Here is a 53,765-nt window from a genome sequence, read left to right on the forward strand (position 1 = left end):
TCGCCCGCCGCCTTGTCGTCATCGCGATCTCGGATTACGACGACGGATCTGCAGCCAAGCAGCAGGCGTTCAGTAAGGAAATCACCGCGCAGGTGACGACGGTGAAGGACTGGTGGGCACACCCCTCTCTCGACAGCGCGCGCCGTTTCGAGCCTTCCGAAGCCAAGCAGCTCCACGATCTGCGCGATCTGCGCACCTTCCTCATAGAGGAAGACCTGGGGAACGCGGACGACGACGAAGCCCTCGTCGTCTACATCACCGGGCACGGTTTGGCCCCGACTAACTCCCCCCAACATTTCCTTCAGTTGCGGGACACGTACGTGGACAGGCCGTATGCCACCGCGTTCCCGACCGCCGAGATCATCACCACCGTGCTGGACTCCCACGCCACGCACGTCCTGGTGATGGTGGACTCATGCTTCTCGGGTCGGCTCGAGACGGAGCTCAAGACCATGCTGAACGGCCTACGGCAGGAGCGCCGTGCCCTCGGCTCGCTGGTCGTCCTCGTCGCCGGGAACGACCAGAGCACGCCCCGCACGAACGCCTTCGCCAACATCCTGCGGGCCGTGCGCGCACACTGCGAGGACAAGACCAACGGCTTCGCCGAGCCGCACCTCAGCTGGCAGGACTGGAAGGGCATCGTCAACGAGGTGTTCGACGAGAGCACCATGGCCGACCTCACGTACGCCTGGCCCACACCGTCGGCGAGCATGGAGAGGGCACAGGAACGGCTGAGCCCCTGCCTCCCCAACCTCGGCCACACGGGGAGCGAACCGGTGCTGAGGGCTTCCTCCCGCCAAGTGGGGTGGACACGGGCCCAGCTCGACACATTCTGGGTCTCGCGTGCGACCGGCGCCTCCGAACGGGAGAGTCCCGGCTGGTACTTCACCGGTCGCACCAAGCTGGTCAAGCGCATCCTCTCCTTCTTGACCGGCGCCGAAGGCGTACTGATCGTCACCGGGGTCGCCGGCTCCGGAAAATCTGCCCTCCTGGCCCGTACGGTGACCCTCAGCGACACCCGCTTTCGAGCCGACGAGACGTACCGCGCGCTGGTCGCCGAGATACCGGAGGAACTTCAGGTCCCGGAAGGCTCCGTGGACGCTGCCGTTCTCGCCCGCAACACCGACTCGGACGAGCTCGCCCGGGTGCTCTGCGAGGCGCTCGGCGACGCCCCGGGCCGGGCAGTCCCGTTCCAGGCCGGTGGCTACGAGAGCGGACATCTCGCTCGGCTGCGTAGCCTGGTGCAGAGCACGGCTCGGCAGCAGGGCGAGCCGCTGACCCTCGTGGTAGACGGCATTGATGAAGCCAGGAACCCGACGCGCATCATCACCGACCTTTTGCGGCCGCTGGCGGATCTGCGGATGCCAGACGAACGGCCTGCCGTCCGGCTGCTGCTCGGCATCCGCAGCAGCTCGTTCGGTACGTCGGCCAAAGGCGGCGCTCCGACTGTCCGCCCGCAGGCCCCGGACCTCCTCGACCTGCTGATCCGGGCCACTGCCGCCGGTCCCCCACTTCGTACGGACGATCCTGACGCCACGCCGGACATTGCCGCGTACGCCTTCGCGTTGCTGGAGGCACCATTCGGGGACCAGGAAGGCGGAGTGGTTCCGTCGGCGTCGCTGCTGGACCGCTACGGAGAACTGGCCGAGACGATGGCCCGGGAGGTGGCCCCTTCCTTCCTGGACGCCCGCATCGCCGCCCAGCGGCTCCGGGCACGGCGCACTCTGCCCGATCCGGAGGACTCTGATTGGCTCCAGACCCTGCGGCAGGGCACCGAAGCCCTCCTGCGGGAAGACCTCCTTGAGGTCGCCGACACACACTCCACGGCCACTGAGCAACTCATGTCCGCACTGCGCGCCACCGCATTCGCGCGCGGAGCTGGCCTGCCATGGGCTGATATCTGGCCAACCGCCGTAGAGTGCCTGTCACCGTCTCCCGTCCCCGACCCAGACGACGTCATCCGCAAGGTCTGGGACAGCCGCCTCTCCGGCTACCTCATCACCGCCATCGAGGACGGCAGGACGGTATACCGGCCGGTGCACGAGCGGATCAGCGAAACACTCCGGTACGCCCCGCACACCCTCGTCGGCGCCCCGGGAACAGGCGGGCGGGAGAGACTCTCGGACGAGGAGATCACGGCTACTCACCGGTCACTGGTCGAGGCGTTCGAGCGGCTGATTCCCCGCGCGGGTCACCATCAGGCACCGCACCCTTATCTGCGGCGTCACCTAGTGGCCCACTCCGCAGCCGCCAAGGCCCTCGACGGCAGTCACGTTCCGACGCACTTCCTCCCCTGGGAGACCAGCGGCACGGTACGGGGTGCTCTCGGGCTCCCTGCGAACCCGACGTCCCGGACGCTGCACTTGGCCTCCTGGGCACGTATCGAACCGTTCCTCGCCGATGCCCCGCACTCGGCACGCGCCGACAGCCTGGCCCTGGCGGCCCTCGGAATGGCCAGCGACTACGACGGCATCGTATTCAGCGCGCAGGACGTGACGGTGGACGAAGCGGGGCCGACCACCCGCAGCGAGCACGATGAGGCACCTGCACAGCCGCGTCTCGCCCCGCAGTGGAACGAATTGCGGCTGGCCGGAAATCTGCTGGGTCGCTCCCACGCGCCAGTCTCCTCCCTCGTGTCCTTCACTCTGCCCGACGGCACCCTCCTCGTGGCGGCAGGAGACACCAGTGGCGAGGTCCGCCTGTGGGACCCGCTCTCCGGCACCGACTTCGGGCTGCCCGTACGCCGCGCTCCATACGCACGTGCCCTGGCTGTGCTGGCTGGCCACCAGGGAGAACCCCTCCTTGCGGTCGGCTGCAACAACGGCGCGTGGCTCTACGATCCGCAGAGCGGCCGGATCGACCACCTCCCCGTTTCGGTCCCTGTGCACGCCCTGGCCGTCTTCGCCGCAGCGGGCGGCAGTGCCCGGCTGGCGCTGGGCACCACCGAGGGCCTAGTGATCTGCGATCCTCTCGCCCGGCAGGTGCTGTCCAGAACACCCCGGGCAACCATGTGGGGCGATTCGGTCAAGGCCCTTGCGGCGCTGCGGCTGCCCACCGGCCAGCCCCTGCTCGCCGTCGGCGGAGAGGGCAGCACGGTCGAGATTCTCGATGCCGAGTCGCTCCGGCCGGTCATTCAGGTCGCGGGCCAAGGACGAGGGGTCTCGGCGCTCGCCCTGTACCTCGACCCTGACGGCAGGCCGCGGATAGCCGCGGCTTCACGGTCCACGGGGTCCGTGCGCAACTACGACGCGTGGACAGGCGAGGAGACCGCACCTGTCATCCGCGAGTCTGCCGTGGCCATCTGCTTGTACCCCGTCGGCCCCGATCCCCGCAGAGGAACGCTGCTTGCTCTAGGCCCCAGCCGGGGCGGGCCTGTACGCCTCTGGGATCCAGAAACCGGGGCGGCAGTGCGCGAGTTCGCAGCCGACCACGACAAGAGGGTCAAGGGCCTGGCCATCCTCGGCACAGGAGGGAGCGCACCGCTGCTGGTGTCCGGATCCGACGATCACACCGTGCGGATCTGGGACCCTTCCGCCCCCGCGTCACACCGAGACACACGCTGGGAAGAGCCGAGCGACGGCTCACTCCTCGCCCCGCTGCCCGTGCCGGGAGGAGCGACCCGCCTTCTGAGACCGATCTCCACGCGCTTCCTCAACGTCACCGCAGCCGCCACCGGAGAAGTACTGCAGCAGTTCAGTCTGCCCGAAGAAGTGGCGGCCCCCGAGGGACTGACCGCTATCACCAGCCACCTGTGGCCCAATGGATCGGTATCAGTGATCGCGGGCACGTTCCGCGGCGACATCTTCCGTTGGGACCAGGAATACGGCTGGTTTCGCATGCATGATCCGATCCAAGCCACAGAGCGGATCATGCCGGTACATAGGCTGACCCGGACACGTGCCCTGACCACGTTCCAGGCAGATGACCCGGACCAGGTGTTCCTGGCCAGCGGTACCAGTTCAGGCACCTTGACCTTCCACGACTTGGACACCCGCGAGCCGTGGTCTGTCATCCATGAAAGAGGAGCCGTCCGCGCCCTGGCGGCCCTGCCACACCCAGAAGGCATGATGGTGGCCTTCTCGGCCGCTGCCGCCGTACGGTTCTGCCGTCCCGAGCAGCCATCCGCACCACTCCTCCCTCGGCGTATCGGCGTCGTCGGCTGCCTGACCACATGGGCGGCGGAGGACGGGTCTGTCCTCCTCGCCACCGGAGGCTCCGACGGCACCGTCCGCCTCTGGTCCCCGGAGGCACCGAGGCGGGAGGCGTATCCCGTGCTGCACGGCCATCAGGGCGCGGTCACCGCCATTACTAGCTTCCAAGCTTCACCCACGGCACCATGCCTCCTTGCCACGGCGGGTCAACAGGACACCACCGTGCGGGTGTGGGATCCCCGCACGGGCGATGAGCTGGCGCGTGTCGTCACTGGCGCTGCTCTCACGTCGCTCTGCGCCCTGCCCACCGAGGGCGATCCGCAGCTCTCGGACCCGCTGCTCGCCTTCGGCGGACCGGCGGGCGCGGGTGCGATTTCGGTCAAGCTGTGAGCCAAGCAGGGGCAACTCGTAATACGTAGGGCGCGGGTACGGTCCCTACAAGCAGGTCTGTGGCGGCTTGCTGCCCTGGCCGGCGTGGGTGCGCTCCGAGACCGCCCTGAGGCAGGTGGGGGCGTGGGCGCGGAGGCTGCACGATGTGACCGACTCCTTCGTCTCGCCACTCGATGCGCGCTGGCTCGCCGGACAGACGTGGCGGCCCGGACTGATCATCGGGCACCACGACGCCGCACCGTGGAACGTGGTCTGGCGCGACGGGGGCCTCGCGGGTTTCTTCGACTGGGACACCGCCGGGCCCTCAACGCGGGAGTTCGACCTGGCCTTCATGGCGTTGACCTGGGTTCCCCTGCACGCACGCGGGTTCGCCGAGCGGACCGGCTTCACCGCCTTCGAGGACCGTTCCCGGCGCCTGCACCTACTGCTCGACGCCTACGGATACGAGGGCGACCGCCCGCAGTTCCAAGCTGTCGTGGTGCAGCGGGCCAGAACCAACGCGGACGTCATCCGCCGCATGGCCGCCGGCGGCGACCCGGTCTACACGGCCCTGGAGCCGGTTGCCGCGGCCTCGATCAGGCGGCCCGCGAAGTCGACCTGGCTGCCCTCGCCTTCTGGCTGCCTCCGGACCGCGGCCACGCAACCCCCCTGTCTCAACGGGCCGTCGGCACCGCCCGCACTGACACTACGGACCCCGACCGCCCCAGCAGATATCGGGCGCATCGAACCTCTGGCCGGTTCCCCGGATCCCTGCCACGGCCGCGATACGGCGTTGCCCACAGCGATTCGATCCACTCGCCGGACTCTTCCAGCACATAGGAGGCGCTGGCCCCCGGCGACTCGCGGGCCGTACCGTCGCATGACGCAGGGGGCTCCGGGATGGTCGCCGCCTGCGGAATCGCGACCGCGCACGCGGCACAGGCGTCGGCGAGCTGCCAGGTCCGGCCCCGGTCCGCCCGGATCAACACCAGTTGCTCTGAGCCTCGCTGTCGCCCGGGCCTGGAGCCAGGAGCTTCGCGGGGCCGCCACGGAGAAGGAGGGCGAGCGGCTCCGCGGCATCGTGTCCACCGCTCTCCGCTACCTGCGCGAAGCAGGAGAGGGCCACAGGGCGGGCCGGATCGAGCGCGGGCTGAACGGGAGGTAGCTCGAGTCGGTCGGAGTGTCAGTGGTCGCCGTCATACTCAGAAGATCTGCACTTGCCTTTCAGGCGCATGTCTAGGAGTCCTCGACCGAGTAGGAACGAATTGACACCCGAGAGCGACGCGGTGCCCGACCGCGACCCGTACCTTCTGGCGCAGATGCGAGAGGCCTTCGGGCGCGTGGTCTACAGCCACAAGACCCATGAGAAGCAAGCGGACATCTGCTTCACCAAGCACCGGTGGCAGCAGGGCGTCCTCATTTCTCTCACCGCGATCAGCTCGGGCACCTTCCTTGCCGCGGTGGTCGGCCTGCTCGGCAACGCAGTGCTGACGAGCCTCGCGACCTCTTCTATCGCGCTCCTGGTCAGCTGGATGAGCCTTGGGACGAAGACCTTCAAGTTCGAGGAGGAGTCCGAGGCCCACCGCGGCATCGCCTCTCGGCTGTGGGACGTCCGGGAGTCCTACATCTCCCTCATCGCCGACCTGATGTCCGGCACCGTCTCCAACGCGGAGGGCCGAGAGCGGCGGGACGAGCTGCAGCAGGCCGCGCGCGACGCGTACGCCGACGCGCCCAGGACGAGCAACAGGGCGTTCGAGCGCGCCCAGGGCGGGCTGCAGAACAACGAGGAGATGACGTTCACCTCGCACGAGATCGACCTCTTCCTCCCCGAGGCGCTCCGGCTCGGCGAAGGCGAGGCATGACGATGAAGACCTCAGAGATCTTCGAAACGCTGCTTGAGAACCTGAAGGTCGGGGAGAGGGCCACGACGGTCGCCTCGCGCCGGGACGAGATCACGAAGGCGCTCAACAAGGACTTCCGCGACAAGGACAGCTGCACCGACTACAAGCTGATGGTCGGATCGTTCGGCCGACACACCGCGATCAAGGGAGTGTCCGACCTCGACATGATCTTCATCCTCCCGCCCGGGATCCGGTCGAGCTACGACGGGGACACCGGCCCGCGGACGATTCTGGAGAGGGTCCGCGACGACCTCAAGGCGCGGTACAAGAACACGGAGATCCGCGTCGACCAGTGCGTCGTCCGAGTGCGGTTCACGTCCAACGCCTTCAAGTTCGAGGTCCAGCCGGCATTCGAGAACGCCGATGGCAGCTTCGATTACCCGGACACGAAGGCTGAGGGCTGGAAGGTCACCAAGCCGCGCGAGGAGATCGCCGCGAACAAGGAGTGCAACGACCGCACCTCGACGAACATGCGCCACCTTGCCCGGATGGCACGGGCATGGAAGAACGCGAACGGCGTGAACATGGGCGGCCTGCTCATCGACACCCTCGTCTACAACTTCTTCGACCAGACCGACGACTACGACGCAGCGAGCACAGGCTCGTTCGACCTCATGGCCCGCGACTTCTTTGAATTCCTCAAAGATCAGCTAGAGCAGGAGTACTACCTGGCGCTGGGCAGCCGGCAGCGGGTCCACGTCAAGGCGAAGTTCCAGCCGAAGGCGAAGACGGCGTACATCCGATGCCTCGAGGCGATCGCGGACGAAGGCAAGACGTCCGCCAACAAGAAGTGGCGCGAGGTCTTCGGCACGTCGGTGCCGCTGGCGAAGAGCGCGAGCGAGTCGTCCCGGTCGTTCCGGGACACCGAGGAGTTCATCGAGGACGAGTTCCCGGTTGACGTGTCCGAGACTGTGTCCATCGACTGCGAGGTCACGCAGGCCGGATGGCGTCCGACCTGGCTCCGCGCGATGCGTCGCGGCGGGATCCTGCTCATGGCCGACAAGAGCTTGAGATTCGTGGTCACCAGCTGCTCGGTCGGGGAGCCCTACACACTCAAGTGGAAGGTGCTCAATCGTGGTCCGGAAGCCAAGCGGCGGGACAAGATCCGCGGCCAGATCGTCGACTCGAGCAATCCGGGAGTCCGCATCGAGCACTCGGACTTCAAGGGCGAGCACGTCGTCGAGTGCTACGTCGTCAAGGACGGGGTCGTCGTCGCTCGGGACCGGATCGACGTGCCGGTCAGCAACACGAGCGTCAAGACGGGGAACGTCTTGTAGGGAACCGATCCTCGGAGCGCGACGAGGCCCCGACGAATCTGCCGGGGTCTCGTGGCACCAGGCGCATCCGCCCGTAGGGTTGAATCATGAGCAGTTCTCTCGCTGCCATGTCCGAGTCCCTGTTCAACGCCGAGATGGCCTTCGCGGGAGCGGTACGCTGCCCGCCGCGCTGTTGAGCTGCGTTCCGAGGATCCCAGCAGGTCCGCGCAGCAGACCGTCGACCTGCTCCGCGACGAAGCAGATACCGCGGAAGCGGAGTTCCCGCGGTTTCGAGAACTCAGTTGAGGCTGGTTCTCCGTCGGACGCTTCCGGAGAATGGTGCCGTGGAACGGCGAATCGACTTCTCGCGCGAGCGCCAGATGCTCTGTGGGCGCTGCGATCATCGGTGGCGCGTCGATCTGGACTGGATCGATCGGTGGGAACAGGCGAAGGAGACCTGCCCCGGCTGCGGCATGACCTGCGAGCACGAGGACTCGCCTCGGGTGACGCTCGACTCCGGCGACCCCGCGCTCGACGACGACAGGGTCGCGCAGTTCTCCTGGTACCACACGAGTACGCAGCCGGACTGGCCGACGCGGCTCTTCGACCCGGCAGCCGTTCTGACTCCCGAGACCCGCAGGATGATGGGCGGAGAGCAGCGGGTTGCCGCGTGGGCCGCGCGCCAGCGGGCGAAGGCCCTCCACGTCGGCACGTACGAGGCCGCTGTCCACAACATGCTGCGTCGGATCCGCGACCAGGCCGACCAGCGCAGCCAGTTCTATCTGTATCGGGTCCGTCTGAAGCCATCCGTCGTGGTGCGGGAGGGGTGGGTCGTCGACCCCAGCAGCTTCGTCGGCGACGTCGTGCTCGACGAGGTCTGCCCGCCAGGCGTCGACGTCGCCCGCTACCTGAACTACCACGAGGATCCGGGAGCACTCTCGCTCGCGCTGGGGAGGGATGCGATCGCCAGCGTTCAGCAGATCGCGGTTCCGCTCCCCGACACCTGGGATGGCGGCTGGGTGCGCGATGCCGTCGCGGCTCTCGAGGGTGAGAGCGGCACCGTCGTCCCGGCGACCGGCAAGCTGGCCCGCTTCATGCGGCCGTCTTCGTCGCGAGCCGTTCTGGGCCGAGAGCTCGGCGCGTTCCTGGCTGGCAGACTGCCGGTCAACCTCCAGGACCAGTTTGCGTCGGCCGCGGCGTTCGCGGAGGGAGAGGATCCAGAGCAGTGGGCGCGACGGACCAGCGGCCTGTTCGATCTGATCGACGATCCGACTCGCGTGCTGGCTGGGCTCGACCAGCAAGATCCCCGGGAGGTCTGAGAACAGCCTGTCCGCTCCTGAGGTGCAGGAAGCCCGGAGGTCGCTGTCGGTCTTCCAGGTTGGCGCCGCTCTGAGTCGGGAGAGCGGGAGCAGGGGCTTTGGGGTTGGCTGCCGTCGCCGAGGTACCAGGTCGAGCTCTGCCGCCCTTGCCTGACCCACAGTCGCCGCAGCCACCGCTTGGTTTGAGGACCGGGTGCCGATGTCCGGCAGGACGTCGCCGTTGAGGCCGCGGGCGACGGTGGCAACAGGACAGCGGTGCCGTCGCCTCACAGCAGCCCGGCCCGGTGTACGCGGGGGAGCCCTGCTGCTCTCAGGGTCGCCAGTCGAGGGGGCCTTGGCATGCTGAGTGTGCCGCTGAGTCGAAGAGCCGAGCTGGACTGGCGGACCGTCGAGCGGATTGCCTCGGGACAGGGCCGGTGGCGCACCGCACTTAGACTTCAAGTGAGGAATATTTCGTGTTGCTATTCTGAGGTCTGATATGAGGCTTCGAGGAGGTGTGAAGGATGGCCGATGCGCAGGCGAACCCTGGGATGCTCACGCTGTTGCGTGAGTCCCGCGGGATGACACAGGCGGAGGTCTCCACCGCCATGACGAAGGCCTCGGGGCCGGAACCGACGGTGGTCTCACAGGGATACGTGAGTCGTGCCGAGTCGGGCCGCCTTACGGTCACGGACGACCGGCTGGAGTGGTACGCGGCCGCTCTGGGCTACCCGTCCGGCCTGCTGTGCCTTGACCCGCAGGTGGGTGGGGTCGGCGTGGGGCTGGTCCACCACCGCAAGAAGGCCGCGCTCGCAGTCTCCGCACTGCGGCGGGTGCATGCGCAACTGGCTCTGACGCGTGTGCAGGTCCAGGAGATCGCCGCGTCTGCCGGGAAGCCGCTCGAAGAGCACCGGTTCTTCCGCGTGAAGCTCTCCGCCCTCACGACCGCGAAGGACGCGGCCCGGCAGGTGCGCAAAGCCTGGGCGCTTCCGGCGGGCCCGATCCCCGACTTGATCTCGGTTGTGGAGACGGCCGGAGCGGTGGTGGCCGTCCGTGACCTCGGCGGCGACCTGCTCGATGCGGTGAGTCAGTGGGACGGCGTCGGCGCCCCACTGCTCCTCGTCAACGACCTGGCGCCGGGGGATCGTTGCCGGTTCAGCGTCGCCCACGAACTGGGGCACCTCGTCATGCATGCGGAACCCGGCACCGGTTCCCAGCAGGAGAAGCAGGCCGACGCCTTCGCGGCGGAGCTGCTGATGCCCGCCGCAGACATCCGGGGCGCCTTCGTCGGCCGGGTGGACCTGCCGAAGCTGATGGAGTTGAAGCGGATCTGGCGGGTGTCGATGAGCGCACTACTGCGCCGGGCGCTCGATCTGGGCGCGCTGACCGAATGGCAGCACCGCACGGTCACCATCGAGATGTCCGCGCTCGGCTATCGCATGGCCGAGCCCGTAGAGATTCCCCGTGAACAGCCCCGGGCCGTGCCTGCGCTCGTGCGCACCCTGCTCGACGAGCACGGTCTCACCCTCGAATCGGCAGCGGCCTGCGCGCATCTGCTGCCCGAGGACTTTCAGCACCTGTATGTCGAAGGACTCCGCACCACGCCTCTGTCACCGTACTGAAGGAGCCGTCCATGACCGAGCCTTCCGCCGTCCCGCCTCCGCACCTCCCTTCTGCTGCGCATCTCACCCCCTTCGGCTTGGCGGCCTTGCGCGGCCGGATGTTGATCCAGACCCGCCCCGAACGGGTCGGCCAGGTTCAGGAGCATCTCGCTTCCGCCTCCAGCGGGATGATCCTGAGCGGGGGCAATGCCACGGCGAAGGCCCTGCAGCTGCGGGACGAGGGATACAGCGGGGTACTGCTCGCCGACCCGGCCCTCTACGAGAAAACCGCCGCGACCGAAGACGCTCCCTTCCCGCAGACGGAGCCGGACGGCTTCTTCCTCAACGACCCCCTGGAGCGGTCCCTGGAGCAGCAGCGCGCCGTGGGCATCACGGCGCCACTCACGCCGACCGGCTACATCCAGGCCGAGGACTCGGATGCGCTCAGGGCCGCGGTCACGCGCATGACCGAACTCGACGATCCAGGCGTGATCTTCGTGGTGCCGATCGACGTGACCTGGCTGAGGAACGAGGAGTCCCTGCACCAGTTGATCGCCTATCTACAGCTGGTCAATGGTCCGAAGGCGATCATCCTGGGCGGGCAGATGGACCCGCTGGCCCGGTACGCGAAGTCGGTACACCACGTCCGGCAGCTGATCACACAGGTACCGGACACCGCACTGCTGCGCACCGATCTCGCCGCCTTCGGAGCCCTGGCAGCCGGCGCAGCCTTCACCGCATTTGGTGCCACCAGCTCACTGCGGCACACCATCGTCCCCGGTGAGAAGGCCCAGACTGGGAAGAAGTCCGGCGGCCCTGGCTCGCCGCACGTCCTGCACCCCGAGCTCATGGACTTCTACCTTGGCGAGACCCTGGCGAAGAAGTACGCCGCAGCCGCCGCGCCGATCTGCGAGTGCTACGCCTGCGGACACAAGGCGCTCGACACGTTCACCAGCAACCAGTCCCCGCTTCCGGCAGAAGCCGCGGCGCACAACATCGCTGTACTCATGGGATGGCTCCGCGACCTCTGCGCGACGCCGGCGGGCATCGCGCGCCAGCGCTGGTGGTACGACCGCTGCCGTATCGCCGTCGACCGGTACCCGCTGCTCAACGCAGCCCTCGAACAGCCCAAGGCGTTCCGGGTACCCGAGCAGCTCAAGTGCTGGGCTCTTGCCGACCCTGGCCCTGTCCCGGCCGAGCCCTCGCCCGCTCAGCGCACCCGCTGATACAGCTCCTCGACGAACGCCCAGGCCGCCGCGGTGTGCCGCTGCGGCCGGTAGGTCCGGGACTCCAGCACCATCTCCACCCCTTCGCCCGACGGGACGAAGACGCCGATACCGTAGAAGTCCGCCTCGGCCAGCGATTCCTCCAGGCGGACCGGGCGCCGGTCGAGCAGCATGGCCCTTCGGCAGAACGGGGCGAACCGGCCGGCCCGCTCCAGCCCTTGCCGCCAGCCGGACGCCCGCACGACAGCCAGGTCGATCTGCAGTGGCCGCACCGCCCACCGCGTCACCACCTCGCGGTTACGGTCCGCAGCCCCGGCCGGCAAGGCACGTACAGCACGACGTTCCCGCTGATCGAGTGAGGCCAGTGGCACGGGCAGACCCACCGGAAGGGTCAGAAGGGTTTCCAGAGGAGGCAGCTTGTCTAGGCGCGCCGCGGAAACCTCACGACGGCGTACGTCCTCGGCAGAGTCCATGCGGTAAAAGAACAGCGCCTCCGTCCCCAACACCGGGGCCACCACAGACTGCCCGTCCCGCCCCAGCAGTGCCGCGGAAGCAGTCTGCACCGAACCGCCGATCACGGAACTCGCCAAGGTCATCATGGTCTCCACCCTGCCTCATCGGGCACCGTCCGAAAACAGCACCCCCGCCATTCATCCAACCCGGTCGGCTCCGGCTGCCCTTGCCAAACGACCCAAGAGGTCCGCCAGACACCGCCACAGTTCGACATCGTCGCTGCGCCGATACCACTGACGCCGATCGCCGGGCTCCCGCGGAACACGAACAGCCAGCCCCGCGTCCACCAGAGCCTGAACCGGCGCCTGGTACACGCTGGGTGCGACACTTCGCGAGACCGCGAGATCCCCCAGACAGACCCCTCGGGAATCCGACAACGCCAGCGCCAGCAGCACCTCGGCCCGATAACGATTACCGAAGAGCTTCGCCGAGACCGCACGCAACCGTTCGGACGCGCTTTGCACCATGATTCATGATTCGCGAATCAGAAAACAGATGTCAACTACCCAGTGAATTCCGTGAACTTGGGGAAGTGCTGGGATCGCATCCACTGGTGAAGTCCGCCCCAACCCGGGCGGATCGCTCAGGGAGAGAGGTCGAGCACCCGGACGCCGGCCCCGTCCCAGGCCTTGGGCTGGACGGTGGCGACGCGTGCCCCATCCAGGCGCTCGGGGCCGGGCATGGCCAGATGGTGGGTGTGGCACCAGCCCAGAGGCCGCTCGTGGCCCGAGGCTGCCAGGACGGCGGCGAGATCGAGCGGATGAAAAACCACCTGGTCGAGCATGCCGAGGTGGCCGGCGAGCCCGGTGCGTACCCGGTCCGCTTCGGCGAGTGTGGCCAGCGCGACGTGGACGCGCCAGGCCCCGGTCTCGGCGGCCTGGTACAGAAGGCGGGAGGCCAGGACGTTGCCTGAGCCCAGAGCGAGCAGCGCGCTGTCGTCGAGGATGACATCGACAGGGGCGACAGGGTTCACGCGGCGCTGCCGAGCCGGCGCGTGAGCTCATCGTCCGCTGCGCGGTCCTGCTCGGGATCCGGGGCGTAGCCGGAGAGCGCGTGCAGGACTTCGAGGGTCTTCGCGACCTGCTCGTCCCGCTCGCTCTGCGTGAGGGTGTGGGTGGCGAATTCGCCGACGAGCCCCGCGATCGTGGTGTCCTTCTCGGCGGCCAGGATCGCCAGCCGGTCCCGGACGCTGCTCTCGACCTTGATCGTTGTGTGTGCCATGCCTGACAGAATACATCGGGTATACCCGCCCGGGGAGGCGATTGAGGGAGCTGCCTGCGCCTCCCTCGGCCAGGGGCCGAGAGACGGTCGGTAGGTGTGATTTCGGAAGCGAGGGATCCTCATGGCTGCCGTACAGCGCGGCGAAGTCGATGTCATCATCGTCTACAAGCTCGGCCGGCTCTGGCGGAACCGGCGCGAACGGACTGGGGGAATCAAGATTCTCCGCAAGCACGAGGTGTCCGTGCTGTGCGTGAAGGGCCCCGAGTTGGACCTCAAGACGGCCGCTGGCCGCCTCCTCGCCGGCCTCCTCGGCGAGGTCGACACGTTCGACGTCGAGCAGATGTCGGAGCGGGAGCAGCGGGAGATGCGCCAGCGCGTCGAGCGGGGCCTGCCGCCGGCGGGCCGCGCTGCTTCGGTCACCGCAGACGGCGCGGAGCTCGTCGAAGACGAGGGCCGCCGAGGTCGAGGACTGCTTTCACGCGCTGCTCGCCGAAGCGCCCCTCTCCGGTATGGTCGCCGACCTCAACGAGCGGGGCATCCTCAACCGCAACGGCAGCTTGGCCCGCGCTTCGAGCACGGCGGGGTAGAGCCTGCCGGTGGTCGAGATCGCCGAGATGATGTCGTCAAAGTCGCTGCTGACGTCTGCCGTAGTGGTGGGGTCCGTTTTTTGTTGGGGCCCGGTCGCTGGCGCGCGGGAAGCCGGGCCTTCCGCATGTGCTGGATGGACTGGCCCCTGTCGGTCTGGTGCTGGAACACCAACCTGGTGGGGGCCGTTTCTAGGCGGCGATTGGCTTCGACTCGGTCGGCTTGCGCCGGAGCAGGGCTTGTAGGCGGTCCCGCTGCTCGGGGGTGAGTGGGGGCGCCTGGTCGGCCAGTTCCTGGCGTAGCGCCGAATGTCGGCGATCTCCGTAGCGGTCAACGCCATCAGTGAACTCCTCACCAAGGCGTACATCCCCAACGAAGTCAGGCGTGGAGGTCATCCAGACCAGCCCGGCCTCTACGGCTCTGCCTGCGCCAGCCGCACCGTCCTTTCCGCCAGCTCGCTGATGCGCACCCCGTCGAAGCCGAACACCGCGCTGCGGACCGTGTCCTCCAGCGGCTCCTTCCACTGCGTCGGAATCGCGTCCGCCCCGGTCAGCACGCCCGCCACCGAGCCGGCCGTCGCCCCGTTGGAGTCGGTGTCCAGGCCGCCGCGGACGGTCAGCGTGATGGTGCGGGTGAAGTCGCCGTCGCCGTACAGAAGCCCCGCGGTGAGTACGGCGGCGTTCGGGATGGTGTGGATCCAGCCGAGCCCGGCCGTCTCCTCGGCCGCCGTCGTGAGCGTGTCCTCCCAGGCCATCCGCGTGTCGTGGAGGGAGACGACCCGCCGCACGGTACGGGCGAGCCGGCTGCTCGCCGGGATGACCGCCAGGGCCTGGTCGACCGCGTGCCGCACGGTGGGCGCGGTGAACGCCGCCGCGATCAGCGCCGCCGCCCACGTCGCGCCGTACACCCCGTTGCCGGTGTGCGACAGCACCGCGTCCCGACGGGCGAGGGAGGCGGCGCGGCGCGGGACGCCTGGGCAGGTCCAGCCGAAGATGTCGGCGCGGATCAGGGCGCCGATCCACTCCTGGTAAGGGTTGTCGTACGTCGCGGTCAGCGGCGGTTTCAGCCCGTTCGCGAGATTGCGGTACGCGGCCCGCTCCGCCGTGAAGGTCTGCAGATACGGCAGCCGCAGCAGCCACAGGTCGCCGACCTGCTCGGTGCTGAAGGCGAAGCCATGGGTCTCCAGCAGGTCCAGTCCGAGGATCGCGTAGTCCACGTCGTCGTCGCGGCAGCTGCCGTGGATACGGCCGCGCACGCACTGCCGCCACTCGGGCCGCAGCCGGAACCCGTCGTCCTCGCTGACCGGCTCGGGAAGATAGTCGGTGAGGGGCAGGGCGGCGGCCTGCCGCAGATACTGATCGATCCGGTCCCGCGTCCACAGGTCGCCCTGCTCGACCGGCTTGCCGAGCATGTTGCCCGCGATCCGGCCCAGCCAGCCTCCGAGGATGCGGTCGGCGAGCTCCGGCTCAGTGCCCACAGGGGTCATAGGACCGGTTTACCCAATTCCGGCGGTGGTCGCTCGGGGTTCGGCGGCTCGCACAGCCGCCTCCCAGGCCGCTCGTACGTTGTTCCCACAGCGTTCTCAGGGTCCGGGCAGCGCATGACGTCGTGGGCTTCCTCCGGTTAAGGTCGCAGCGGCGCGACTGGCCTTGGCGTGCGCGAGGCCCGGAGAGCAAGGGGATAACAGGTGACACAGCGCGTGCTCATCGCCGCGGACAAGTTCAAGGGGTCGCTGACGGCCGTGCAGGTCGCCGAGCGGGTGACGGCCGGTCTGCGCCGGGTCGTGCCGGACGTCGTGGTCGAGGCCATGCCCGTCGCGGACGGCGGTGACGGAACCGTGGACGCGGCGGTCGCGGCGGGCTTCGAGCGCCGCGAGGTCCGGGTCGCCGGGCCCCTCGGGCACGAGGTGACGGCGGCGTTCGCGCTGCGCGGCGACACGGCGGTCGTGGAGATGGCGGAGGCCAGCGGCCTCCAGCGGCTGCCCGCCGGCGTCTTCGCGCCGCTCACGGCGTCCACCTACGGCTCCGGCGAGCTGCTGCGTGCCGCCCTGGACGCGGGCGCCCGCACCATCGTGTTCGGGGTCGGCGGCAGCGCCACCACCGACGGTGGCGCCGGAATGCTGACCGCGCTGGGCGCCCGCTTCCTGGACGCCGACGGGGAGCCCGTGGCGCCGGGCGGTGGCGGTCTGGGCGAGCTGGCCACGGCCGACCTATCGGGGCTGGACCCGAGGCTCGCCTCCGTCGACCTGGTGCTCGCCAGCGACGTCGACAATCCGCTGACCGGGCCGAAGGGCGCGCCCGCGGTGTACGGGCCGCAGAAGGGTGCCTCGCCGGACGACGTGGAGGCGCTGGACGCCGGGCTCGCGCACTTCGCGAAGGTGCTGGAGGAGTCGTTCGGCCCTGCGGCGGCCGAGCATGCCGCCTCGCCGGGGGCGGGGGCCGCGGGTGGTATCGGCTACGGCGCCCTGCTGATCGGCGCGGGTTTCCGGGCCGGGATCGAGGTCATGCTCGACGTCCTCGGCTTCGCGCCCGCGCTGGAGCGGGCGGATCTCGTCATCACCGGCGAGGGCTCCCTGGACGAGCAGACCCTCCACGGCAAGGCACCCGCCGGGGTCGCCGCCGCCGCCCGCGCGGCCGGCAAGGAGGTCGTCGCCGTGTGCGGCCGCCTCGCGCTCGCCCCGGAGGCGCTCGGCCGGGCCGGCATCCGGCGCGCGTACCCGCTGACGGAGATCGAGCCCGACGTCGCCAAGTGCATCGCCGACGCGGGCCCCATCCTGGAACGCTCGGCCGAACGCATCGCCCAGGACTTCCTGTCCTAGCCCAGCATTCCCTCGCCCCCGCCGCCCCTACCCGTCCCATCCTCCTGGGGCTCCGCCCCAGACCCCGCTCCTGAGTACTCCAGCCCGTCCGGCGTTTGAGGACGAGGCCCGAAGGGCCGATGCGGGGGTCTGGGGGCGCAGCCCCCAGGGACGGGACGGGTAGGGGGCGGCGGGGGCGAGGAATCCCGGCGGCGGGCATGCGAAGGGCCCCGAACCAACCCGGTCCGGGGCCCCATCCAGCGGAGCGCTACGGCAGCTGCGCCGCCCGCGCCTCCCGCCGATTGCCACGGAAGTTGTTCACCCGACGAGCAGTGGCGAACAGCGGAATCACCGCGCCCATCACCAGCTGAAGAGCGCAACCCGTCTGCAGCAGAAGCTGACCGCTCGGCGCGTCGAAGGCCCACGCGGCCAGCAGCCCCATCGACACGACGATCCAGGACAGCATCGCCACCGCGAGCCGCCCGCGCGGCTTCGGGTACTCGACGCGGCTCACCATCAGCCAGGCGGTCCCGAGGATCGCCAGCAGCGTCGCCACGAAGGGCAGCTCAAGCAGCACGATCGAGACCACCGTCAGCGCCCCGAACGGCGAGGGCATGCCCTGGAACATGCCGTTCGGGACGGTCACACACGAGAACCGGGCGAGTCTCAGCACCACGGCGAGCAGAACGACGATCGCGCCGACCGCAGCCACCCGCTGGTGCGCGTCGTCGGCGACCATGCCGTAGACCAGCACGAAGTACGCCGGCGCCAGCCCGAAGCTGATCAGGTCGGAGAGGTTGTCCAGCTCCGCGCCCATGGGGGAGGAGCGCAGCTTGCGCGCCACCAGGCCGTCGAACAGGTCGAAGACCGCCGCGCACAGCATCAGGATGACCGCCGTGGCCGCGCTGTGGCGGGCCATGCCGGTCTCCTGGCTGCCGGTGAGGTGCGGGATCAGGATGCCGGTGGTCGTGAAGTACACCGCCATGAAGCCGCACGTCGCGTTGCCGAGCGTCAGGGTGTCCGCTATCGACAGGCGCAGAGAAAGAGGCATCTCCTCCTCTTCGTCGACCTCGTCGGCCTCGGGCACCCAGCCCGATTGTGTCTCCGGATCAATCACGGTCAATGCGAGTCACCCCAGCCACGGTCTTCTGCCCGACCTCGACCGCGACCTCCACGCCCTCGGGCAGGTAGATGTCGACACGTGAGCCGAAGCGGATCAGACCGATACGGTCGCCCTGCTCGACCTTCGTGCCCTGCGGGATGTAGGGGACGATGCGACGGGCCACCGCGCCGGCGATCTGGATCATCTCGATGTCGCCGAGTTCGGTGTCGAAATGCCAGACTACGCGCTCGTTGTTCTCGCTCTCCTTGTTGAACGCCGGAACGAACCCGCCCGGGATGTGCTCGACGGACGTGACCGTGCCGGAGAGCGGCGCGCGGTTGACATGGACGTTGAGCGGGCTCATGAAGATCGCGACGCGGGTGCGGCCGTCCTTCCACGGCATGATGCTCTGCACCACACCGTCGGCGGGCGAGATGACCCGGCCCGGGGCGATCTCGCGCTCGGGGTCGCGGAAGAACCACAGCATGCCCGCCGCGAGCGCGGTGGCGGGCACGGCCACGGCCTTGGCGACGCCGGAGCGGCGCGCGCGGGCCAGGCTGAGGGCTGCGGTGGCGACGGTCGGCAGAAGCCACGGCGATGCTCCGCGCGCGAGGCGTACGCCGGCCCGGCTGTCGCGTGGTGCAGAGGTTTGGCTGTGGGGCATGGATGACCTTCGTAGCGGATGATGCCGCGCTTCGACGGGGGACGGCGGCTTTCCGGGGATCGTACCGGTCGCGGGCCGCAACTGGGCAAGCCAGGAAGCCGAGTCGGCGGCTGAAGAGTGTTGACGGGGTGTGATCTTCTTCTCGAAGAAAACACCCCGAACCCGGACATCTAGCCCTGGAAGCGATACTCTTCGAGCAACCTGCGACCGATGATCATTTTCTGGATCTCGGCGGTACCTTCACCGATAAGCAGCATCGGAGCCTCTCGGTAGAGGCGCTCGATCTCGTACTCCTTGGAGAAGCCGTAGCCGCCGTGGATCCGGAAAGCATCCTCCACGACCTCCTTGCAGTACTCGGAGGCGAGGTACTTCGCCATCCCAGCCTCAAGGTCGTTTCGTTCACCGGAGTCCTTTTTGCGTGCCGCGTTCACCATCATGGCATGCGCCGCCTCGACCTTGGTAGCCATCTCGGCCAGCTTGAACTGGATGGCCTGGTGCTGGGCGATCGGCTTGCCGAAAGTGTGCCGCTGCTGGGCGTACTGGACGCCGAGCTCGAACGCACGCTGAGCGACGCCGCAACCACGGGCCGCCACATTCACGCGCCCGACCTCGACGCCGTCCATCATTTGGTAAAAACCTCGGCCGGTGACGCCGCCGAGCACACGATTGGCCGGAATACGCAGGCCGTCCATGATGAGCTCGGTCGTGTCGACGCCCTTGTAACCCATCTTGTCGATCTTGCCGGGGATCGTGAGGCCCGGGCGGACCTCTCCGAAGCCGGGCTCCTTCTCGACGAGGAAGGTCGTCATCGACTTGTGGGGCGCCGTGCCCTCGGGGTGTCCTTCGTCACTTCGGACGAGGACGGCCACCAGAGACGACGTTCCGCCGTTCGTCAGCCACATCTTCTGGCCGTTCAGGACGTACTCCTCGCCGTCCTGCACAGCCTTCGACGTGATGGCCGACACATCGGAGCCCAGGCCCGGCTCCGACATCGAGAAGGCGCCACGGATGTCGCCGGCCGCCATGCGCGGCAGGAAGTGGTCCTTCTGCTCCTGCGTGCCGTGCTGCTTGAGCATGTACGCCACGATGAAGTGGGTGTTGATGATGCCGGAGACCGACATCCAGCCGCGGGCGATCTCCTCCACGCACAGGGCGTAGGTGAGGAGCGACTCGCCCAGGCCGCCGTACTCCTCGGGGATCATCAGGCCGAACAGGCCGAGCTCCTTGAGGCCGTCGACGATCGCTTGCGGGTACTCGTCGCGGTGCTCCAGCTCGGTCGCGACCGGGATGATCTCCTTGTCCACGAAGTCGCGGACGGTGGAGAGGATCTCCTGCTGAATGTCCGTCAGACCGGCGGTCTGGGCGAGGCGCGCCATGGCTACTTCTCCTGCTGCTTCAGTTCGGGACGGCCGGGCTGCTCGCCGCCGCGCTCCTTGATGTACGTCTCGGTCGGCACCATGACCTTGCGGCGGAACACGCACACCAGCGTGCCGTCCTGCTTGTAGCCCTTGGTCTCGACGTAGACGATGCCGCGGTCGTTCTTCGACTTCGACGGCCACTTGTCCAGCACGGTCGTCTGGCCGTAGATCGTGTCGCCGTGGAAGGTCGGCGCCACGTGCTTGAGCGACTCGATCTCCAGGTTGGCGATGGCCTTGCCGGAGATGTCCGGCACGCTCATGCCGAGCAGCAGTGAGTAGATGTAGTTGCCGACGACGACGTTCTTGCCGAAGTCCGTCGTCTTCTCCGCATAGTTCGTGTCCATGTGGAGCGGGTGGTGGTTCATGGTGAGGAGACAGAACAGGTGGTCGTCGTACTCGGTGACCGTCTTGCCCGGCCAGTGCTTGTACGTCGCCCCGACCTCGAACTCCTCGTAGGTGCGTCCGAACTGCATCGCGCTCAGGCCTCCGGGATCTCGAACTTGCTGGTGCGCCGCATGCCGGCCGCGCGGCCCTTGCCCGAGATGACCAGGGCCATCTTGCGGCTGGCCTCGTCGATCATCTCGTCGCCGAGCATCGCGGAGCCCTTCTTGCCGCCCGCCTCTGACGTGTAGTAGTCGTACGCGTCCAGGATCAGCTCGGCGTGGTCGTAGTCCTCCTGGGACGGCGAGAAGATCTCGTTGGACGCCTCGACCTGGCCCGGGTGCAGCACCCACTTGCCGTCGAAGCCGAGCGCGGCGGCGCGCTGGGCGACCTCGCGGTAGCCGTCGATGTTGCGGATCTGGAGGTAGGGGCCGTCGATCGCCTGGAGGTTGTTGGCGCGGGCGGCCATCAGGATCTTCATCAGGATGTAGTGGTAGGCGTCCGCCGGGTAGCCGGGCGGCTGCTCGCCCACGACCAGCGACTTCATGTTGATGGACGCCATGAAGTCGGCCGGGCCGAAGATGATCGTCTCGACGCGCTGGGACGCCGTCGCGATCTCGTTGACGTTGTTCAGACCCTGGGCGTTCTCGATCTGCGCCTCGATGCCGATCTTGCCGACCTCGAAGCCCATCGTCTTCTCGATCTGGGTCAGCAGGAGGTCGAGCGCGACGATCTGCTCGGCCGTCTGCACCTTCGGCAGCATGATGCAGTCGAGGTTCTGGCCGGCGCCCTCGACGACGGTGACGACGTCGCGGTACGTCCACTCGGTCGTCCAGTCGTTGACGCGCACGACCCTCGTCTTGCCCGTCCAGTCGCCCTCGTTGAGGAACTTGACGATGGTGTGCCGCGCCTCGGGCTTGGCGAGCGGGGCGCACGCGTCCTCCAGGTCGAGGAAGACCTGGTCGGCGGGGAGGCCCTGGGCCTTCTCCAGGAAGCGCGGGTTGCTTCCCGGTACGGCGAGGCAGGAGCGCCGCGGGCGAAGGCGGTTGACCTGCGGGGCGGGCGTGGTCATGCGGGGACCTCCAGGGGGTCGAGCTTGTTCGCTTTCCGGATCTCGTCGACGATGCGGCCGATGATCCCGGTGATGTCGAAGTCCTTCGGGGTGAAGACGGCGGCCACTCCGGCGGCCCTGAGCTGCTCGGCGTCACCATTCGGGATGATGCCACCGGCGATCACCGGTATATCTGTGGCACCGGCCACACGGAGCCGCTCCAGGACGTCCGGCACCAGCTGTGCGTGCGATCCGGACAGGATCGACAGGCCGACCGCGTGCACGTCCTCGGCGAGGGCCGCGTCCACGATCTGCTCGGGCGTCAGGCGGATGCCCTGGTAGACCACCTCGAAGCCGGCGTCACGCGCGCGCACCGCGATCTGCTCGGCGCCGTTGGAGTGCCCGTCGAGGCCCGGCTTGCCGACGAGGAAGCGGAGTTTGCCGACGCCCATGTCCTTGGCGGTCAGGTCGACCTTGCGGCGGACCTGCGACAGGGCCGAGCCCTCCTCGGCGGGGATCGCCACCGGCGCCGACGACACGCCGGTCGGCGCCCGGAACTCGCCGAACACCTCGCGCAGCGCCCCGGCCCACTCGCCGGTCGTGACCCCGGCGCGGGCGCACTCCAGGGTGGCCTCCATGAGGTTGCCGGTGCCCTTCGCGGCCTCCTTCAGCTTCTCCAGCGCCTTGCACGGGCGCGGGTGGTTGAAGGGCGGCTGGTAGCGGGTGTCGCGCCAGTTCTGCAGACCCGCGATCACCCGGGCCTCGACGGCCGGGTCGACCGTCTGGATGGCCGTGTCGAGATCGGCGGTCAGCGGGTTCGGCTCGGTGCCCTCGAAGGCGTTGACACCGATGATCTTCTCCTGGCCGGACTCGATCCGGCCCCGGCGCTCGGCATGCGAGGCGACCAGCTGGGACTTGAGGTAGCCGGACTCGACGGCGGCCATCGCGCCGCCCATCTCCTGGATGCGGTCGATCTCCGCGAGCGAGGCCTCGACCAGCTCGTCGACCTTCGCCTCGATCACCTTCGAGCCCTCGAAGATGTCCTCGTACTCCAGCAGATCGCTCTCGTACGCCAGCACCTGCTGGATCCGCAGCGACCACTGCTGGTCCCAGGGCCGGGGCAGGCCCAGCGCCTCGTTCCAGGCGGGAAGCTGCACGGCACGCGCGCGTGCGTCCTTCGAGAGCGTCACGGCCAGCATCTCCAGCACGATCCGCTGGACGTTGTTCTCCGGCTGCGCCTCGGTCAGACCGAGGGAGTTGACCTGGACGCCGTACCGGAAGCGGCGCTGCTTGGGGTTCTCGATGCCGTACCGCTCGCGCGTGACCTGGTCCCAGATCCGCCCGAACGCCCGCATCTTGCACATCTCCTCGATGAAGCGGACGCCCGCGTTCACGAAGAAGGAGATACGGGCCACGACGTCCCCGAACTTCTCGGCGGGGACCTGCCCTGAGTCGCGTACGGCATCGAGAACCGCGATCGCGGTGGACATCGCGTACGCGATCTCCTGGACCGGCGTGGCGCCCGCCTCCTGCAGGTGGTAGCTGCAGATGTTGATCGGGTTCCACTTCGGGATGTGGGAGACCGTGTACGCGATCATGTCCGTCGTCAGTCGGAGGCTCGGCCCCGGCGGGAAGACGTGCGTCCCCCGCGACAGGTACTCCTTGACGATGTCGTTCTGGGTCGTGCCCTGGAGCTTGGTGATGTCCGCGCCCTGCTCCTCGGCGACGACCTGGTAGAGCGCCAGCAGCCACATGGCGGTGGCGTTGATCGTCATCGAGGTGTTCATCTGCTCCAGGGGGATGTCCTGGAACAGCCGGCGCATGTCACCGAGGTGCGCGATCGGCACGCCGACCCGGCCGACCTCGCCGCGGGCGAGGATGTGGTCGGAGTCGTAGCCGGTCTGGGTCGGCAGGTCGAACGCGACCGACAGACCTGTCTGCCCCTTGGCGAGGTTGCGCCGGTACAGCTCGTTGGACGCCTCGGCCGTGGAGTGACCGGCGTACGTGCGCATGAGCCACGGCCGGTCCTTCTCCCGCGCGCCTTCGGCGGGCTGACGCTCAGTCATCTATGACCTCGGGTGTCTCAGATGTCGCGGATCAGATGTTGCGGAAGCGGTTGATGGCGTCGATGTGCTTGGCGCGCATCTCCTCGTCGCGCACGCCGAGGCCCTCCTCGGGGGCGAGGCACAGGACGCCGACCTTGCCCTGGTGGAGGTTGCGGTGCACGTCGTAGGCGGCCTGGCCGGTCTCCTCCAGGGAGTAGACCTTCGAGAGGGTGGGGTGGATCTTGCCCTTCGCGATGAGCCGGTTGGCCTCCCAGGCTTCGCGGTAGTTGGCGAAGTGCGAGCCGATGATCCGCTTCAGGGACATCCACAGGTAGCGGTTGTCGTACTCGTGCATGTAGCCCGAGGTCGAGGCGCAGGTGGTGATGGTGCCGCCCTTGCGGGTGACGAAGACGCTCGCGCCGAAGGTCTCGCGGCCCGGGTGCTCGAAGACGATGTCGATGTCCTCGCCGCCGGTGAACTCGCGGATGCGCTTGCCGAAGCGCTTCCACTCCTTCGGGTCCTGGGTCCGCTCGTCCTTCCAGAACTTGTAGCCCTCGGCGCTGCGGTCGATGATCGCCTCGGCGCCCATCGAACGGCAGATGTCCGCCTTCTGCTCGCTGGAGACCACGCAGATCGGGTTGGCGCCACCGGCCAGCGCGAACTGGGTGGCGTACGAGCCGAGGCCACCGCTCGCGCCCCAGATCAGGACGTTGTCGCCCTGCTTCATACCGGCGCCGTTGCGGGAGACCAGCTGCCGGTACGCGGTCGAGTTGACCAGACCCGGAGCGGCGGCCTCCTCCCAGCTGAGGTGACCCGGCTTCGGCATCAGCTGGTTGGACTTGACGAGCGCGATCTCGGCGAGGCCGCCGAAGTTGGTCTCGAAGCCCCAGATGCGCTGTTCGGGGTCGAGCATCGTGTCGTTGTGGCCGTCGCTGGACTCCAGCTCGACGGACAGACAGTGCGCGACGACCTCGTCACCGGGCTTCCAGGAGTTGACGCCCGGGCCGGTGCGCAGGACGACGCCCGCGAGGTCGGAGCCGATGATGTGGTACGGCAGGTCGTGGCGCTTGGTCAGCTCGCTGAGCCGGCCGTAGCGCTCCAGGAACCCGAAGGTCGACAGGGGCTCGAAGATCGACGTCCAGACGGAGTTGTAGTTGACCGAGGAGGCCATGACGGCCACCAGGGCCTCGCCCGGTCCGAGTTCCGGCACCGGAACGTCGTCCAGATGGATCGACTTGCGCGGGTCCTTGTCACGGGTCTGCAGGCCCGCGAACATCTCCGTCTCGTCCTTGTGCACGGTGATCGCGCGGTACGACTCGGGGAGCGGCAGAGCGGCGAAGTCGGCCGGCGTCGATTCCGGCGACTGGATCGCGTCCAGAATGTCCTTCACGGTCACGGTGTTGCCTCCGGCGGTGAGCACCCTGAGGGAGGGGTGCTGAGGGTTACGTCGGTGCTGCTGAGGGTTTTGTGTGGTGCCGTCGGTTCGGCGGATGGTGCTGTTCGGCAGCGCTTTGTGGCGCGGGAGGTTGCCTGTGACGCAGGCGCCGGGCGCGCAGACCCCGGGAGGGGTTTGCGGGGACAGCCGACGTACGAAAGGTCTCTGCACGCCGGCCGCCCGGACTCCTTCAACGTATGGCACGGCGTGTCACCTGGCAAGGCACCGAGTGCCAGAACTTGCTCTCAGATGAAATCTTTACGTAACAAATGAGCGATGATCGATCAAAGCTACCCGTGAGTAGGTATCAATCGGGTGGAATGGGGCGGTGCCGGAGCGCGGGGCAGAGGGCGAGCGCGGGGCAGAGGGCGTCGGCCAGACACGCCGGATGCAGCGCCGTCGCCGGGCCGCGGCTCCCGCACTCCGCGGCCGGTGAGCTCCTCGATCTTCGTCAGTCGGTACAGGAGCGTGTTCCGGTGATGGCGAGCCGAGCGGCGGTCCGTACGAGTTGTAAGCCGCACGGACGACGCCACCAGCTGGGGCACCCGCGGCTCGGCGAACGCGAAGACATGCCGACCGGGCTCAGCGACTGCTCACGGCACGCAGTGCCAGACCGGCGACCCCGTGCGAGTCGTGCGTCCTGGCGACGCCCCGGCCGACCGCGAGTTCCGCGTCACGTCCTCGTCCCAGCGCCAGGCTCAGGCGCCCAGTCCCAGCAGGGCCACCTGCAAGGGAAGCGCGGGCTCCTCGGGGAGGGCGGGGGGCTCCTCGCCGCGGCCGGTGTGCGTGGGCGGGACGGCGCGCAGGCCCTTTATGCCGTCGGCGGCCCATTTGGCGTCGGTCGCGGGGAGGGACAGGGTCATGCGCCGCCCGTCGGCCAGTGTGGCTTCGAGCTTGGTCGGGTCGTCCGCCTGCATGGCAACTCACTTCCGTCGCGCAACCATGAAGATCGTGCTTCGACATGGAGGACGGATGAGCCGACGCGATGGTTCCCGCTGAGGGAGCCATCGCGAGGACCCCCGCGCTGTGGTCAGGCCCGCTCCTTCAGCGCCTGCTCGATCGTCCGCATCACCTCGTCGAGCGGCGCGTCGGTCCGGGCCACCGTCACCAGCACCTCGCCCTGCGAGGCCACGGAGGCCGGCGCCGTGCGCGGGGCGGTGTCCCGGCCCGCCCCGATGCCCGTCCCGAACGTCCTCCGTACGATCGCGAAGGCGTGGTCGAGCTGCGCCTCCACGTCGCCCTGGCCGCCGGCCCGCAGCCAGCGCCGCAGGACGTGGTTGTGGGCGGTGACCACGGCGGACGCGGCGACCTCCGCCAGCAGCGGGTCGTCGTTGGCGTCGTCGTCGTGCGCGTGCTCGTCGAAGTGGCCGAGGAGATAGCGGGTGAAGAGGCGCTCGTAGCGGGCCACCGACGCGATCTCCGCCTCACGCAGGGTGGGCACCTCGCGCGTCAGCTTGTAGCGGGCGACCGAGATCTCCGGCCGGGCCGCGTACATCCGCATGACTTCCTTGATGCCACGGCACACCGTGTCGAGCGGGTGCTCATGGGCCGGGGCGGCGTTGAGCACCGCCTCGGCGCGGATCAGGGTGTCGTCGTGGTCCGGGAAGATCGCCTCTTCCTTGGAACGGAAGTGGCGGAAGAACGTGCGGCGGGCGACCCCGGCCGCTGCCGCGATCTCGTCGACGGTGGTCGCCTCGTACCCCTTGGTCGCGAACAGCTCCATCGCCGCTGCCGCCAGTTCGCGGCGCATCTTGAGCCGTTGGGCGGCCGCGCGACCGCCGGCGGCACTTTCCGGCGCGTCGGGCGTGGCTGGTGTACGTGAGGACTTGGCGGGCTGGGACATGACCCGAACGTACTGCATGTGCGCAGCTTGATGCGCATGCACGGGGTTTCCCCCGCCCTTCGCGGGCGGGGGAGAACCGGGTCGGGCGGGTGGCGGCGAGCTGCTTCGGTCGGCCGGGGGAGCGCTGCGCGGGGCGGGCGGGGGCGGGCTGCCGGGGTCCAGCAGCCCGCCCCACTCCTGACCGCTGCTGAACCAGTCGCCGGGCCGCTCAGCGCCGGGCATATTCGCGGAAGCCGCGGCCCGTCTTGCGGCCGAGGCAGCCCGCGGCCACCAGGTGCTCCAGGAGCGGCGCCGGGGCGAGACCCGGGTCGCGGAACTCGCGGTGCAGGACCTTCTCGATCGCCAGCGAGACATCGAGACCGACGACGTCCAGCAGCTCGAACGGACCCATCGGGTAGCCGCCGCCCAGCTTCATCGCGGCGTCGATGTCGTCGAGCGTCGCGTAGTGCTCCTCCACCATCTTGATCGCGTTGTTCAGGTACGGGAACAGCAGTGCGTTCACGATGAACCCGGCACGGTCACCGCAGTCCACGGCGTGCTTCCTGATCCGGCCGCAGACCTCGCGGACCGTGGAGTGGACGTCGTCGGCCGTCAGTACCGTACGGACGACCTCGACCAGCTTCATCGCCGGTGCCGGGTTGAAGAAGTGCATGCCGATCACGTCCTGCGGACGCGAGGTGGCACGGGCGCAGGCGACGACGGGCAGCGACGAGGTGGTGGTGGCCAGCACCGCGCCCGGCTTGCAGACCTTGTCCAGGGTCGCGAACAGCTGCTGCTTGATCTCCAGGTCCTCGGCGATGGCTTCGACGGCCAGGTCGACATCGGAGAACGCGTCGTAGGAACCCGCCGCGGTGATCAGGTCCAGGGTCTGCGCGGCGGCCTCGGCGGTCATCCGCCCCTTGTCGACAGAGCGGGAAAGCGATTTGCCGATACGAGCCTTCGCGGCCTGCGCCTTCTCCTCGCTGCGGGCGGCCAGCACGACCTCGTAGCCGGCCTTGGCGAAGACCTCCGCGATCCCGGACGCCATGGTGCCGGAGCCCGCGACACCGACCGAGCGGACCGTACGGCCGGGGGTGAGGGCGGCGCCGTCCAGCGGTGTCAGCGCGTCCTGCACGACGGTGGCGCTGCCCGGCGCCTCGTACGTGTAGAAGCCGCGGCCCGACTTGCGGCCGGTCAGGCCCGCCTCGCTGAGCTGCTTGAGGATCGGGGCGGGGGCGTGCAGGCGGTCGTGCGACTCGGCGTACATGGCCTCCAGGACCCTGCGCGCGGTGTCGATGCCGATCAGGTCGAGCAGGGCCAGCGGGCCCATCGGCAGTCCGCATCCCAGCCGCATCGCGGCGTCGATGTCCTCGCGGGAGGCGTACTTCGCCTCGTACATCGCGGCCGCCTGGTTGAGGTAGCCGAACAGCAGCCCGTCGGCGACGAACCCGGGCCGGTCGCCGACCGCGACGGGCTCCTTGCCGAGGTCGAGGGCGAGGTTGGTGACCGCGGTGACGGCCGTCGGCGCGGTCAGCACGGACGAGACGACCTCGACCAGCCGCATCGCGGGCGCCGGGTTGAAGAAGTGCAGTCCGAGCACGCGCTCGGGGCGGGCCGAGTCGGCGGCCAGCCGCGTGACCGACAGCGCGTTGGTGCCGGTCGCCAGGATCGCCTCGGGGCGCACGATCCCGTCCAGCTCACGGAAGATCTGCTGCTTGATCTCGTACGACTCCGGCGCCACCTCGATGACCAGGTCCGCGTCGGCCGCGGCCCGCAGTTCCGTGAAGGTGCGGACGCGGGCGAGAGCCTCAGTGCGCTCCTCCTCGGTCAGCCGGCCGCGCTCCACGGCACGGGCGGTCGAGGTCTCCAGCGTGGCGACGGCCTTGGCGGCCGCGGCCTCGCTGATGTCGATGCCGATGACCTCGCGACCGGCCTTGGCCAGGATCTCGGCGATGCCGGTGCCCATGGTGCCGAGGCCGACGACGGCGACGGTCTTGAGCTGGGACAGAGGGGTGTCGGACGAGGTGTCGGACAGGGGAGTGGCCATCGCGGGACTCCAGGAATGAGGGTGACGACTGGAAACGCGCCCGGGTGCGCCGAGAAGGCGCACCGGGTGCGGAAAGGAGTGAGTGCGGGTGTTGTTGCCGGGCTTCTGGCGCACACGCCCGGTGCCGTCGCCGAGCGCGTGCACACGCGCCGGGGAACGGCGGATCCGACCGGCTCTGTCCCGGAGCCGAGTCGTACTGAGGTACCTGATGTACCGAACCGACCGACACTCGCAGCGGCTGCGTCACCAGGCCGCTGCAAGCAAATCCGCGAGTGGGTGACTCGCTCGTATGAGCTTAACCGGTGGGTAACGAGCGCGCCAGACCTCGTCTTTGTGATGTAGGTCCCGTGACGCGGGCCGCTTGCATACGCTCGGCTTCATGGACGAAGAGTTGCGATCACTCACGGAGCGCTTACGGCAGGAGTCCGGGGCTTCGGCCGCGTACGAGCATCTCGTGGCGACCGAGGACCTCGACGAACTGGCGAGCGTGCTCACCGCGCCCGGACAGCCGCTGTGGGCCAGGGAGCTGGCCGCGTTCCGGCTGGGCCTGGCAGGCGACCGGCGGGCCTTCGAGTCCCTCGTCCTGCTGCTCAACCACCGCGATCCGGAGCGCTGCGTCTCCGCCGCCCACGCCCTCGCCCGGCTCGACGACCCGCGCACGGCCCGCGCGGCGGCCGCCCTCGCCACCAACGAACTCCGCGTCGCCTACGCCCTGCTCCCGGTCCGCCTCCTGGTCGAACTGCGCGCCCCCGAGGCCGTCCCCGCCCTGATCACCACCCTGGAACGCCGACTGCGCCCCCACGACCCCTACCGCCGCGTGGCCCTGGCCTGTGTGGAGGGCCTCGGCACCCTCGGTGACACCCGCGCCAGAGGTGTCCTGAACGAGGCCCTGGCCCATCCGGCGCTGGCGGAGGCGGCGGTACGGGCGCTGGCGCGGATTCCTAGGCCTCGTTGAGGGTGCGCACGTACCGCACTTCGGGAACCGGGACCCCGTCCACCTCGAACGGTTCCTCGGCGCCGTCGGCCTCGAAGCCCGCCTGTTCGTACAGGCGGCGGGCACGAGGGTTGCCCTTGAGGACCCACAGGTACATGCGCTCGTGGCCGCGGGCCGTGCGGTTCCACAGGGCCTCCAGCAGCAGGGCGTGACCGATGCCGGTGCCGTACCGTCGCGGGTCCACGTAGAGGGCGTACAACTCGGCGTCGGCGGTCCGGACTTCACCATCCCGGTACGGCCCGTGACAGGCCCAGCCCGCGACCTCGCCGTCCCACTGCGCGACCAGGTCCACGACGCTGCCGTCTCCTTGCGCGAAGCGGGCGCGGTGCCGCTCGGCGTCCCGCGCCACGCTCATCGCGTCGAGGTACGACCGGGGAATCAGCCCCTGGTAGGCGCTCTGCCAGCCGCGCACACGGATCTCGGCCACGCGGTCGCAGTCGGCGAGGGCCATGGGGCGGATGAGAAGGCGATCGTCGTCCATGGCGGAACCCTAGGCAGCGCCCGCCCGCACGGCCTGCGAATTATGTGCCGACCACTGCGAACGCCTCCACCTCCATCAGGAACTCCGGCCGCACCAGCCCGGCGACCTGGACCGCCGACGAGGCCGGGAGCCGGTCGTCGGGTATGTGCTGAGCGCGGGCCTCGCGAAGGGCGGGCATGTGCGCCATGTCCGTGACGAAGTAGGTGAGCTTGACGACCTCGTCGAACGTGGCGCCGGCCGCCGCGAGGCAGCGCCTGAGGTTCTCGAAGACCTGACGGGCCTGGGCCGCCGGATCTCCCTCGCCGACGAGCTTGCCGTCCGCGTCCAGGGCGAGCTGGCCCGAGACGGCGACGAAACGGCCGGTGCCGAGCACGACATGCGTGTACTGGGCGGCGGGGGCGACCCCGTCGGGGGCGGGAATCCTGGTCAGCTCACTCATGCGTCCATAGTGGACCACGGGTCTGACAACGCCCCCGACGGACCGTCAGGCGGTCGGGGGCGGCCCCGTGGCTCAGTGCCGGAAACCGATCAGCCGGTGCAGTTCCGCGCCGCGGGCCGACGTCGACGCCACCTTGGAGTTCAGCGGCTTCGGGTCGGGCCGGGCCTCGCACACCGCGTCGACCGCGCCCGCGCCGCGCGGCACGGTGCCGTCGGTCAGGTAGGCCGCGAGATGCCTGTCCAGACAGGGATTCCCGCCCAGGGTGATGCCGTGGTTGCCGCCACCCCGCTCGACCACGAGGCTGGAGCGGGCCAGCTGCCGGTGCACCGTGACGGCACCCTGGTACGGAGTGGCCGCGTCGCCGGTCGACTGGAACAGCAGCACCGGCGCCACCTTGCTGTTGGCGATGCTCATCGAGGGCAGCGAGGTCTTCGGCCAGAACGCGCACGGCGCGTTGTACCAGGCGTTGTTCCAGGTCATGAAGGGCGCCTTCGCGTACACGGCCCAGTTGTCCGCCCGCCACCGATGCCAGTCGCGGGACCATACGGCGTCCCGGCACTGCACGGAGGCGTAGATGCTGTAGCCGTTCTCGTCGGACGCGTCCGAGGCGCCGAACTTCTCGTACGCCTCGATCAACGGGTCGGCGTCCCTGTCGTTCGCGTACGCCGCGAACGCCTCGGCGAGATAGGGCCAGTAGCCGTTGAAGTAGCCGCCGGGAAGGAAGGTGTCCTCCAGCTCGGAGGCGCCGACCTTGCCGCCGGCCGGCGCGTTGGCCAGGGCCGTCCGCATCGCGTACCACTTGGCCTCGACCCTGGCCGGGTCGGTGCCGAACCCGTACGTCCTGTCGTGCCGGGCGACCCACGCCAGGAACGCGCGGTGCCGGTCGTCGAAGGCGACGTCCTGCGCGAGGTTGGCGTCGTACCAGACACCGGTGGGGTCGACGACCGAGTCCAGGGCCGCGCGCCGCACCCGCTCCGGGAAGAGCTTGGCGTAGACCGTGCCGAGGTAGGTGCCGTACGAGTAGCCGAAGTAGTTGATCTGCCGTGCGCCGAGTGCCGCGCGGATCCGGTCCATGTCGCGCACGGCGCTGACGGTGTTGATGTACGGCAGCACGTCCGCGTACTTCTCACCGCAGGCCCGCGCGAAGGACTTGGCCCGCTGGAGGTTGGCCCGCTCGATCTGAAGTGTGCGGGGCACGGAGTCCGGACGGACAGGGGCGAAGTAGCCGGGGTCGCAGTTGAGGGCGGGCTTGCTCCTGCCGACTCCGCGTGGGTCGAAGCCGATGACGTCGTACTGCGCCGCCACCTCCTTGGGCAGTGCGGCGGCGACGAACCCGGCGAGCGTGAGACCGCTGCCGCCGGGGCCGCCGGGGTTGACCAGCAGCGGGCCCTGGTACTTCTTCGCGGTGTGCGGGACGCGGGACAGCGCGAGGGTGATCCGCCGGCCGTGCGGGTCGGCGTGGTCGAGGGGGACGTCGAGGGACGCGCACTGGAGCGTCGGGTACTTGGTGGTGCCGCACTTCTTCCAGGCGAGGGGGGCGGCCTGGGCGCTCTCCGCGGGGGGCGGGGCGCTCGCCTCGGCGGCGGGGGCGGCCGTCACGCTGCCGGCCAGGGCGACGGCGGCGCCGCACAGCAGGGCTGCGCGTTTTCCCATGGGGTCCTCCCAGGACGGAGCGTTCCGGACCGCGAAGGCCACGGTCCTGGCCGCATTCATCCCGGAACGGGCCTCTGGAAGAACTGTTTCTGCTCAGACTTGACCCTATTGGATCGCAGATGCCCTCAAATGCGTCCTCAGGCCTCCCACGCGCCCCCAGGCCTCCCACGCCCTCACAGCAGGGAGAGCTGAGTCGGTTCGGGCCGCGTGTGCCCGGCCGGCTCCGGCGCCGGTTCGGGCTCGCGGATCCGGCGCGGCATGCCCGCTCGCGTGGGGCCGATGCCGTACTCCTGCGCCAGTTCGTGGACCTGACGGGTGATCCGGCGCTGGTACCACTTGGGGGCGTAGGCGCCGTCCGCGTACAGCCGCTCGTAACGACGCACCAGATGCGGGTGTTCGCGGCCCAGCCAGGCCATGAACCACTCGCGCGCCCCCGGCCGCAGATGCAGCACCAGCGGCGTGACCGAGGTCGCCCCGGAGGCGGCTATCGCCCGCACGGTGGCCCGCAGCTGAGCCGGCTGGTCGCTCAGGAACGGGATCACCGGCGCCATCAGCACCCCGCACCCGAGCCCGTGCTCGGCCAGCGCCCGTACGACGTCCAGGCGCCGTTCGGGCGCGGGCGTGCCCGGCTCCACGGTGCGCCACAGCTCGGGGTCGACGAAGCCGACCGAGACGGAGACGCCGACGTCGGTCACCTCGGCGGACTGCTTCAGCAGCTCCAGGTCGCGCAGGATCAGCGTGCCCTTGGTCAGGATCGAGTACGGGTTGGCGTGGTCGCGCAGGGCGGCGAGGATGCCCGGCATCAGGCGGTAGCGGCCCTCGGCCCGTTGGTAGCAGTCGACGTTCGTGCCCATCGCTATGTGCTCGCCCTGCCAGCGCCGGGAGGAGAGCTGGCGGCGCAGCAGCTCCGGCGCGTTCACCTTGACCACGATCTGGGAGTCGAAGCCGAGGCCCGTGTCCAGGTCCAGATAGCTGTGGGTCTTGCGGGCGAAGCAGTACACGCACCTATACTTCAGTTTGTGACTCCATTTCAGAGGGGTGCGACCTACGAGCGCATCTCCAAGGCCGACGACGGCGATGAAGACGGCGTCGAGCGCCAGGGCGAGGACACGTCCGAACTCGCTGAGCGGCGCGGCATCCCCATCGAGGGGCGGCGCTTCCGAGACAACGACAAGTCGGCCACGCACGGCAAGCACCGGCCCCACTACGAGCGGCTCATGGCCGCCGTCCAGCGCGGAGAAGTCGACGTCATCATCGTCTACATGCTCGGCCGCCTGTGGCGAAACCGGCGAGAACGAGCTGAAGGAATGGAGATCCTCCGAACGCACGGCGTCAGCGTGCTGTGCGTCAAAGGCCCGGAGCTGGACCTCACGACCGCCGCGGGGCGCCTGCTCGCCGGGCTGCTCGGGGAAGTCGACACCTTCGAAGTCGAGCAGATGTCGGAACGTGAGCAGCGCGAGATGCGCCAGCGCGTCGAGCGCGGCGAAGCTCCCACCGGGCCGCGCTGCTTCGGCTACACCGTCGACGGCCTGGAGGTCATCGACTCCGAAGCTGCTGAGGTGCGGAAGATGTTCAAGGCCGTCGCGGCCGGCGCCACCCTGTCGGGCATCGCCAGCGACTTGAACGACCGCGAGGTCCTGAACCGCAACGGCCGGGCCTGGACACACAACGCTGTCCGCTACCTGCTCCAGAACGAGCGGTACGCGGGCCTGCGCGAGTACAACGGCACGACCTACGCCGGGAAGTGGCCCGCCATTGTGAGCGAGGACGTGTGGCGGCAGGCCGTTGCGCTACTCACTGACGAATCGCGGAGGACATCCCCGGGGCCCGCGCGCAAGTGGCTGTTGTCCGGCCTGGCGCGGTGCGGAGTCTGCAACAACGGCACCACGGTTGCCAGCGCCCAGCGCGGGGCGAGGAGCAGCGCCAAGAGTGGGCCGGACCGGATCTACAAGTGCCGTGGCCCGGTGAAGCATCTGGCGCGCAATGCGGAACCGATCGAACGGCTGGTTGCCGGGACTGAGCCGGGTCAACCGTTGGGGGCCGTGCCCCGGTTCCTGGTGCGCGAGGACGCCGCGCAGCTGCTCCTGGACGACGACCGTCCGGACATGGACGAACTGGCCGCTAAGGCCTCCGTGCTGAGGGGGCGACTGAAGGTCATGACGGATGAGTTTGCGGATGACGACGAGGCGGACGCTCTGGAGTTCAAGCGCGCCGTACGGCGGGTCAAGGAGCGGCTGACGACGATCGAGCAGCAGATGGCGAGCCCGGAACGCACGGCCGTGCTGGGGGAACTCGTGCGCGCCGAGGATGCTGTCGCCGTATGGGATGGGCTGCCGTTGGACCGGAAGCGGGCCGTCGTCGACATGCTGGTGACGGTGACGATCCACCCCGCTGGGCCAGGACGGCGGGCCTTCGATCCGAGGACGATCGACATCGTCCCGAAGTTCGGCTGACCGCCGGGTGATACGGGAAGGGGCGCACCACCCGGCAGTCAGGGCCTACATGCTGAGCAGGCAGGCCTCCACGCCCAGCACCGGCGCCACGTCTGCCCTCAGGCACAGCGCTTCGCCGGCCGGGGCAGCGGACGGCGGTGCTGCTTCCGGGGGCGACTCGGGAGGAGGCGATGGCGCCGGATCGGCCGGCGATGACGATCCGCCGCCGGGGTCTCCTGGCGGGCTGCTTCCGCCTCCGCCTGGCGGGTCGCTCCCGCCTGGGGTACCAGCGTCCGTCTCGCCCGGCGGGGACTCCGCGCCGATGGGCACGATGGTGCCGGTGGCACTGGGGCTCGGCGTAGCCAGATCGCTGGGCGTCGGGATGGCGCTGACGCTGGCGGACGGCTCCGGCTCGGAAGTGCTCGGTGACGGGGCCGCCGTTGGCGGAGCGCCAGGCGTCGTGGGCAGCGGCCCGACCGTCGGAGGCGGAGCGTACGTGAGGGAGGCAGCCGCCGTCGGTGCGGAGGACGGCGGATCGCTGCTGGACTCCTTGGTCCACGGCTGGACGGTAACCATGGTGACTGTCGTCGCCGTGACGGCGGCTCCTGTCACCGCACCTATGACCTGGCCCTGGTGTTCGCGAGCTATGCGGCGCGCGGCTTCACTGATGGTGGCCAGGGCGGCGGCCGCCCCGCCCAAGTACAGCCCCAGATGCCTCTTGCGCCGGACCGGTTCGGGCCCGGGGCCGGCGGCGGGATGTGGCGGATGCTCTACACCGCCGTTGGCGACGGCCGCTTCCGCTTCCGGCGGCCTGTCACCCTCGCCTCCGTCGTCGCTTCCGTCGTTGTCGAGCAGGTGTCTCAGAAACTTCACGCGGGCTCGCTGGGCGCGCATCTCCCTGTCGATCCCTGTGATCTGTCGCCTGAGCTCGGTTATCTCTCCGAGCAGGCGCCGCAAGAACAGACCCCCGGTGACACTGATCGCGCCGAGCACGCCCGCAACAATGACCCAGACCATAGGTCCAGCCCCCTGTGTGCGTGCGCGTCGGGCTCCGTACATGTCGGCGTATGTACGGGGATTGATCGTGCGCCTGATCTGACGATGCCGCATGCATATATGCAGGGACCGTTCTCGAACCGTTACAAAGCTCTGGCCTGGGCCAACTAACCGGTATGCCGTGGTCGTTGGGGCGGGGTGGTCTTGCGTGCCCGGTGCTTGAGGGCGGCCTCGTAGTCGGACGCCATCTCTCTCAGTACTGCCGGGATGTCTCTGGGGTCCACATCCTCCAATGCGGCGTCGATCATGCGGCGTACGTGCGGAGGGGCTGAGCGCAGCGCCTCCGGCATGTTCGCCTGCTGGGCCTCCTGGAGCTCCATCTCCCGCAGGATCGCGCCGGCCTCCCGGTGATGCTCCGAAAGCCGGTCGGCGGTGACGCCCACGGTGCGGGCCATGGCGGCCACGGTCGATGGCTTGCCAGGTACCCGCTTGCGGTTGGCGCCTGTACCCCGGAAGCCGGCCTCGATCTGCCGCCAGCTGGAGCCGCTGAACTTGAAGGGCATGTTCGCGGCCGCCGTCTCCGGGCTCCATCCCTTCGCCTCGCGGGCGAGCTTGATGAGTGTGCCGTAGGCCGGCGGGCCGTGTTCCCTGTCTTCCTCTGCCATTCCTTCCCCCTCGTGATGACTCGTACTTTCTCGAACTGTATTGACGAACCGCAGTTCGTGCGAGGGCGTGCACGACTCCTTCACATGCGCCAGGAGATTTCAGGACTAGCCACTTGTGAAAACTGGTGACGAGTCGTACATTCGACTGCATGAACGAAGACCCCAGACAGTTCCGCCGTCGGCGGATCGAGGCCGGCCTGAGTCAGACCGACCTCGCCGAGAGGGCAGGGGTCAGCAAGAGCCACGTGTCGGACGTCGAGAACGGCAGGGCCGGGTTCTCCCCGAAGAACCTCAAGGCGATCGCCGAAGTCCTCGGCTGCACGATCCCTGATCTCCTGCTGCCCCTGGACGAGGCCGCCCCTGCGATCGCGGCGGGCATGTCCTGATGCGGGCCCTGATCGACGCCGTGTGCCGGTGGGTGTGCAGCTGCGGGCACCGGAACCCGCTATGGCGTGCCCAGTGCAGGCGTTGCGGCGCCGACCGCGAGTTCAAAGCGGGTGCAGTCGCATGACGAGCGAGCAACTCGACGACTACCTCGGCCGCATGGTTGCCAGCTGGCCGCCGCTTCCCGCCGAAGAGCGAGAGCGACTGCGGACCCTGCTGCGGACTGCGCCGCGACCGGCCGCCAAGTCCAGCCGCAAGGCCGCCTGAAACGCCCTGAGGGCCCGCCGGACGCCCCCGACGAGCCCTCGGCCCACCAGCCCATCACCTGAAAGAGGAACGAGGTGGACCTCGATGCAGACCAGCATCGCACACGTCCCCCGCGTCAAAGGCGGGAAGAGCGCACCCGAGGTGGAGCGCGACGACCTCCGCGGTCTCCTGGCCGCGATCCGCGAAGCCCTCGACGTGCCGCCCGGCCCGGAGCGTCCGGCCCTCCTCGGCGACCGCGTCCTGCTGGTCCTCGCCACGGTCCGTGACGTCCTCGATGGCGAGACTCCGCTCATCCCGTTCGAGACCGAGCTGCTGCGCGAGAAGACCGCCCAGCAGGCCGGGGCCGGTGAGTCGAATGAGTGACTCCATCACCACCGAGTACCTGTGGCAGACGCAGCAGATCATCGCGGCTGTTCCGGCTGGCCCGTGGGAGGTGGAGCCGACCGGCGACGGGCGACTGCCCGACCAGGTCGGACCGATCGCCTTCCTGGAGACCTGGGTTGACGCCGACCGCATCGGCATCGTCGAGTTCGTCTCCTTCGCCCGCGAGGCCCTCCCGCGCTACATGGGCGCCTACGCCCGGCAGGTGGACCGCATTCGCGAACTGGAGAAGCGCGTCCGGCGTCTGGAGAACGCGAACGGCGGTGCTGGGCATGGCCGATGAGAACCTCGCCTTCCCTTGGGCGCGCTTGTTCACCGCTGACCAGCTGGCCGCGTTCGTTGAGGACCTGTGGGGCGCCGCCTCTGGTGACAACGACTTCGTCACTCTGGACGCGATCGAGAAGGCCATCGGCAAGCACCGGCCGAAGTCGCCGGTTGAGCCCGGGGCACGGCCGTGCCCTCTCAGCCCGAGACACCTGCGGGTCCTGGCGCGCATCGCCAACGGCGACACGCGCGACATCGCCGCCCGGAACCTCAGCCTGAGGCGGAGCAGCATCTGCGCCCTGCTGGCCGAGATCTTCCAGGCAACCGGAGCGCAGAACGCGGCCCACGCGGCGGTCATCGCCGTGCACTACGGCTGGCTGCCCGCCCACGAACTCGAACTTCCCTCGCCCCGGAAGAAGCCCTGGCGGTGGGAGCGGAAGACCCCGCAGGCCTGGAAGGCGCTGTACCGCGAGCACGCCCTAGCCGCGCGCGCCCATCCCGGCGAGTGGCTGCCCATCGACACCCCCTACAAGTCGATCGTCAACGCCGAGCGAGCCGCAGGACGCATCCGCAAGGCGCACATCGACGACTTCCGGCCCGCAGGTTCCTTCGCCGCGGAGGCCTTCCTCGACGACGGCGAGTGGCTTGTCCGCATCCGCTACGTCGGCACCACGCCCACAATCTCGCCGGGGAGCACCTCGTGACCTACGACAGACCTGCCACGCGCCTGGAGTTCCGGTCGACGGCCATCGACACGAGTGCGGCGGTGACCGCTGTCCTCGACTCACTCTCCGAGTCGTGGCCGGACAATCAGCCGGTTCTGCACAAGCGCTTCGGCGTGTACGGCGTCGTCCGCGACGACAGCCCGGCCAACGTGCCCGGCGTCTTCGACGGTAAGCCCCGCCGCGTGTGCCTGGGCTCGGCCGGCGAGACCTGGCTGTCCGTGGTCTGGAACCCGGGTGGTGTGATCCCGCTCCGCTGCTGGCTGCCCGCGAGCCGCGTCACGACCTGCGCCCGGAGGTACTGACCATGCGCTACGCGATCATCAGTGCGGACGGCGAACTCACCCACCATGACGGGTACCTGGACTGGGACCGGGTGATCGGAGTCGAGGGCAAGGCACGCGTCTTCCTGCCCGGCGCCGCTGTGGCCGGATGGGTCAACGACATCGGCCTGCTCTACCCGAAGCGGTACCCGCGCAACGTCACCGGGTCGTGCGTGCTCGCCGCTCTCGGCGCCAAGGTGCAGCCGTACGCCGGGCCGATCGTCTTCACCGGCTGGAACCCGGCCAACACCGCGCTCGGCCTGATCGAGATCGAGCCGCTGCCGCAGCCTGTCGAGCACTTGGACACCGTGCACGGCGCCGTCGTGAAGGCCCTGGCCGGACAGACCCCGCGCGACTTCTCCCCGTCCTGGGCCGAGCACATGCGCGAGATCGCCGAGCACGCCCGCACCGCGCCCACCCCCGGCATCACGATCCGGACGGTGACGCTGCGATGAAGACCACCCGCCCGGCGTCAACGCCCTCCGCCGCCGCCGACGTGCGTCTGGCCGCCGCGGAAGCCAAGGCGGGAGAGGAGCAGCTCCGTTCCGCTCCCGTGACCCCGCCTGCGTCGGGCGGGATCCCGACCACTCGCCCGGAGTCAACGTCACCCGTCGACGGCTCGCGCATGGCCGCGGCGGGAGCCAAGGCCGGTGAGGAGCGGAAATCCTCTGTGCCCCCTCCCGAGACCCGGCCTGCTCCGGGCGAGTCCCCGACCACCCGTCCGGCGTTCACGTCATCCGCCGTCGACCTGACCGGCGCTGCGGAAGCGAAGGCGAAGGAGGAGCGAGCCCCACGCGCTGCTTGCGCTCCGGAGATCTCGCCTGCGCCGGACGGGCCCCAGGCCACCCTCTCCGGTCCGGTCACCCCCACCGCCCGTCTGCTGTTGCCCGCCGGCGCCCCCGAGGTCGTCTGGCGTGAGGCACGGCGGCAGGGCATCGGCGGCAGTGACGTCGCCGCGATCCTCGGCATGGATAGCCACGGCGGCGCCCTGCGCGTCTGGCTGGACAAGACCGGCCAGGCCCCGGCCGAGCGTGACCGCCGACTGGACCGAGCGGCCCGGCGCGGGAACCGCCTCGAAGGCCTCGTGGCCGAGTTCTTCGCCGAGGAATCCGGGCTGGCCGTGCTCGACTCGCCGGGCACGCTCCAGCACGTCGATCACCCGCACTGGATCGCCAACCCCGACCGGCTCGCCGTTGGTCCCCATTTCCCGGACCGGGACGACATCGGCGTGCTGGAGTGCAAGACCCGCACCTGGCGCTCCGCCCGCGTCGAGAACTGGCGCGGCGACGAAGCCCCCGACGGACCCGCCCTCCAAGCCCACTGGTACATGACCGTCACTGGCTACCAGTTCGCCTACGTCGCCGGGCTCATCGATGACGACCTGGAGTTCTTCCGCCTGGAGCGCGACGACGAGCTGTCCGGGCTGCTGGCCGACGCCGTCGACCGGTTCTGGCACGACCACGTCGTGGCCGGCCTCCCGCCGAAGCCCGACGGATCAGGGGCCACCACCGAGCTGCTCGCGCGTCTGTGGGACGCCCGCGAGGAGGCCACGGTGGAGGTCGACCCGGTGGACACGATGCTGCTGAAGCAGCGCCGCCGTGAGCTCCGCGAGCACATCACCGAGCTCGGCGACGAGCTCACCGAGATCGAGAACCACATGCGGCAGCTCGCCGGGGACGCCGAGGTCGCCACGATCGGCGGCAAGCCTGCCTTCACCTGGCGGCAGAACGGCCAGTTCGCCCATGCCCGGTTCCGCGCGGCCGAGCCGGAACTCGCCGCTGCGTACACCCACTTGGTTCCTGCCGTCGACACGAAGCGGCTGGCAGCCGAGCACCCCGAGACCTACCGCAAGTACCGGGCCCGCCAGCTGCGCGTGCCCTCGGAAGGATGACCATGGCCGACCTCAAGGACCGTGTGAAGCAGGCGACTGGCGCCGACGAGCAGCAGCCGGAGCAGCCGCCCGTCACCGACATCGCCGCCCGCGACGGGCACCTCAAATGGCTCCAGAGCCACCAGACCTACTTCACCGACGCGCTGCCCCGGCATGTCGACAAGGCGCACTTCACCGCCGTTGCCCTGTCGATCCTGCCCAGCCTCAAGAAGTGCAGCAACCAGAGCATCATGACGTCGCTCCTGGCGTGCGCCCGCTTCGGTCTGGAGCCGGACGGCCGCCAGGCGGCGATCATCCCGTACGGCGAGACCGCAACCTTCCAGCCGATGTACCAGGGTTACATCGAGCTCATGTACCGGCATCCGGCCGTCGACACGGTGCACTTCGGCTGGATCCGGGAGAAGGACCAGTGGGAGTTCGAGCCCACTGCGCCGAGCCCCCGGGACTTCCGGCACAAGCCGCGCGTCGACCTCACCGACGACGAGCGCGGATCCGTGATCCTCGCCTATGCGTTCGCCTGGATCGGCGGCCACCGCTCGCAGGTCATCATGCTCAACCGGCAGCAGGCCACCGAGATCCGCGACAAGTACTCCAAGGCATACGCGAAGGCCGTCCGCGAGGGCAAGAACGACTCGCCTTGGCAGACATCGTTCGAAGCCATGTGGGCCAAGAGCTGCGTCCGTCGCCTGGTCAAGGTCGTGCCGACGTCGAGCGAACTCACCCAGCTGATCAACGCCGACGACGACGCAGACGACACCGGCAGCGCCACGCCGCCAGTCATCAAGGGCACCGTCATCTCCCGCGACGACCAGCCCGACACCGACGAACAGCAGACGCAGGCACCTAGCTGGCCGAAGACCGCGCAGCCCGGCGGCGAGGGTGGTGAGTCGGTGTGAGCACCGCCGTACGCACATTCAACGGGCCCCCGTCCCAGTTGACCATCGGTAGCTGCCCGGACTGCGGGAGGGCCTGCTACACCTCCCGCAAGATGGCCAGGCGCGCCGCGCGCGGCATGTTCCCCAGCATCCACCACCGTGCCGTGCCGTGCGGTCAGTACTGGCACATGGAGCGCGCGCGGGGTGAGCGCCCGTGAACGCGCCTGCTCTCAAACTCACTGTGTACGGCACCCCGGGCCCGCAGGGCTCGAAGACCCGCAACGCGGCCGGCGCCCTGTATGAGTCGTCGGCGAAGGTGAAGCCGTGGCGTGAAGCGGTGAAGACGGCCGCGCTCGACGCCATCCACCACGACGAGGCCTGGACGGCGCTCGGCGAACCGATCTGGCTGCAAATGCAGTTCAGCCTGCGTCGCCCGAAGAGCCACTACGGCACCGGCAGGAACGCGGGTCTGCTCAAGGCGACCGCACCGTCCTACCCGACCGGCAAGCCCGACCTGGACAAGCTCATCCGCTCCACCCAGGACGCCTTGAAGGATGCCGGAGTCCTCGCCGACGACAGCGTCGTCGCCTCCCTGTCCGCCTCCAAGGTCTACGTGCTCTGGGGCGACGCCCTCCGTACCCCCGGCGCCGTCATCAAGGTCTGGCGCCTGAACGACTTCCTCAAGGAGCCCCAGCCGTGACCCAGTTGAAATTCGACGCGAAGGTCAGCGCGTCGGCGCAGGAAGCACTGGAGCCGCACGTGCGGCCGGTGTACGCCACGCCTGCTGGCCGTCGCCTGTTCATCGGTGAGTTCGCCGCGATCGAGCGGACCGAGCCGGCGCCCGGGTCGGAGAAGGAGGCGTCGGTCAAGGTCCGCATCGTCTCCCTGGAGCTGCCCAACGAGGCCCAGGAGGGCTACGTGCGGGAGGCGCTGCGCTTCCTCCACCTCCAGCGCACCGCTCGCGGAACGCTCGACGACGACGGGCAGCTGGAGCTCGACGAGTCCACGCTGCGCCTGACCGGCAACCAGCTCGCCTACCTGGAGACGGCTCGCCTGCGGGCCGGGCTGAACCACTGGGCTTCGTACGCCCGCCGGGTGCTGCACACCCCGAACATCACGGTCACCGAGGCGCTGCACGAGATGAAGACGGTGGCCGACGGGCTCACCGCTGCCCTCGACGGCGCCCGCGGCGACGACTGATGGCCCCCTGATCCAACCCGACCAGCCCTGAAGGGAGGTGACCCTCATGCCTCAGCGCGTTCGTGTTCCGCTGCGGGTGATCGTCGGCTCGTACGCCGACGCCACTGTGTCCGTGTACACGAAGATCGCTGCCCTGGACCGGCGCGACACCGGATGCGAGGCCGGGGTCGCCTACCTCTCCGGGCTGCTTGGTCTGGCGCGCTCCACCGTCGAGCGGGCGCTGACGCAGCTGATGCGGCCGGACCCGGCGGACGACGTGGTGGAGCTGACGAGCCAGCGGCGCACGCGGCCGGGCGGCGACGGCTGGACGGCGGTGCGCCGAATACGCGCCACCAACCCCCAGCGTGAGCACGGGGCCTGGGTACCGTCGCGCGCCGCCGAGTCTCTGTCGCCGCGCCAGCTGCGTACGTATGCCGCCCTGGCGTACGCCACCGCGACCGGCGCACACATCACCCTGCCCGAGCTGGCGCGCGTGCTGCGCCACCGCTCCGGGACGAAGGCCGGCCTGGCGCTCGACATCCGCTCCGTGCGGCGCATCCTGCGGGAGCTGGAGCGGCTCGGCTGGATCACCGTGGAGCGGCGCGCCGGATACCGGGGCCGTCACCTCTACACCGTCCACGACGAACCGGTGCAGGCCGCGTTGGCAGAGGACATTGGAGAGGGATCGGGTGGGGATCTTGGTGAGGGATCGCTACTAGAGGATCACCACCAGACTGACTCACCGGATGATCAACCGCCTGCTGCCGTCTTGGGTATCCGCCGTAGGCGAGAGCAGGTAGTAGCGCGCGAGGCCGCGGGCAATCCTCCGCTTGCGCCGTCGCTCGGCCGCCCGTACGCCGGGCCGCAGCTGAGTCTCGCTCCGCGGATCTGGCGAGTCCTCGAACCTGTTCGTCCGCTGCTGCCGGGCCTGTCGCCGTACGTGGTGCGCGAGTTGGCGAGGCAGATCGGCGGCCAGCTCGACGACGGCGTCGACGCCGAAGCACTGCGCGCCCGGCTGGAGTTCCGCTTCGCCTCCACCGAGGACATCCGCGACCCGGGCCGGTGGCTGCTCAGCGCGGCGCTGCGACCGCCCGGCCGCCCTCCCGGCCCCCGCCGCCCGCCGTACCCGCGCCCACCCGGCCGCTGGCACGAGTGCGAAGCCTGCCGCGCCCCCTCGCGCAATCCGCTCCCTGACGGCGTCTGCCGGACCTGCCGACCCCCAGACCCGCTGATCCTGCTGAGGAGGTGGCAGCGATGACCGACACCGACGTGCCGCGCCCGGCCACCCACCAACTGCTCTCGCTTGCCCAGGTGTGCCGCCCGGACTGGTCCGTCGACCAGCTGAGCGACGTCCTTGCCCGGGTCCGCCCCGAGATGACCTGGGGCCGCTGCCTGGTAGCCGTCGCCCAGCTCATCGCCGATCCGACCGCCGAGCCCCCCGACCTGCTCGCCGAACTCCCGGAGGCCTGGCGGCAACGCCGGCACCAGCCTCCGCCCGAGACCGCCCACCGCGGGGCCGCCGCCGTACGCGCGGCCCTGCACCGCCCCGAGTCCGACTGCTCCTGAGAAGGGACGTGATGGCGATGACCGCGACGATGCACATCAGCCGTCGCACCACCTCGCACCACCCGCTCGCCAGCCTGCGAGCCCGCTGGGCCGCCTACACCCTGCGGCGTACGCAGCGCGCCGAGGCCGCGTACTTCCAGCGGCTGCACGACGCGCTGCCCCTCGACGACCCCGACCGCCACGCCCTCGACGCCCCGGCCCTGGAGGATGCGTTCGCCCGCCTGGCGATCAGCCACCCCGACGAGGTGGCCGCGTCCGGGATGCGCACCGCCGACCACGAGCAGTTGCTCCTGGCCGCCCGCGACGAGTGGTTCCGTCACGCCCACCCGGCGCCGGAGCACCGCTGGTCGCCGGACGAGCGGGCCGCCTACGAGGCGCTGATGGCCACCGTGCACCGCAGCCGCCCCGGTGGTGCATCGTGACCGCCACTGTTGAGACAGCCGACGCCGTCACCCGTGACCGGCTGCGCGTTCAGCTCCGTGCCCTCACCGGCCGCGTCCTCGCCGAGGTACGTATCACCCGGGTTCGCTGGCCGGAAGGTCTGCGCTGGGTCGCCATGGCCCTGGCCGATCACCGGCCGTACGCGAGGGCTGCGACACGTCGCTGCGAGGTGCCGCTCGCCGAAGGCACCCTGCACAAGGACATCGCCATCCTGATCCGCGACGCCTTCCCGCACGCCGACTGGAGCCGAGCCCAGGACTACGACGTCACCACCGGAACCCTTCGCGAGCACGCCGTACGGCTGCCCGCCTGCCTCCGGGGTGACGCGCTGTGACCGGGGCCAAGGGCAGTCCGAGAGCAGACCACCGGCACGCCGTCGACCAGGCCAAGCAGCTCCCCGGCCAATGGGTGCTCGCCGCAACCTACGGGTCCACGCAGAGCGCCAAGAGCGCCGCCCGGCTGATCCGCACCGGCGGGGGCACGAACCTGCCTTTCTACCGCCCGGCCGGCGCCTTCGAGGCACGCCACGCCCTCACGCAGGACGGCGCCGATCTCTACATCCGCTACGTCGACCCGGCCGCCGTCGCAGCCGCTGGCTTCCGCGAGTCCATCGAGGCCGGGCTGACCGAGTCCTACGACTCCTTCTCCAGCCGCATGGACGCGACCGCCGACACCACCCGGAGGGCCTGATGCTGCTCTTCACCAAGACACCCCGACAGCCGTCGGCCAAGGAGCGGCAGCTCGAAGCCGAAGTCCGCGACCTGCGAAGCCTCGTCGCCGCGCTGAGTCACCGTCTCGACGACGCCCAGCGCGCCAACGAGGGCGCGTACCGGGAGTTGGAGTTGGCCACCGGCGGTGCCCGCTTCGACCCCGATCAGCCGTTTGGCAGCGAACCCCGCAAGCTCGGCAGGCTCTGGCTGAAGGGGGACGCTCCGTGATCGCGTACGTGTTCCTCGCACTCGGCACCGCCGGAACCGCAGGCCTGATCTACGCCGTGGCGCCCGCTGGCCATGGACTGCACCGTTACGTCGTGCCCCGCTCCATGCTGCGCGCTGAGGCTGCCCGCCACCAGGCGGCGGCCGACGAGCTGGCCTGCAAGCTGATCGGCCTCGCCAGCGAACACGACAGCGTGACCGCCCACCGCGACGACCTGACGGCCGCGCTGGAGCAAGCCCGGCTTCGGATCGCCGACCTCGAAGACCAGCTGCGCGCCTTCGACTCGACGTGCTCCGAGAACTCCCGGCTCCGCGCCGAGCTCGCCAACGCCACCGCCATCCGGTCGCGGCTGCCCGGACCGTCCCCGGCGGACGACGCCTCCGCCCTGCCCGACGAACTCCAGGAGTTCGTCAGCGAGACCGCCTCCGCCTGGCGCGCCCGCGCCTGACACAGACCCCCGCCCGCCGCCCGGATGCGTCCGGCCAGGCGGCGGGCGGCCCAACCCAAGAGAAGAGCAACGATGTTCGGCAAGAAGACCTCGACACCGGCCCCGGTGATCCCGCACACCCCTGCAGTCAGCCTCGACAAGGTGCCCGCCCCGCTGGTGTCCCTCGCCAAGGCGGCCACCACGTCGCTGGAGAAGAACGGCCTGTCCGGGCAGCGTGCGGCCGTCTACCTGGTCGTCGACCGGTCCGGATCGATGTACCCGTACTTCGCCAATGGCAGCGTGCAGCACCTCGCGGACCAGGCGCTCGGCCTGTCCGTGAACCTGGACGACGACGGCACGGTGCCGATGGTCATGTTCGACAGCAGGTCCTACCCGATCGTCGACGTCAGCCTGGACCGGTACCAGGGCGTCGTCGCCCAGCAGCACCAGCTGCACGGCGGCGACCACACCATGGGCGGCACTCAGTACACGATCGCGATGCGCGCCGTCGTCGAGCACTACCTCTCCTCGGAGCCAAGCCACCCGGCGCTGGTCATCTTCCAGACCGACGGCGAGCCACAGGACCAGGGCGACGTCCGCCTTCAGCTCGTGCAGTCGTCCAAGCTGCCGATCTTCTGGGCGTTCGTCGGCTTCGGTCCGCGCAAGGTCCGATTCCTCACCGAACTCGACACGATGCGCGGCCGGCTGCTGGACAACGCCTCGTACTTCCACGCCGGAGACAAGCCCACCGGCCTCACCGACAGCGTCGTCTACGACGGCATCACGAAGGAGTTCGGGCAGTGGGTGCCGCAGGCCCGCGCCAAGGGACTGCTGTCGTGAGGCCCGCGCGTTCCCTCGCGGCCGCGTTCGCCACCACCTGTGCCGACGTCGGCGACCCGTACTGATTCGCCCGGCGCGGGGCCTGCCAGCCCCGCGCCCGCTCACCACGAAAAGCAGCGCCATGGACCTGGAGAACTGCCCGACCTGCGGCCAGCCACACCCCTGCCGGTGCGGCAGCCCCGGCCACACGGCCGCGCACTGACCTACACCACTGGAGCATCCCGTGAAGAAGAAGCCCACCCCGATCACCGCACGCCTGACCACGACCCGCCTCATCGAGGTCGTGGCCGCAGACCTCGGCACCACGCCGAAGGACGCTCACGAGATCGTCATGACCGTCTTCTCGGCCATCGCCCGCGCCAACGCGGGCGGCCATGACGTGGCGATCACCAACTTCGGCACCTTCGTCTCGCACCGGGTCAAGCGCGGCCGGCGCCGGAACCCGCAGACCGGGGAAGCCTTCACTGCCCCCGCGCATCAGAAGGTCCGCTTCCGCGTGTCGCCCCAACTCGCGGACGCCGTACGCCGCCGGGACCGCAAGGTCACCATCCGCAAGGCGCCCAAGGGCAGCCGGACGGCAGCGGAGTGATCCATGGCCTACACCGGATCTGTCCCCGACACCGGGGCCCGCCGCCTGGACTGGATGGAGTCCATGGCGTGCCGCACTGAAGACCCTGAGAAGTTTTTCGACCAGGCCCGCGAGCACGAGGCACGCCTCATCTGCATCGTGCGCTGCCCCGTACGCCAGCAGTGCCTCGCCGACGTCAAGGACGCCGAGCGCGGCCTGCACCGCGACGACCGCGACGGCGTCCGCGCCGGCCTGACCGGCAACGACCGGTACAGGCTCGACGCTGGGGCCTCGCGCCGCAAGGAGGACGCCCCTCCGCTCGTGCTGGACGGCACCGAGGCCTGCGGCACCTACAACGCCATGCTCGGCCACCTGTGGCGCGGCGAGCTGGTGGACCCGGGGTGCTGGAGCGCCGAGGTACGCCGTGACCGCCTCAACCGCGTCGGGAAAGCGGTCCAGGGACGCGATCACCTCTCGGAGGCGTCATGAAGGTCCGCGCCGACGTCGCAGAGCTGTTGCGCGAGGGACTCCCCGAGAGCCACATCGCCGTCCAGCTCGGCATCGACCGAGGCACCGTGAAGCGAGCGCGCCAGGCACTGGGTCTGCCGGCGCCCCCGCGCGGCAAGCGCAGCCAGTACGCCTCTTTGAGCGACGCCTTCCGGCACCACACGGAGCCGGTCCCCGGCGGACACCTGCGCTGGACCGGCCCTACCGATGGCACGTTCCCGTATCTGGGCTATGGCGGGAAGCGGTACGCCGCGCCCCGGCTGGCCTTCCAACTTCACTGCGGTCGGGAACCCGTCGGGCGCATCACCCGCATCCGCACGTGCGACTTCCCGGGCTGCGTCGAGGGCGGCCACCTTCTGGACCACGCGAACCGTGAAGCCCACCTGCGGGCCGACGCCGCCTTCGACCTGATCTTCGGCAGTGACCCGGCCTGCGTCGCCAGCAATGAATCCCCGTAAGGATCCTGATGTCTCAGCTCAGCCTGATCTCGATGCTGATCGCCTTGGTCGCCGTCATCGCCATGCTCTGTGGCCTGCCCGACCCCTGGTACTTCAGCCTGCTGTCCTTCGCAGCCCTGATGGGGAGTGCCGACGCCGCGTACCGCGAAGTGAAGCTGTGGGCAGTCCTGCTGCTCGCCACCGCAGGGGCCTGCGCCGCGGCGGCGGTGGCCACGGCACTGCGTGACGCTCACACCCGGCACACCAGCACCTGATGGCTGTCCTCACGCCCTGGCAGGTCTTCTTCGTCGCCGTCATCGGCGGCTGCGCGGCAGCCCTCGCCACCACCGCCCTGCGCCTCATGAGGCGCGGCCTATCCCGCCTCTTCGAGGACTTCCTGACCTGGCGGGACGCACGCCGCGCTCGCCGCTACCTCGACACCTGCCGAGCCATCGACGCGCTCGGCACCACCACCGAACACACCAGGACTGAAAGAGAAGCCGTGTCCGACAACGCACAGCTCGCCCGCACCGGAACCGCCGGCGCCCTCGTCATCGGCGGCGTGGCCGTCACCGGCTGGTACCTCCTGGCCGCCGCCCTCGCCATCGTCGCCGTCGGAGCCCTCTGCATCCGTGTCGGCTTCCGCTCCGGCCGTGAGGCAGGCGAGCAGTGACCAGACCCTTGACCGCGCACCGGCAGCGCTCCGGCGTCCTGCTCACCGGCGCCATATGCCTCACCCTGGCCGCAGGCTGGTCCGTCCACCACGGCGTCGAAGCAGCGGGCTACGGCGGTGACAACGGCTCCCGGCTGGCCGCCGTGTGGGGCGTGACGTTCCTGCTGCTCGCCACACAGACCGTCATGTACCACTGCGAGCGGCCCCGCCGTACGACGCCCCGCGCGCGCCGCCAGCTCGACGCGCTGCACGTCGCCGTTCTGCTGCCCGTCTACAACGAGGACCCCGGCTACCTGAGGCTCGGCCTGGAGTCGATGCTCGCGCAGACCCGACCGCCCACCTCGGTGCACGTCGTCGATGACGGCTCCACCAGCAGCGACTACGCCGAGGTCCGCGCCTGGTGGAACCAGGCCGCCAAGGTCGCCGGGATCACCGCCACATGGCAGCGCACACCGAACCAAGGCAAGCGGCACGCCCAGGCCGCCGCCGTGCACGCCAGCCCTGACGCGGACGTGTACGTCACCGTCGACTCGGACTCCTGCCTCGCGCCGAACGCGCTGGAGGAGATCCTGCTGCCGCTCGCCAAAGCGCGCGTGCAGTCCGTCGCCGGGATCGTGCTGGCCACCAACCACCGTAGGAACCTGCTCACCAGGGTCACGGACTTGTGGTTTGTCACCGGGCAGCTCAGCGACCGCTCCGCCCTGTCCGCGACTGGCGCGGTCCTGGTCAACTCCGGGCCGCTCGCCGCCTACCGGGCCGCCGTCGTCCGCGACAACCTGGACAGCTACCTGAACGAGCGGTTCATGGGCCGCCCGGTGATGTTCTCCGACGATTCCCTGTTGACGCTGTACGCGCTGCTGCGCGGCCGCACCGTCCAGCAGCCCACCGCGGTCGTCTTCACCGCCCTGCCCGAGCGGGCTTCGCACTTCGCCCGCATGTACATGCGCTGGATGCGCGGCTCCACCATCCGCTCTGTGTGGCGCTTCCGCTACCTGCCGCTGACCGGCTGGGCGTACTGGGCGCACCTGTTGCGCTGGTTCCAAGTTGCCCTGTCCACCGCGGTCCTCGGCTGGCTGCTCGTCGTCGAGCCCGCCCTGTACGGCCGCACCCCGCCCGCCAGCTTCCTGGTGGTGCCGTTCCTCATCGGCTGGGCGCAGGCCCTGCGCTACCTGTCCATCGCCCGCAGCGACGAGCAGCTCGGCGGCCGGTTGCTGACCTGGCTGCTGATGCCGCTCGCCGTGGTCGGCTCGTGGACGGTGCTCCGGATCATGCGCTGGTACGGCATGGCCACCTGCGCCCGCACCGGCTGGGGCACCCGCCAGAACGGCGCCGAAGTCTCCCTCACCACCGCGGCCGCCGAACTGCCGGACGACGGCACCGCCGAGATCCCCGTCGCGAAGCTGCTCGATCCCGAGACCGAGACGACGCTCACCCTGCCCATCCCGCGCCAGCGCACCGCCACACCCCTGCACGAAGGAACCCGCCGATGATCCGCAACACGGAGAAGGACGCCAAGGACCCGGTGGAGGCGATGCTCATCCTCGCCGCGAGCATGGGACCCGGCGGCCCGAACCAGGCCATCGCCGAGCAAGAGCGCGCCGGACAGGCGCAGCTGGTCAACTCAGAGCAGCTGCCCACCGACCTCAATGGCGGCGACAGGGCCGACTTCGAGGCCCTAGGCATCAGCTTCGGTGATCCCACGGCAGGAGACCCGTTGTTCCAGTCGGCCACTCTCCCCGACGGCTGGAAACGGGAGGCCGCCGACCACGACATGTGGTCGTACGTCGTCGACCAGTTCGGTCGCCGCCGCATCGCCGTCTTCTACAAGGCCGCGTTCTACGACCGGCGCGCGTTCATGAGCATCAACACCGTGTTCGGCTACGTCACCGAGTGCGTGCGCCAGGGCGCCGACATCGTCACCGACGACGAGTGGGCCACCCGGGCCGCGGTCGCGGCCGAGCTGCGCAAGGCCGCCGAGCGCGAGCAGGAGAGCGTGAACACCTGGATGTCCCATGGCGAGCGCGGTGGGATGGACGACACCGTCCGGAAGTACGTTGCAGAACACTGCGCCGCCCGGGACAAGTTCGCCGCCTTGGCCGCCCGCTTCGAGGCGGTGACCGAGGCATGACCGAACAGATCAGTTTCGGGCGCCCGTTCGTACTGCGCCGCGACCGCGATATCAGCGGCGTGTCCGGCACCGGCATCATCGCCGACGGGATCCTGTTCCCGGACGGCCACGCGGCGATCCACTGGCGCGGGAAGTGGGCGTTGACGACGCCGCACCCGGACGGCATGGACTCGATCATGGGCATCCACGACCACGGCGGCCAGGGCGACCTGCACGTCATCTGGGCCGACGAGCTCACGATCCCGGTGGCCAGCCACCTGGAGGCCGCCGAACGGGCGCAGCAGGAGATCAAACGGCTGCACGGTGTCGCCGGTCGCGCGTACCTGCTGGCCGACCGATGGCAGGCCGCCCACGGCTCGGCCAACTTCCTCGTCCGGGCTGCTGGCGCCGAGCTCCGCGACGAGCTGGACGGTGAACCGGAGCCGTCAGCGGAAGCGACTGAGCACACCTGCACCAGTGCCTGCAAGGGCATCACCGGCATCCGCGGCCTGCTGGAGCATGTCGGCATCGACACCCGTGGCCGGGCTATCGGCGTCGCCGGTCGCGTGGTCGGCGCGGCGAGCAGTTGCTTGAACCCGGATCACGCCTGCGTGAAGTGCGGCGTCTGCGCGTACGAGCACCCCGCTGAGGGCGGGTGCGTCGTCGGTCAGCTGCCGGCTACCGAGGGGCGATCGGCTCGCACCCGCTGCGCTCCCGCGGAGCAGGCTCCCCCGAACCAGGGCGCGCCGTCCGGGATCGAAGTGCGGGACCCGTGTCCGTACTGCACCGGCGCCCCGTTGTTCCCCCGCAGCGAACTCGGCGCTCACATCCAGGCGACGCATGCCCGCGTCCTGGCTGCACTCGCACGCGGCGTCCGCCTCGACGAGCTGCTGCACGACCCCGAGTTCCACTGCCGACTCCCGCACGAGATGGAGGTGTGACCGTGGGGAACCCCGACAGCCCGTGCCTGCACGAGAACCACGAGGCCCGGGTCAACGTCATCCGGCTCACCGCGAGTGAGGCCGACCCCACCCCGGTCGGATTCTCCGCCGAGGTCAAGGTCAGCTGTGCCGACTGCAAGGAGCCGTTCCGGTGGACCGGCGTGCAGGCAGGGCTGTCCCCGCGCGGCCCGATGTGCAGCGTCGACGAGACCGAACTGCGCGCCCCGCTCCGCCCCGCGTCCGCCGACCCGGACTTCGGCCTCGGCCTGCCCGGATTCTCCGTCCGCTACAGGGAGGGCTGACCGTGGCACAGCGAATCAGGGAAGCCAGAGTCCGCCAGCTGCTCATCGACCAGGGCCACGAGTTCTCTGAGTTCGAGGCAGGGGAGTGGGACCCCGGGTTCCGGGTCGCCCAAGCGCGACGTCGTGCGGTGCACGTCTTCTACGACGGCCCCGGCGAGGCCGACCAGCTGGCGGCCATCACCGCCGAGCTCCGCGCCGCCGGACTGCACGTCGTCGCCACCCAGCAGGACCGCGGCGGCCGCCGACGCTTGGAGGTGACTCGCCCGTGATCGAGCGACTCGTCATCGACTGCCACGAACTGTGGGAGAAGGTCGTCGGTCTGCCCGCAGGCCTGCGCACAGCGCAGCGGTGGCTGCGCCTGAACGGCATCGATCCGGTCGATGTCCCGCTGCACTCCGAGATGGTCATCGAGGACTCGGCGTACGGCGTGGTCATCCGCTACCAGGCGTACCGGACCAACGAGGACGGCCGCCGCTACGTCGACCCTGACGACCCGAACCGGGCTGCTGTGGGGAACCGCACGGCGCTGCTGAAGTTGGCGCCGCCCGCCGACTGGGTGACCGTGACCGGCGGTGAGCGTTGAGCACCACCGACCTGGAAGCCGAGCTGCGCACCGCCGCCGCCCGACTGCGTGACGGCAGCACCATCAAGGGGCGCGTGGACAGCGACAGTCGCGACCTGCTGGAGGTCCTCCGCATGCTGCTGCTGCTGCCCGAGCCGCTCGCCCGCTGGCTGGAGGAGCAGGCGGAGTACGTCGCCCGCTCCGGCATGTACGACGTCCTCGCGGTCGACGTCGCGCGCGTCATCAACGGCACCGGCGAGCCCGGCCGCGGCGAGGACGGGCACATCACGGACCGGCTCAGCGGCGCTTATCTGTACGAGCAGGTGATGCGAGCGGCAGGTGAGAGCCCGTGACCACCGTTGCCCCCGAGCCGACCCTGCCCGCGACCGACCACGGCGAGGACCTGGATCACGTCGTCTGCTGTGACGACGACCTGGCCCTGTGCGGCGCCGACGTCTCGGGACACGACTGGGTGGAGGGCGACCCGCAGCCCACGTGCGTCGTCTGCCGGGACCTCGCCGGCCAACCATGCGCCAGGTGCGGCGAGTGACCGCCCACCCGATCCCAGAGAACGGCCACTGCTGGTGGCTGGTCTCCGGGAAGGAACGCCGCCTGCACGCCATCCGCGG

64 protein-coding genes and 1 pseudogene (2 of these 65 cut by a window edge) are annotated in these 53,765 nt (G+C 69.6%); 45 read left to right on the top strand and 20 right to left on the bottom strand.

The genetic code is table 11. From position 1 onward, the window contains the following. The 7 genes from ACZ4UU_RS16040 to ACZ4UU_RS16070 all read left to right on the top strand — a co-directional run. A protein-coding gene (locus tag ACZ4UU_RS16040) for an AAA family ATPase (protein WP_468040303.1) crosses the window boundary here: on the top strand, positions 1-4,541 show its 3' portion. The gene continues 28 nt to the left of window position 1, outside the view; only the last 4,541 of its 4,569 coding nucleotides appear in the window; its start codon lies off the left edge, out of view; it ends in the stop codon at positions 4,539-4,541. Between the two features lie 88 nt (positions 4,542-4,629). Continuing rightward, a complete protein-coding gene (locus tag ACZ4UU_RS16045; protein ID WP_468041109.1) occupies positions 4,630-5,685 on the top strand; it encodes a phosphotransferase in 1,056 nt (351 codons plus the stop codon). A 100-nt stretch (positions 5,686-5,785) separates the two neighbouring features. After that, positions 5,786-6,382: an SLATT domain-containing protein gene (locus ACZ4UU_RS16050; RefSeq protein WP_468040305.1), complete on the top strand. Its 597-nt coding sequence runs from the start codon at positions 5,786-5,788 to the stop codon at positions 6,380-6,382. Next, positions 6,379-7,698, top strand: a complete 1,320-nt coding sequence (locus ACZ4UU_RS16055) for an SMODS domain-containing nucleotidyltransferase (protein ID WP_468040307.1) — start codon at positions 6,379-6,381, stop codon at positions 7,696-7,698. Before ACZ4UU_RS16050 ends, ACZ4UU_RS16055 begins: the two co-directional genes overlap by 4 nt. A gap of 323 nt (positions 7,699-8,021) precedes the next feature. After that, positions 8,022-8,996: a hypothetical protein gene (locus ACZ4UU_RS16060; RefSeq protein ID WP_468040309.1), complete on the top strand. Its 975-nt coding sequence runs from the start codon at positions 8,022-8,024 to the stop codon at positions 8,994-8,996. A gap of 503 nt (positions 8,997-9,499) precedes the next feature. Then, a complete protein-coding gene (locus tag ACZ4UU_RS16065; protein ID WP_468040311.1) occupies positions 9,500-10,597 on the top strand; it encodes an ImmA/IrrE family metallo-endopeptidase in 1,098 nt (365 codons plus the stop codon). 11 nt (positions 10,598-10,608) lie between these two features. Beyond that, positions 10,609-11,802, top strand: a complete 1,194-nt coding sequence (locus ACZ4UU_RS16070; RefSeq protein ID WP_468040313.1) for a hypothetical protein — start codon at positions 10,609-10,611, stop codon at positions 11,800-11,802. On the opposite strand, the gene ACZ4UU_RS16075 is transcribed toward ACZ4UU_RS16070, so the two are convergent. The 3 genes from ACZ4UU_RS16075 to ACZ4UU_RS16085 all read right to left on the bottom strand — a co-directional run bounded on the left by ACZ4UU_RS16075 (position 11,787) and on the right by ACZ4UU_RS16085 (position 13,536). Then, positions 11,787-12,410, bottom strand: a complete 624-nt coding sequence (locus tag ACZ4UU_RS16075) for a hypothetical protein (protein WP_468040314.1) — start codon at positions 12,408-12,410, stop codon at positions 11,787-11,789. The two genes, ACZ4UU_RS16070 and ACZ4UU_RS16075, sit on opposite strands and share 16 nt — an antisense overlap. Before the next feature lie 488 nt (positions 12,411-12,898). Next, positions 12,899-13,288: a hypothetical protein gene (locus tag ACZ4UU_RS16080; protein WP_468040316.1), complete on the bottom strand. Its 390-nt coding sequence runs from the start codon at positions 13,286-13,288 to the stop codon at positions 12,899-12,901. Further along, positions 13,285-13,536: a hypothetical protein gene (locus ACZ4UU_RS16085; RefSeq protein WP_103545038.1), complete on the bottom strand. Its 252-nt coding sequence runs from the start codon at positions 13,534-13,536 to the stop codon at positions 13,285-13,287. Before ACZ4UU_RS16085 ends, ACZ4UU_RS16080 begins: the two co-directional genes overlap by 4 nt. Positions 13,537-13,657: 121 nt before the next feature. Between ACZ4UU_RS16085 and ACZ4UU_RS16090 the strand changes: the two genes are divergently transcribed. Then, complete coding sequence (locus ACZ4UU_RS16090) at positions 13,658-14,389, top strand: recombinase family protein (RefSeq protein WP_468040318.1); 732 nt, start codon at positions 13,658-13,660, stop codon at positions 14,387-14,389. Between the two features lie 144 nt (positions 14,390-14,533). On the opposite strand, the gene ACZ4UU_RS16095 is transcribed toward ACZ4UU_RS16090, so the two are convergent. Next, entirely contained in the window at positions 14,534-15,607 is a 1,074-nt protein-coding gene (locus tag ACZ4UU_RS16095; protein ID WP_468040319.1) for an ADP-ribosylglycohydrolase family protein, read from the bottom strand. A gap of 213 nt (positions 15,608-15,820) precedes the next feature. Between ACZ4UU_RS16095 and ACZ4UU_RS16100 the strand changes: the two genes are divergently transcribed. Next, the gene (locus tag ACZ4UU_RS16100) at positions 15,821-16,939 is read left to right on the top strand and encodes a glycerate kinase (RefSeq protein WP_468041110.1); all 1,119 of its coding nucleotides are present in this window, start codon (positions 15,821-15,823) and stop codon (positions 16,937-16,939) included. Positions 16,940-17,186: 247 nt separating this feature from the next. Here the strand turns inward: ACZ4UU_RS16100 and pssA are convergent, their stop codons facing one another. The 11 genes from pssA to ACZ4UU_RS16155 all read right to left on the bottom strand — a co-directional run bounded on the left by pssA (position 17,187) and on the right by ACZ4UU_RS16155 (position 28,883). Then, complete coding sequence (pssA, locus tag ACZ4UU_RS16105; protein WP_468040321.1) at positions 17,187-18,005, bottom strand: CDP-diacylglycerol--serine O-phosphatidyltransferase; 819 nt, start codon at positions 18,003-18,005, stop codon at positions 17,187-17,189. Positions 18,006-18,027: 22 nt separating this feature from the next. After that, complete coding sequence (locus tag ACZ4UU_RS16110; protein WP_030936947.1) at positions 18,028-18,684, bottom strand: phosphatidylserine decarboxylase; 657 nt, start codon at positions 18,682-18,684, stop codon at positions 18,028-18,030. 170 nt (positions 18,685-18,854) lie between these two features. Further along, positions 18,855-20,060 carry an acyl-CoA dehydrogenase family protein gene (locus ACZ4UU_RS16115; RefSeq protein WP_468040322.1) on the bottom strand — a complete coding sequence of 402 codons (1,206 nt, stop codon included), beginning with the start codon at positions 20,058-20,060 and terminating at the stop codon, positions 18,855-18,857. A 2-nt stretch (positions 20,061-20,062) separates the two neighbouring features. Continuing rightward, complete coding sequence (locus tag ACZ4UU_RS16120) at positions 20,063-20,575, bottom strand: MaoC family dehydratase (RefSeq protein ID WP_062716551.1); 513 nt, start codon at positions 20,573-20,575, stop codon at positions 20,063-20,065. Positions 20,576-20,580: 5 nt separating this feature from the next. Next, the gene (locus ACZ4UU_RS16125; RefSeq protein WP_468040324.1) at positions 20,581-21,555 is read right to left on the bottom strand and encodes an HpcH/HpaI aldolase/citrate lyase family protein; all 975 of its coding nucleotides are present in this window, start codon (positions 21,553-21,555) and stop codon (positions 20,581-20,583) included. After that, a complete protein-coding gene (locus ACZ4UU_RS16130; protein ID WP_468040326.1) occupies positions 21,552-23,600 on the bottom strand; it encodes a protein meaA in 2,049 nt (682 codons plus the stop codon). The genes ACZ4UU_RS16125 and ACZ4UU_RS16130 overlap by 4 nt, the downstream gene beginning before the upstream one ends. A gap of 31 nt (positions 23,601-23,631) precedes the next feature. After that, positions 23,632-24,975, bottom strand: coding sequence for a crotonyl-CoA carboxylase/reductase (gene ccrA, locus ACZ4UU_RS16135; protein ID WP_468040328.1), 1,344 nt, complete (start codon positions 24,973-24,975; stop codon positions 23,632-23,634). 329 nt (positions 24,976-25,304) lie between these two features. Beyond that, positions 25,305-25,559, bottom strand: coding sequence for a helix-turn-helix domain-containing protein (locus ACZ4UU_RS16140; RefSeq protein WP_468040330.1), 255 nt, complete (start codon positions 25,557-25,559; stop codon positions 25,305-25,307). A gap of 153 nt (positions 25,560-25,712) precedes the next feature. Continuing rightward, a complete protein-coding gene (locus ACZ4UU_RS16145) occupies positions 25,713-25,931 on the bottom strand; it encodes a hypothetical protein (RefSeq protein ID WP_468040331.1) in 219 nt (72 codons plus the stop codon). A gap of 113 nt (positions 25,932-26,044) precedes the next feature. Then, positions 26,045-26,857 (bottom strand): TetR family transcriptional regulator, encoded by an 813-nt coding sequence (locus ACZ4UU_RS16150; protein WP_468040333.1) that lies wholly within the window; start codon positions 26,855-26,857, stop codon positions 26,045-26,047. A 208-nt stretch (positions 26,858-27,065) separates the two neighbouring features. Then, entirely contained in the window at positions 27,066-28,883 is a 1,818-nt protein-coding gene (locus ACZ4UU_RS16155; RefSeq protein ID WP_468040334.1) for a 3-hydroxybutyryl-CoA dehydrogenase, read from the bottom strand. A gap of 379 nt (positions 28,884-29,262) precedes the next feature. Between ACZ4UU_RS16155 and ACZ4UU_RS16160 the strand changes: the two genes are divergently transcribed. After that, entirely contained in the window at positions 29,263-29,838 is a 576-nt protein-coding gene (locus ACZ4UU_RS16160) for an adenylosuccinate lyase (protein ID WP_468040336.1), read from the top strand. Here ACZ4UU_RS16160 and ACZ4UU_RS16165 read toward each other — a convergent pair. The 4 genes and pseudogenes from ACZ4UU_RS16165 to ACZ4UU_RS16180 all read right to left on the bottom strand — a co-directional run. Continuing rightward, entirely contained in the window at positions 29,825-30,358 is a 534-nt protein-coding gene (locus tag ACZ4UU_RS16165) for a GNAT family N-acetyltransferase (RefSeq protein ID WP_468040338.1), read from the bottom strand. The two genes, ACZ4UU_RS16160 and ACZ4UU_RS16165, sit on opposite strands and share 14 nt — an antisense overlap. A gap of 40 nt (positions 30,359-30,398) precedes the next feature. Then, the gene (locus ACZ4UU_RS16170; RefSeq protein ID WP_468040340.1) at positions 30,399-30,797 is read right to left on the bottom strand and encodes a RidA family protein; all 399 of its coding nucleotides are present in this window, start codon (positions 30,795-30,797) and stop codon (positions 30,399-30,401) included. A 72-nt stretch (positions 30,798-30,869) separates the two neighbouring features. Next, a complete protein-coding gene (locus ACZ4UU_RS16175) occupies positions 30,870-32,450 on the bottom strand; it encodes an alpha/beta hydrolase (protein WP_468040341.1) in 1,581 nt (526 codons plus the stop codon). A 173-nt stretch (positions 32,451-32,623) separates the two neighbouring features. Continuing rightward, a pseudogene (locus ACZ4UU_RS16180) lies at positions 32,624-33,457 on the bottom strand (radical SAM protein); the annotation flags it as partial. A 12-nt stretch (positions 33,458-33,469) separates the two neighbouring features. Here ACZ4UU_RS16180 and ACZ4UU_RS16185 point away from each other — a divergent pair. Continuing rightward, on the top strand, positions 33,470-34,903 hold the full coding sequence (locus ACZ4UU_RS16185) for a recombinase family protein (protein ID WP_468040343.1): 1,434 nt from the start codon (positions 33,470-33,472) through the stop codon (positions 34,901-34,903). A gap of 612 nt (positions 34,904-35,515) precedes the next feature. Beyond that, positions 35,516-36,049, top strand: a complete 534-nt coding sequence (locus tag ACZ4UU_RS16190; RefSeq protein WP_468040345.1) for a hypothetical protein — start codon at positions 35,516-35,518, stop codon at positions 36,047-36,049. On the opposite strand, the gene ACZ4UU_RS16195 is transcribed toward ACZ4UU_RS16190, so the two are convergent. Then, positions 36,046-36,543, bottom strand: a complete 498-nt coding sequence (locus tag ACZ4UU_RS16195) for a helix-turn-helix domain-containing protein (RefSeq protein WP_468040346.1) — start codon at positions 36,541-36,543, stop codon at positions 36,046-36,048. The two genes, ACZ4UU_RS16190 and ACZ4UU_RS16195, sit on opposite strands and share 4 nt — an antisense overlap. A 149-nt stretch (positions 36,544-36,692) precedes the next feature. Between ACZ4UU_RS16195 and ACZ4UU_RS16200 the strand changes: the two genes are divergently transcribed. The 33 genes from ACZ4UU_RS16200 to ACZ4UU_RS16360 all read left to right on the top strand — a co-directional run. Continuing rightward, positions 36,693-36,929 (top strand): helix-turn-helix domain-containing protein, encoded by a 237-nt coding sequence (locus tag ACZ4UU_RS16200; RefSeq protein ID WP_468040347.1) that lies wholly within the window; start codon positions 36,693-36,695, stop codon positions 36,927-36,929. A 121-nt stretch (positions 36,930-37,050) separates the two neighbouring features. Next, positions 37,051-37,194, top strand: a complete 144-nt coding sequence (locus ACZ4UU_RS16205) for a hypothetical protein (protein ID WP_468040349.1) — start codon at positions 37,051-37,053, stop codon at positions 37,192-37,194. A gap of 84 nt (positions 37,195-37,278) precedes the next feature. Then, complete coding sequence (locus tag ACZ4UU_RS16210; protein ID WP_468040350.1) at positions 37,279-37,557, top strand: hypothetical protein; 279 nt, start codon at positions 37,279-37,281, stop codon at positions 37,555-37,557. Continuing rightward, positions 37,550-37,858 carry a hypothetical protein gene (locus ACZ4UU_RS16215; protein ID WP_468040352.1) on the top strand — a complete coding sequence of 103 codons (309 nt, stop codon included), beginning with the start codon at positions 37,550-37,552 and terminating at the stop codon, positions 37,856-37,858. The genes ACZ4UU_RS16210 and ACZ4UU_RS16215 overlap by 8 nt, the downstream gene beginning before the upstream one ends. Beyond that, the gene (locus tag ACZ4UU_RS16220) at positions 37,848-38,543 is read left to right on the top strand and encodes a hypothetical protein (protein WP_468040353.1); all 696 of its coding nucleotides are present in this window, start codon (positions 37,848-37,850) and stop codon (positions 38,541-38,543) included. Before ACZ4UU_RS16215 ends, ACZ4UU_RS16220 begins: the two co-directional genes overlap by 11 nt. Further along, complete coding sequence (locus tag ACZ4UU_RS16225; protein WP_468040355.1) at positions 38,540-38,866, top strand: hypothetical protein; 327 nt, start codon at positions 38,540-38,542, stop codon at positions 38,864-38,866. Before ACZ4UU_RS16220 ends, ACZ4UU_RS16225 begins: the two co-directional genes overlap by 4 nt. A 2-nt stretch (positions 38,867-38,868) precedes the next feature. Further along, positions 38,869-39,339: a hypothetical protein gene (locus ACZ4UU_RS16230; protein ID WP_468040357.1), complete on the top strand. Its 471-nt coding sequence runs from the start codon at positions 38,869-38,871 to the stop codon at positions 39,337-39,339. Beyond that, positions 39,336-40,775, top strand: coding sequence for a YqaJ viral recombinase family nuclease (locus ACZ4UU_RS16235; RefSeq protein ID WP_468040358.1), 1,440 nt, complete (start codon positions 39,336-39,338; stop codon positions 40,773-40,775). Before ACZ4UU_RS16230 ends, ACZ4UU_RS16235 begins: the two co-directional genes overlap by 4 nt. A 2-nt stretch (positions 40,776-40,777) precedes the next feature. Continuing rightward, positions 40,778-41,671 carry a recombinase RecT gene (locus ACZ4UU_RS16240; protein WP_468040360.1) on the top strand — a complete coding sequence of 298 codons (894 nt, stop codon included), beginning with the start codon at positions 40,778-40,780 and terminating at the stop codon, positions 41,669-41,671. Between the two features lie 193 nt (positions 41,672-41,864). Continuing rightward, positions 41,865-42,350, top strand: coding sequence for a RusA family crossover junction endodeoxyribonuclease (locus ACZ4UU_RS16245; RefSeq protein ID WP_468040361.1), 486 nt, complete (start codon positions 41,865-41,867; stop codon positions 42,348-42,350). Beyond that, positions 42,347-42,850, top strand: a complete 504-nt coding sequence (locus tag ACZ4UU_RS16250) for a hypothetical protein (RefSeq protein WP_468040362.1) — start codon at positions 42,347-42,349, stop codon at positions 42,848-42,850. The genes ACZ4UU_RS16245 and ACZ4UU_RS16250 overlap by 4 nt, the downstream gene beginning before the upstream one ends. Positions 42,851-42,896: 46 nt before the next feature. Beyond that, positions 42,897-44,087, top strand: coding sequence for a hypothetical protein (locus ACZ4UU_RS16255; RefSeq protein WP_468040364.1), 1,191 nt, complete (start codon positions 42,897-42,899; stop codon positions 44,085-44,087). Beyond that, the gene (locus ACZ4UU_RS16260) at positions 44,084-44,395 is read left to right on the top strand and encodes a hypothetical protein (RefSeq protein ID WP_468040365.1); all 312 of its coding nucleotides are present in this window, start codon (positions 44,084-44,086) and stop codon (positions 44,393-44,395) included. Before ACZ4UU_RS16255 ends, ACZ4UU_RS16260 begins: the two co-directional genes overlap by 4 nt. A gap of 11 nt (positions 44,396-44,406) precedes the next feature. Further along, positions 44,407-44,817, top strand: a complete 411-nt coding sequence (locus ACZ4UU_RS16265; RefSeq protein ID WP_468040366.1) for a hypothetical protein — start codon at positions 44,407-44,409, stop codon at positions 44,815-44,817. After that, on the top strand, positions 44,814-45,170 hold the full coding sequence (locus ACZ4UU_RS16270) for a hypothetical protein (protein WP_468040368.1): 357 nt from the start codon (positions 44,814-44,816) through the stop codon (positions 45,168-45,170). The genes ACZ4UU_RS16265 and ACZ4UU_RS16270 overlap by 4 nt, the downstream gene beginning before the upstream one ends. Beyond that, complete coding sequence (locus tag ACZ4UU_RS16275) at positions 45,167-45,526, top strand: hypothetical protein (RefSeq protein ID WP_468040369.1); 360 nt, start codon at positions 45,167-45,169, stop codon at positions 45,524-45,526. The genes ACZ4UU_RS16270 and ACZ4UU_RS16275 overlap by 4 nt, the downstream gene beginning before the upstream one ends. Then, a complete protein-coding gene (locus ACZ4UU_RS16280) occupies positions 45,526-45,774 on the top strand; it encodes a hypothetical protein (protein ID WP_468040370.1) in 249 nt (82 codons plus the stop codon). Before ACZ4UU_RS16275 ends, ACZ4UU_RS16280 begins: the two co-directional genes overlap by 1 nt. Further along, on the top strand, positions 45,771-46,220 hold the full coding sequence (locus ACZ4UU_RS16285) for a hypothetical protein (protein ID WP_468040371.1): 450 nt from the start codon (positions 45,771-45,773) through the stop codon (positions 46,218-46,220). Before ACZ4UU_RS16280 ends, ACZ4UU_RS16285 begins: the two co-directional genes overlap by 4 nt. Positions 46,221-46,292: 72 nt before the next feature. After that, the gene (locus tag ACZ4UU_RS16290; protein ID WP_468040373.1) at positions 46,293-47,039 is read left to right on the top strand and encodes a VWA domain-containing protein; all 747 of its coding nucleotides are present in this window, start codon (positions 46,293-46,295) and stop codon (positions 47,037-47,039) included. 223 nt (positions 47,040-47,262) lie between these two features. Continuing rightward, positions 47,263-47,628, top strand: a complete 366-nt coding sequence (locus tag ACZ4UU_RS16295; protein ID WP_468040374.1) for an HU family DNA-binding protein — start codon at positions 47,263-47,265, stop codon at positions 47,626-47,628. Between the two features lie 3 nt (positions 47,629-47,631). Beyond that, positions 47,632-48,096: a WhiB family transcriptional regulator gene (locus ACZ4UU_RS16300; RefSeq protein ID WP_468040376.1), complete on the top strand. Its 465-nt coding sequence runs from the start codon at positions 47,632-47,634 to the stop codon at positions 48,094-48,096. Further along, on the top strand, positions 48,093-48,572 hold the full coding sequence (locus tag ACZ4UU_RS16305; RefSeq protein WP_468040378.1) for a hypothetical protein: 480 nt from the start codon (positions 48,093-48,095) through the stop codon (positions 48,570-48,572). The genes ACZ4UU_RS16300 and ACZ4UU_RS16305 overlap by 4 nt, the downstream gene beginning before the upstream one ends. 8 nt (positions 48,573-48,580) lie before the next feature. Continuing rightward, the gene (locus ACZ4UU_RS16310; protein WP_468040379.1) at positions 48,581-48,826 is read left to right on the top strand and encodes a hypothetical protein; all 246 of its coding nucleotides are present in this window, start codon (positions 48,581-48,583) and stop codon (positions 48,824-48,826) included. Then, on the top strand, positions 48,826-49,224 hold the full coding sequence (locus ACZ4UU_RS16315; RefSeq protein ID WP_468040381.1) for a hypothetical protein: 399 nt from the start codon (positions 48,826-48,828) through the stop codon (positions 49,222-49,224). The genes ACZ4UU_RS16310 and ACZ4UU_RS16315 overlap by 1 nt, the downstream gene beginning before the upstream one ends. Further along, positions 49,221-50,714 (top strand): glycosyltransferase family 2 protein, encoded by a 1,494-nt coding sequence (locus tag ACZ4UU_RS16320; RefSeq protein ID WP_468040382.1) that lies wholly within the window; start codon positions 49,221-49,223, stop codon positions 50,712-50,714. The genes ACZ4UU_RS16315 and ACZ4UU_RS16320 overlap by 4 nt, the downstream gene beginning before the upstream one ends. Then, positions 50,711-51,352: a hypothetical protein gene (locus ACZ4UU_RS16325; RefSeq protein WP_468040384.1), complete on the top strand. Its 642-nt coding sequence runs from the start codon at positions 50,711-50,713 to the stop codon at positions 51,350-51,352. The genes ACZ4UU_RS16320 and ACZ4UU_RS16325 overlap by 4 nt, the downstream gene beginning before the upstream one ends. Continuing rightward, positions 51,349-52,272, top strand: a complete 924-nt coding sequence (locus ACZ4UU_RS16330; RefSeq protein ID WP_468040386.1) for a hypothetical protein — start codon at positions 51,349-51,351, stop codon at positions 52,270-52,272. The genes ACZ4UU_RS16325 and ACZ4UU_RS16330 overlap by 4 nt, the downstream gene beginning before the upstream one ends. 2 nt (positions 52,273-52,274) lie before the next feature. Next, on the top strand, positions 52,275-52,574 hold the full coding sequence (locus tag ACZ4UU_RS16335) for a hypothetical protein (RefSeq protein WP_468040387.1): 300 nt from the start codon (positions 52,275-52,277) through the stop codon (positions 52,572-52,574). Positions 52,575-52,576: 2 nt separating this feature from the next. Then, a complete protein-coding gene (locus ACZ4UU_RS16340; RefSeq protein WP_468040389.1) occupies positions 52,577-52,843 on the top strand; it encodes a hypothetical protein in 267 nt (88 codons plus the stop codon). Beyond that, positions 52,840-53,157, top strand: a complete 318-nt coding sequence (locus ACZ4UU_RS16345; protein ID WP_468040390.1) for a hypothetical protein — start codon at positions 52,840-52,842, stop codon at positions 53,155-53,157. The genes ACZ4UU_RS16340 and ACZ4UU_RS16345 overlap by 4 nt, the downstream gene beginning before the upstream one ends. After that, positions 53,154-53,489, top strand: a complete 336-nt coding sequence (locus tag ACZ4UU_RS16350) for a hypothetical protein (RefSeq protein ID WP_468040392.1) — start codon at positions 53,154-53,156, stop codon at positions 53,487-53,489. Before ACZ4UU_RS16345 ends, ACZ4UU_RS16350 begins: the two co-directional genes overlap by 4 nt. After that, positions 53,486-53,686, top strand: coding sequence for a hypothetical protein (locus ACZ4UU_RS16355; protein ID WP_468040394.1), 201 nt, complete (start codon positions 53,486-53,488; stop codon positions 53,684-53,686). Before ACZ4UU_RS16350 ends, ACZ4UU_RS16355 begins: the two co-directional genes overlap by 4 nt. After that, on the top strand, positions 53,683-53,765 hold the beginning of the coding sequence (locus ACZ4UU_RS16360; protein ID WP_468040395.1) for a hypothetical protein. It continues 223 nt past the right edge of the window; 83 of the gene's 306 nt are visible here — the first part of the coding sequence; it begins with the start codon at positions 53,683-53,685; its stop codon lies off the right edge, out of view. Before ACZ4UU_RS16355 ends, ACZ4UU_RS16360 begins: the two co-directional genes overlap by 4 nt.

The sequence above is a fragment of the Streptomyces sp. NPDC028907 genome (assembly GCF_055564995.1).

Coding starts and splice junctions, on each gene's coding strand:
- ACZ4UU_RS16175 (WP_468040341.1), bottom strand. CDS start 32,450: ATGGGAAAACGCGCAGCCCTGCTGTGCGGCGCCGCCGTCGCCCTGGCC.
- ACZ4UU_RS16255 (WP_468040364.1), top strand. CDS start 42,897: ATGCCTCAGCGCGTTCGTGTTCCGCTGCGGGTGATCGTCGGCTCGTAC.
- ACZ4UU_RS16325 (WP_468040384.1), top strand. CDS start 50,711: ATGATCCGCAACACGGAGAAGGACGCCAAGGACCCGGTGGAGGCGATG.
- ACZ4UU_RS16200 (WP_468040347.1), top strand. CDS start 36,693: ATGAACGAAGACCCCAGACAGTTCCGCCGTCGGCGGATCGAGGCCGGC.
- ACZ4UU_RS16170 (WP_468040340.1), bottom strand. CDS start 30,797: ATGAGTGAGCTGACCAGGATTCCCGCCCCCGACGGGGTCGCCCCCGCC.
- ACZ4UU_RS16065 (WP_468040311.1), top strand. CDS start 9,500: ATGGCCGATGCGCAGGCGAACCCTGGGATGCTCACGCTGTTGCGTGAG.
- ACZ4UU_RS16095 (WP_468040319.1), bottom strand. CDS start 15,607: ATGACCCCTGTGGGCACTGAGCCGGAGCTCGCCGACCGCATCCTCGGA.
- ACZ4UU_RS16330 (WP_468040386.1), top strand. CDS start 51,349: ATGACCGAACAGATCAGTTTCGGGCGCCCGTTCGTACTGCGCCGCGAC.
- ACZ4UU_RS16055 (WP_468040307.1), top strand. CDS start 6,379: ATGACGATGAAGACCTCAGAGATCTTCGAAACGCTGCTTGAGAACCTG.
- ACZ4UU_RS16240 (WP_468040360.1), top strand. CDS start 40,778: ATGGCCGACCTCAAGGACCGTGTGAAGCAGGCGACTGGCGCCGACGAG.
- ACZ4UU_RS16205 (WP_468040349.1), top strand. CDS start 37,051: ATGACGAGCGAGCAACTCGACGACTACCTCGGCCGCATGGTTGCCAGC.
- ACZ4UU_RS16215 (WP_468040352.1), top strand. CDS start 37,550: ATGAGTGACTCCATCACCACCGAGTACCTGTGGCAGACGCAGCAGATC.
- ACZ4UU_RS16165 (WP_468040338.1), bottom strand. CDS start 30,358: ATGGACGACGATCGCCTTCTCATCCGCCCCATGGCCCTCGCCGACTGC.
- ACZ4UU_RS16120 (WP_062716551.1), bottom strand. CDS start 20,575: ATGCAGTTCGGACGCACCTACGAGGAGTTCGAGGTCGGGGCGACGTAC.
- ACZ4UU_RS16085 (WP_103545038.1), bottom strand. CDS start 13,536: ATGGCACACACAACGATCAAGGTCGAGAGCAGCGTCCGGGACCGGCTG.
- ACZ4UU_RS16125 (WP_468040324.1), bottom strand. CDS start 21,555: ATGACCACGCCCGCCCCGCAGGTCAACCGCCTTCGCCCGCGGCGCTCC.
- ACZ4UU_RS16280 (WP_468040370.1), top strand. CDS start 45,526: ATGCTGCTCTTCACCAAGACACCCCGACAGCCGTCGGCCAAGGAGCGG.
- ACZ4UU_RS16265 (WP_468040366.1), top strand. CDS start 44,407: ATGGCGATGACCGCGACGATGCACATCAGCCGTCGCACCACCTCGCAC.
- ACZ4UU_RS16150 (WP_468040333.1), bottom strand. CDS start 26,857: ATGTCCCAGCCCGCCAAGTCCTCACGTACACCAGCCACGCCCGACGCG.
- ACZ4UU_RS16210 (WP_468040350.1), top strand. CDS start 37,279: ATGCAGACCAGCATCGCACACGTCCCCCGCGTCAAAGGCGGGAAGAGC.
- ACZ4UU_RS16220 (WP_468040353.1), top strand. CDS start 37,848: ATGGCCGATGAGAACCTCGCCTTCCCTTGGGCGCGCTTGTTCACCGCT.
- ACZ4UU_RS16305 (WP_468040378.1), top strand. CDS start 48,093: ATGAAGGTCCGCGCCGACGTCGCAGAGCTGTTGCGCGAGGGACTCCCC.
- ACZ4UU_RS16155 (WP_468040334.1), bottom strand. CDS start 28,883: ATGGCCACTCCCCTGTCCGACACCTCGTCCGACACCCCTCTGTCCCAG.
- ACZ4UU_RS16315 (WP_468040381.1), top strand. CDS start 48,826: ATGGCTGTCCTCACGCCCTGGCAGGTCTTCTTCGTCGCCGTCATCGGC.
- ACZ4UU_RS16235 (WP_468040358.1), top strand. CDS start 39,336: ATGAAGACCACCCGCCCGGCGTCAACGCCCTCCGCCGCCGCCGACGTG.
- ACZ4UU_RS16130 (WP_468040326.1), bottom strand. CDS start 23,600: ATGACTGAGCGTCAGCCCGCCGAAGGCGCGCGGGAGAAGGACCGGCCG.
- ACZ4UU_RS16195 (WP_468040346.1), bottom strand. CDS start 36,543: ATGGCAGAGGAAGACAGGGAACACGGCCCGCCGGCCTACGGCACACTC.
- ACZ4UU_RS16300 (WP_468040376.1), top strand. CDS start 47,632: ATGGCCTACACCGGATCTGTCCCCGACACCGGGGCCCGCCGCCTGGAC.
- ACZ4UU_RS16090 (WP_468040318.1), top strand. CDS start 13,658: ATGGCTGCCGTACAGCGCGGCGAAGTCGATGTCATCATCGTCTACAAG.
- ACZ4UU_RS16145 (WP_468040331.1), bottom strand. CDS start 25,931: ATGCAGGCGGACGACCCGACCAAGCTCGAAGCCACACTGGCCGACGGG.
- ACZ4UU_RS16160 (WP_468040336.1), top strand. CDS start 29,263: ATGGACGAAGAGTTGCGATCACTCACGGAGCGCTTACGGCAGGAGTCC.
- ACZ4UU_RS16070 (WP_468040313.1), top strand. CDS start 10,609: ATGACCGAGCCTTCCGCCGTCCCGCCTCCGCACCTCCCTTCTGCTGCG.
- ACZ4UU_RS16290 (WP_468040373.1), top strand. CDS start 46,293: ATGTTCGGCAAGAAGACCTCGACACCGGCCCCGGTGATCCCGCACACC.
- ACZ4UU_RS16260 (WP_468040365.1), top strand. CDS start 44,084: ATGACCGACACCGACGTGCCGCGCCCGGCCACCCACCAACTGCTCTCG.
- ACZ4UU_RS16230 (WP_468040357.1), top strand. CDS start 38,869: ATGCGCTACGCGATCATCAGTGCGGACGGCGAACTCACCCACCATGAC.
- ACZ4UU_RS16110 (WP_030936947.1), bottom strand. CDS start 18,684: ATGCCCCACAGCCAAACCTCTGCACCACGCGACAGCCGGGCCGGCGTA.
- ACZ4UU_RS16310 (WP_468040379.1), top strand. CDS start 48,581: ATGTCTCAGCTCAGCCTGATCTCGATGCTGATCGCCTTGGTCGCCGTC.
- ACZ4UU_RS16115 (WP_468040322.1), bottom strand. CDS start 20,060: ATGGCGCGCCTCGCCCAGACCGCCGGTCTGACGGACATTCAGCAGGAG.